The sequence below is a fragment of the Streptomyces sp. NPDC043176 genome (genome assembly GCF_056436715.1).
Map to the genome: position 1 here is coordinate 1 of NZ_JBWKCA010000018.1, position 57,671 is coordinate 57,671.

Sequence of the window (57,671 nt, forward strand, 5' to 3'; positions counted from 1 at the left end):
AAGGGCTACGTCTCCAAGCACCTCGACGCCTTCCTGGCCGACCACGGCCTGACCCTGCTGCGGCCCAGCTACCGCAACCTCAAGCCCCGGCCCGGCGAACAACTCCTCAAGCCGATCCGGCAGCTCATCGAGTCGGTCAACGACACCCTCAAGGGCCAGCTCGACCTCGAACGCCACGGGGCCAGGACCCCAGCCGGAGTCCTGGCCCGCGTCGGACAACGCATCCTCGCCCTCACCGCCGCGATCTGGCACAACCGGACCAACGGAACACCGCTGACCAGGTCATTGATCGCCTACGACAACTGACCCGGACTTCGGACTCAATCGTCTAGGGGCCGGCGCCGTCCCCGTGCGTCGCGGCGCGCGCCGTTGGATCCTTGAGGTATCGGAAGGGGCCGTGCCTCGGTTCCGCGCGGCCCGACGGTGCGAGGAGGCAGACCATGAGCCGCACTCTGGAGTGGACGGTCGGCGTGGAAGTGGTGGAGGACAACGGCAGGACCAAGGCCGAGGCCCGGCTCAGCACCGGCACGACGACCCTGACGGGTCACGGCTCCGCCCGGTGCAACCCGGCGGACGTGGACGTACCGGCGATCGGCGACGAGCTCGCCGCGAGCCGCGCGATGAAGGACCTGGCGGGCAAGCTCATGCGGGAGGCCAACCGGGACATGGAGGCCGTCGGCGCCGGGACCGTGCCCCAGCGCACCGGCCCGGGCTACGGCTGGCCGGAGGCGGTCTCCTGACGTCCCCGCCGACAGGACCCGCGGCCCGGATCCGCGCCGGCCGGACCGCGGACCGCGGCGGGACTCGCAGCGGCGGGCCCCGCCGCCCTCGGGGTGCCCCGCCGGTCGTCCCCGTCCGCGCCCGCTAGGGCTTCCCGTCCCCGCCCTCGTTCTCGTCCTCGTGAACCAGGCGGTCCACGACCTCCACGACCCCGTCCACGGTCTCGCACAGGCGTACCAGGACCGGGCCGAGCCCGCGTCGCTCCAGCGTGCCGCTGAGGGTCACTCGGCCCTCCTCGACGTCGATGTGCACGGCCGAGGGGGAGAGGCGGAGGATGCGGACGAGGACGTCCTCGCGGATCTCCTCCTGGATCGAGCGGTCGCGCCGCAGGAAGAGCTGGAGGAGGTCGCTGCGGCTCAGCACCCCGATCAGCCGGCCGTCCGCGTCCACCACCGGCAGTCGCTTGACACGGTGCCGTTCCATCAGGCGGGCGGCCTCGACGGCCGTCCAGGAGGGGCGGGCGGTGACGACGGGGCTCGTCATCATGGCCTCGGCGGTGCTGGGCCCGTCCTTGGCGGTGTGCCGGCGCAGGAGGTCGGCCTCCGAGACGACGCCCACCGGCCGGTCGTCGTCGTCGACGACCGGGACGGCGGTGATGCCGTACTCGTCGAGGAGCCGCGCGATCTCCTTGAACGAGGTCCCGCGCTGCACCGCTACCGCGGTCGGCGTCATCAGGTCCGCGACACTGCGGTGCCTCATCGTCCGTTCCGTCCCTTCTGCGTTCCGGATCCCATGGTCCCGCACCGTGGCCGCGGCTCGCACGAGGGGGCGGGGGAGTGGCGGGAAACGGGGGTGGAAAGGGGGGCGTGACAGGGGCTTGTGGGCATGACGCGTCCATGGTTACCTCCGGTAAGTCATCGTCGCGCCACGGAAGAAGGACCCCCCATGCCCTCTCCCCGTACGTCCGGGACCCGCCGCCTGCTCGGGGCCCTCGCCGTCTCCCTCGCCCTCGTGACCGCGTCCGCGGGCGCCGGTTCCGCATCCGCCCCGGAGCCGGCACCGGCCGCGGGCCCGGCCGCCTCCGCGGGGCTGCGCGAGGTGATGTTCGTCGGCAACAACTGGGACGGCACCGCCGATGTCATCGCCTCCCACGGAGACTTCCGCCGCATCGGCCGCGTCAACGTCGTCCCCGACAAGGAACAGCGGCTGCGCGAGATCTACCTCAACCCGATCCGGCTCGCCTACTTCCTCGGCGTCCGCAGCGGACCGGGCGAGGGCCACGACCAGTTCGTCGACGACATGTACGCCACCCCCGACGGCTCCGCCATGGTCGTCTCCCGGCCCAGCTTCGCCGACGTCGTGTCGCTCGACGTGCGGACCGGACGCGTCAACTGGCGCTTCCCCGTCGCCGGTTACCGGGCCGACCACATGGCCGTCTCGCCCGACGGCAGCAGGGTCGCGGTCTCCGCCTCGACGGCGAACACGGTGCACGTCCTCGACATCGCCACCGGTCGCGAGCTCGGCTCCTTCAAGACGGGCGACAAGCCGCACGAGAACGTCTTCACCTCCGACGGCCTGCTCTGGAACATGTCCATCGGCGAGGTCACCACCGCCCTCGACGCCCCCTGGCTCGACTGGTCCAAGGGCGACCGGAAGATCACCGTCGTCGACGCCGCCACCTTCCGCACCGTCCGTGTCATCGACATGCGCGACCGCCTCGACGCCTTCGGGCGCGGCGACCTCTCCGACGCCGTCCGTCCGCTCGTCTTCACGCCGGACGAGAAGAAGATCTACTTCCAGGTCTCGTTCCTCAACGGCTTCCTGGAGTACGACGTCGCGTCCGACCGCGTCACCCGTCTCAAGAACCTCCCCGGAAACCCGGCGACCGACCCCGACCGCACCACCTGGGTCAACGACTCCCGCCACCACGGCCTGTCGATCAGCCCCGACGGCGCCAAGCTCTGCGTCGCCGGGACGATGGACGACTACGTCACCGTCGTCGACCGGGAGACCCTCACGCAGGGCCCGCTCGTCCCGGCCTCCAAGCCGTACTGGGCGACCGTCAGCGGCGACGGCCGCTCCTGCGTCATCTCCGAGAGCGGCACCGACCGGGTCACCGCCGTCGACTTCGCGACCGGACAGCGGGTGGCCTCCGTGGACGTCGGGGACCACCCCCAGCGCGTCCGGCTCGCCCGCGTCCCCGCCGACTGGACCGGCCCCGAGGCCGGCTGACACCCGTCGACACCCACCCCGACACCCCGCGAAGGACATCGTGAAGAGAACGCTCCTGGGGGCCGCGCTCGTCGCGGCCCTCCTGGCCGCCGGAACCACGGCGGCCCCCGCGACCCCCGTTCCCGCGCCGACAGCGGCCGGGCCCGGCTCCGCGGCGGCCACCGCCCTCGCCGACAGCTGGCAGCCGCCCCTCAGCACCCGCGGACGGTACGTCGTGGACGCGAACGGCGACCGCTTCAAACTCGTGTCGGGCAACTGGCACGGCGCGCAGGGCTCGTGGACCGGATCGGGCGACCAGGCCGACCCCGCGAGCCACAACGCCGGCGAGAAGTCGGACCAGATGCCCCTCGGCCTCGACCGCGTGCCGGTCGCGACGATCCTCGCCGACTTCCACGCCCTCGGCATCAACAGCATCCGGCTGCCGTTCTCCAACGAGATGCTCCACGACCAGCGGCCCGTCCCGGACGCGGCCGTCGCCGCCAACCCGCAGCTGCGCGGCAGGACCCCGCTCCAGGTTTTCGACGCCGTGGTCGCCGCCACGACCGCCGAGGGCTTCGCCGTCGTCCTGAACAACCACACCACCACCTCCCGCTGGTGCTGCGGCCTCGACGGCAACGAACGCTGGAACACCAGCCAGACGACCGCCCAGTGGGAGAACGACTGGCTGTTCATGGCCAGGCGCTACAAGGAGAACAAGCGGGTCGTCGGCGCCGACCTCTACAACGAGGTCCGGCGCACCGTCACCGACGACGCCAACTGGGGCTGGGGCGACGACCACGACTGGTGGACGGCCACCCAGCGCCTCGGCGACCGGCTCCTCACCGAGGCGAACCCGGACCTCCTCGTCATCGTCGAGGGCATCAACTGGCAGGGGATCCCGACCGACGTCACCCCGCACTGGCGGCCCACCCTGGAACCCGCCCGCACCCTCTCGCACACGCTCGTCGCCTCGGACAAACTCGTCTACTCGGCCCACTTCTACGGCTACACCGGTCCGAACCACACCGGCGCGACGGGCACCGGCGAGACCCACGACTGGCGGTACCAGGAGCTCTCCCGCGACGAGCTCTTCGCGACCCTCTCCCGCCAGGCCTTCTTCGTCGCCTCCGACACGGGACGGCACTACACGGCGCCCCTGTGGATCAGCGAGTTCGGCATCGGCGCCGACGAGACCGACCCGAAGGCGCGCGCCTGGTTCACGAACTTCGTCGACCACCTCGTCGCGAACGACACCGACTTCGCGTACTGGCCGCTCGTCGGCTTCACCGGCCACGGACGCTGGAAGCTCCTCGACTACGACACCGAGGGCCGCCGTTCCGGCGTCCTCGACGGCTCCGACTGGCGCGCCGACGACTGGAACCGGCTGGTCGCCGCCTCCGGCAGGACCGGACCCGTGCCGGCCGCCGACACCTGGCGCATGCTGAACCTCGACCACGCCGACGCCGTGCAGTCCCTCCGGGCCCGGGCCCGGGGCGACTGGGACCAGGGCGCCCGCAAGGGCGTCTGCCCCGACGGCCTGCGGCTCGTCGGCCTCGCCCACCGCGACGGCCGCGGCCTCTGCACGGACACCGGCGCCGTCCGGCTCGCCGACCCCGCGGGCGGGTTCACCGTCGTGACCGACGAACGGTACGTCAGGGAAGGCGACTGGGCCGGCGGCTACAGCAAACTCCAGTGCCCGCGCGACCGGTTCGCCGTCGGCTACAGCGTGCGCGGCCAGGCGGTCTCCGCGGTCCTGTGCGCGGCCGCCGGCCGTCCCCTCCCGGTGACCGGCCGCACGCTCTGGTTCGACCGCGGCGACAACCGCCCGGCCGGCGGGCCCGGCGGGGAGTTCGCCCAGGGGAACCACAAGGGGCAGTGCTCCGACCGCGAGTACGTGGCCGGGATCGCCTTCACCGGCGCGTGGGCCAAGGGCAAGACGCCCGACGCCCTGCTCTGCCGGACCCTGTAGCGCGTACGGGCAAGAGAGAAGGGGCCTGCCGGATCCTGGATCCGGCAGGCCCCTTCGCCCGGTGCGCTCAGGACCTGTTCACCGACACCTCGACGAGCGAATAGCCCCAGCCCGTCGCCCTGCGGGCGCCGTGGATCCGTACGTACCGGGCCGACTGCGAGGCGAACTCGGCGGTGTCGTAACCGCCGTCGCCCGCCTGCGTGGACCACGCGGTCCGCCAGGTGCCGCCGTCTTCCGACAGCTCGATCCGGTACTCACGGGCGTACGCCTGCTCCCAGTCGATCGTGACCTTGCCGACCCGGTGCACCGATCCGAGGTCCACCTGCCACCACTGGTCGTCCGACCACTCACTGGCCCAGCGCGTCCCCGTGTCGCCGTCGACCGCGCGTCCCGGCGCGAAGCTGACGAAGGGGTTCCACCACTCCGACGTGCTCGCGGCCGTCGGCCGCCCGGCGGCGAGGTTCACCGCGGACTCGTGGTCCTCGGTCCGCTTCCACGTCGTCAGGTACGACTCCGCTCCCCGCGACAGCTCGTCCACGACGCCCGGGCCGCCCGCGCTCAGGCGGATCTGCTCGATCCAGTCCGGAACCAGGCCGTTGTGCGCCGCGCCGTCCGTGTTGAGGTCCCAGGTGCGCTCACCCGTGACCTGGCGGTCGAGCACCGAACCGCCGTCGAAGCTGCGGAAGGGGTACTTCACGGCGTTCGGCGCGTCGTTCCCGACCGGGCCCGGCCAGCCGCCGACCCCGTTCATGTCGGTGCCGTAGCCGAACCCGACCCCGTACTTCCTCCGCAGCTCCGCCTTCTGCGCGGCCTCGCCGACGAAGCCCTCGGCACCGTGCATGTACGAGGCCGCGAACCCGCCCAGCCGGTAGAGCCGCTCGGTCCAGTCCAGGTCCATCCAGCTGTGGCTGGAGAGGACGCCCGGGTACTCCTCGGCCTCCAGGATGTCGAGCGCGCGCCCGGCGGCCTTGACGCTCATGTGGTCCAGCTCCAGCATCATGCCGCGCTGGATCATGCCCTTCAGGGCGTACTCGCCGAGCCGGGTCAGACCGCGGGTGTTGCACTTGGCGTCGGAGGCGTACGAGGGGACGCTCACCCCGGCGGGCAGCTTCTCGGCCATCGCGGCCGGCGCGGCGGCGAGACCGATGGGGTTGTCGTGCTGCGGGCCGGCGCACTTCTCGGTGGTCCAGAAGGTGCCGGTGGACAGGAACTGGCCGATGTTGACCGCCACGCCCGTCGTACCGCTGTCGAACCGGACGCCGCACAGCGCGTTGTCGAACTTGTGGCAGAGGAACATGCTGCGCACGCCGAGCGCGTACAGCTCGTCGAGGCCCTTGTCGATGTCCGCCTGGCCGCACTGCGCGATGTCGAGGAGCTGCTTGCAGCCGAAGGGTTCCGAGGTCTCCACGCCGAGGACGACCGCGAGCTTGCCCTGCTCGATCACCGAGCGGGCCTGGGCGGCGCTGGTGACGATCCGGAACCAGCCCTTGCCGGGGCCGCCGTACATGCCGTCGACGTAGTCCTGCATCTCGTACGTCTTGCGGGCCTCCAGGCGGATCGCGGTCATCTCGTCACAGCCGCGGTCCCGCGGCAGCAGGGAGCAGATGAGGCCGTTGGTCACCAGGTCGTTGACGAGGACCCGCTGGCCGCCGCGCCAGGCGCGCTCGACCCAGGCGTAGTAGTTCTGCTGGTGGCTGAGGGAGTTGTTGGCCGGCCAGTCCTTGAAGGTGGGCCAGCCGACCGGGTCGTGCTTCCCGTTGTCGCCGCCGGTGAGGTGCTCGAAGAGGGCGCCCGAGCCGTCCGGGTAGTGCTCGGGGCAGTCCTTGAGGGCGTCGGCGACGCCCGCGGCCGAGAACGGCTTGCCGCAGATCATCCGGCCGCCGAAGCCCTCGTTGGACATCAGGTGGTTGTGCGCGTCGACGAAGCCGCGCACCTTGCCCTGCGCGTCCGTTCCGGTGAACGGCGCGCCCGTGACGTTGATCTGCGAATCGGCGGCGGGGCGCGCGGCGGGGTCCCACCAGGTGCTGCCGGCGTCGGCGGCGGGGACCGGTCCGGCGCCGAACAGGACGGTGGCGAGGGCGATGAAGAGGGAGGCGAGGGCGAACCGGCCGCCCGCCCCTCGCTGTGATGGTCGATTCATGATCGGCGATGCCTTCGGTCGGGGGGATACCGGGCTTGGGCCGCCGGTGTTTCCTGCGGTAACAGCGGCTCGGCCCGAGGATCGCGAGGATCGACGAGCGAGTCAAGGGTCCGGGTCAAATGACCTGTTGGCTCGCGGGGGAGTCCCCCGGTCCGCTCAGTCCCCGATCAGTGCGACGAGTTGATCCGCCGTCAGGTCGAGGTGCCCGTCCGCCGCCCGTGCGTCGCCCAGCACCAGGAACTGCAGCGTCAACCCGTCGATCGCCGCCGCCAGATACCGCGCGAGCACCTCCACCGGCACCTTCGGCTCGACCCCCCGCGCCTCGCCGACCTGCTCGATCAGCGCCGCGGCCGACGCCACGTACTGGTCGTACTGCGCCCGTGCCAGGTGCTCGAACCCCGGCTCCCGCAAGGCGTACTGGGTCAGGTCGTACGTGAGCATGTGCTCGCCCGGATGTGCCGTCACATGGTCCCAGTACGTCTGCAGCGCCCCCCGCACGGTCTCCCGCAGGGTCGCCCCCGGTTCCACCTCCGACAACACCCTCGCCACGTAGTCGCCCGTGATGGTCTCGATCGCCGCTTCGAGCAGCGCCTGCTTCGACTCGAAGCAGTAGTGGAACACGCTCAGCGAGACTCCGGCCTCGGCGCAGATCGACCGCGTCGTCGTCCGCGCCACCCCGTCCCTGGTCATCGCCCTGATCGCCGCCTCGACCAGCTGCCTGCGTCGTTCGGCGGACGACATCCGCGCCATGGTTCCTCCTCGCGTCCGGCGCAAGGGTAACCGCAGCCTCCGCGCCCTTCCCCCCGCCGGTCCCGTGCGCCACGGGACCGGCGGAGCGGGCGGTCAGGGGGTGTACGGGGTGTCGCTGTGGTGCAGTTCGGTCAGGGTGGGCTCCGTCACGCGGTAGACGGCGGAGCGGCGGATCGTCACCACGGCCGACGGGTCGGAGTCCCCGCGCGTGAGGTAGACGACGGTGGCCTGGCGCGGGGCCGGCGAGGACACGTCGATCGACACCACGGGCGTGCGGTCGCCGAGCGAGGCGGCCGCGACGGGCACCGGCGCGCCGGCGTCGTTGCGCCAGGTGACGAGGCCGTAGAACTTGCCCGTGCCGCCGGTGGTGACCTTCACGGCCGCCACGGCGTCCTCCGCGGCGTCGCCCGTCATGTCCCCGATGCCGCACTGCGGCTGAAGCTCGATCACCACGCCGTCGCCCTCCCACCGTCCGTCGGTGAAGGCGACCGTCCCGTCCGGCGCGTCGGGGAAACGGAAGGACGCGGTCTGCAGCGGCGCGTTCCGCAGCTGGTCACACGTCAGCGCCCCCGTCGAGCCGTCCTTGCCCGGCTTCTTCGGCTTCTTCGACGTCGTCGGCGACGGCTTGGCCGATTCCTTGCCCTTGCCCTTGCCCGGGGCCTTCGAGGCGCCCGCGGACTTGCCGGGCCTGGAGTCCTTGCCTCCGCCGCCTCCCGTGTCCTGGCACCCCACCGTGACCGATGCCAGCGCCAGCGTCGCGATCAGCCATGTCGCCCGTGCCGCCCGGCTTCTCTTCCCGTTCACCGCAGGACCCCCTTGTGTCCGTCCGCGCCGTCCGTCCACCGTCCGGCAGGTCCGAAGACGCGCCGCTCCGCACCGCGGTTGCGGGTGCGGGGCAGTGGGGTGAACGACGCCCCGTGGCCGGTACTCGTCCCCGCCGCCGCGGCCGGTGAGCCGACCGCCCCGGGGCCGGGCTTCGGGGCGCGCGGCTCAGCCCCGGTCGTCCCTCTCCCGGTCCGGGTCCAGGACGTCACGCAGGGCCGCCACCGCGTGGGCGCGGTGCTCGTCGAGGCGGCGGACGACGGTGTCGGCGTCGCCGTCGCGGAGGGCGGCGAGGACGGCGCGGTGCTCGTCGACGGCCTGCGCGCGGTGCGGGGTGTCGGTGTAGTAGAGGGAGCGGTAGGCGTCCGTGGAGTCCCACAGGGTGGTGATGAGGCGGACGAGGCGGGGCATGCCGGAGGCCTCGACGAGGGTGAAGTGGAAGCGGCGGTTCGCCGCGGCCATGCCGGGCACGTCGCCGGCGTCCGCGGCGCGTTCCACCTCCTCCTGGACGCGTTCGAGCGCGGCGAGGGCGCCTTCGGGCATCCGCCGCACGGCGAGGCGCACCGCCTCCGTCTCCAGGAGTTCGCGGATCCGGTAGATCTCCTCCAGGTCGGCGAGCGAGAGCTCGGCGACGAAGTAGCCGCGGTGTATGTGGTGGACGACGAGGCCCTCGGCCTCCAGGGCCTTGAGGGCCTCGCGCAGCGGCACCCGGCTCACCTCGAAGCGGGCCGCCAGGACGTCCTGGACGATCTGGTCGCCCGGCTTCAGCTCCCCGGTGGTGATGGCGCGACGCAGTTCCTCCAGGACGAACTGCTGGGCGGTCTGCGGCCGCCGTTTCTGCACCGCGCTGCTCATCGCCTGTCGACCTTCCGTTCCTTCGTGTCGCCACCGGCGGGCCCGCCCGCCGGTGGCGCCCATCTTCCTATGGATTAGGGTCTGCGCGCGGGCCGTCCCAGGGCGGCGAGCAGCTCGTCGGTGTGCTCGCCGAGGCGCGGGGGAGCGGCGCGGTAGGACGGCGGGGTGGCGTCGAGCCGGATGGGGTTCACCACCTGCCCGGGGCCCGCCGCGGACTCCGGGACCCGTGGCGCGAGGCCCAGGCGGTCGGCGAGGCCGAAGGCGGCGGCGAGGTCGTTGATGGGGCCGCAGGGCACGCCGGCGGAGGTGAGTTCCCCGAACCAGTCGTCGGCGGTACGGGTGGCGAGCGGCCCGGCCAGGGCCGCGGCCAGGTCCTCGCGGTGGGCGACGCGGGCCGTGTTGCCGGCGAACCGGGGGTCGTCGGCCAGTTCCGGCCGGCCGAGCCGGTCGCAGAGGGTCCTGAACTGCCGGTCGTTGCCGACGGCGAGGACGAGCGGCCGGTCCTGGGCCTCGAAGACCTCGTACGGGGTGATGCTGGGGTGCCGGTTGCCCATCGCGCGCGGCACGACGCCGGCCCCGAGGTACGCGGCGGCCTGGTTGGTGAGCGCGGACAGCAGCGAGGTGAGGAGGGAGACCTCGACCCGCTGCCCCTCTCCGGTGAGGTCCCGGTGCCGCAGGGCGGCCAGCACGCCGAGGCCGGCGTGGAGGCCGGTGACGACGTCGACGAGGGCGACGCCCGCCTTCGTACCGCTGCCGCCCGGTTCGCCGGTCACGCTCATGAGGCCGCCCATGGCCTGGACGAGCAGGTCGTAGCCGGGCAGCCGGGCTCCCTCCGCGGTGCCGAAGCCGGTCACCGAGCAGTAGACGAGCCCGGGGTTGGCCGCCCGCACGTCCTCGTATCCGAGGCCGAGCTTCTCCATGGTGCCGGGACGGAAGTTCTCCACCAGGACGTCCGCGCGGTCCACGATCGCGCGGGCCGTGGCGAGGTCGCCGGGGTCGGTGAGGTCGAGCGAGACGGAACGCTTGTTGCGGTTCACCCCGAGGAAGTACGTGGCCTCCCCGTCGGCGAACGGCGGGCCCCACGCGCGGGTGTCGTCCCCCGAGCCGGGCCGCTCGATCTTGATCACGTCGGCGCCCAGGTCGGCGAGCAGCATCGTCATGTACGGCCCGGCGAGTACGCGCCCGAAGTCGGCGACGACGATCCCGGACAGGGCACCGCCTCCGGCGCTCCCCGGGGTGTCCGGCTGGTCTGCGCGCATGCGGCGCTCCCTCGCTCTCGCTGGTGGACGCCGGCCCGTCCGGCGATGGGATCCCCCCGGACCGTAGGGGGCGTGCGGCCGGTTTTCAATACTGGATCCAATATCCGATCGGGCGCTACGCTTCGGCTCGCCGAGTTGCCACAGTCGCCAGGAGGCCGTCCGTGAAGTCGCCGTCCACCCCCGTCCACCCCTTCGACCTGCTCGCCGTCGACGGACTGCTGACCGACGAGGAGCGGGAGATCCGCCGTACCGTCCGCGCCGTCGCCGACCGCGAACTGCGGCCGCACGTCGCCGGCTGGTTCGAGAAGGGCGAGATCCCGGCCCGCGAGCTGGCCCGCACCCTCGGCGGCACCGGCGTGCTCGGCATGCACCTGGAGGGCTACGGCTGCGCGGGCACCAACTCGGTCGCCTACGGCCTCGCCTGTCTGGAGCTGGAGGCCGTCGACTCCGGACTGCGCTCCCTCGTCTCCGTCCAGGGCTCCCTAGCCATGTACGCGATCTGGAAGTACGGCTCCGAGGAGCAGAAGCAGCGGTGGCTGCCGAAGATGGCGGCCGGCGAGTACATCGGCTGCTTCGGCCTCACCGAGCCCGACGCGGGCTCCGACCCGGGCGCGATGCGGACCAACGCCAAGCGGGACGGCTCCGACTGGGTGCTCAACGGCACCAAGATGTGGATCACCAACGGCTCCGTGGCCGACGTCGCCGTCGTCTGGGCCCGGACCGAGGACGGCGTCCGGGGCTTCCTCGTCCCCGCCGGCACCCCCGGCTTCAGCGCCCCCGAGATCAAGATGAAGCTCTCGCTGCGCGCCAGCGTCACCAGCGAACTGGTCTTCGAGGACGTCCGCCTGCCCGCCGACGCGATGCTGCCGGAGGCCCGCGGCCTCTCCGGTCCGCTCGGCTGCCTCAACGAGGCCCGCTTCGGCATCGTCTTCGGCGCGCTCGGCGCCGCCCGCGACTGCCTGGAGACGGCCATCTCCTACGCCCGCGACCGGGTCGTCTTCGCCCGCTCCCTCGCCTCGTACCAGCTGACCCAGCAGAAGCTCGCCGACATGGCCGTCGAACTCGGCAAGGGCATGCTGCTCGCCCTCCACCTGGGCCGCCTCAAGGACGCGGGCGCGCTCACCGCCGAGCAGGTCAGCGTGGGCAAGCTCAACAACGTGCGCGAGGCGATCGCGATCGCCCGCGAGTGCCGCACGATCCTGGGCGCCAACGGCATCACCCTGGAGTACCCGGTGCTGCGCCACGCCAACAACCTGGAGTCGGTGCTCACCTACGAGGGCACCAGCGAGGTCCACTCCCTGGTCATCGGCAAGGCGCTCACCGGCGAGCAGGCCTTCCGCTGACCGCCGGGCCGTCCGTGACGGTCAGCCGGCCGTCACCCGGTCGACGAAGGCGTCCAGGTTGCCCGTCAGTCGGGCGACCTGCTCCTCGACGGTGAGGGACTCCTCGTGGCGCCGGCCGCGCAGCTTCGGCTGCCGCCTGCCCCGTACGTAGAGCGAGCAGGCGAGGTCGGCGCAGAGGTAGATCCCGACCGTGTTGCCCTCGCGGCCGCGGCTCCCGGCCAGCGGCGCCACGAGGAGCGTGACGCCCGAGGACGCGTGTCCGGTCAGGCAGACCTGGCACATGCTCGACTTCACGGCGCTGGTCCGGCCGGTGGCCGGCACCCGCAGGGTCACGCCGAGCGGGCCTTCCTCGCGGGGAACGACCAGATGCGCGCGGAGCGGCGCGCCCGGGTCGACCCAGCCGAGGAAGTCCAGGTCCTCCCAGGGCAGTTCGGCGAAGTCGAGGGGCAGCTTCAGGCGGGCCGCCTCGCCCTTCGTGCAGTTCACGAAGGACGCGCGGATCTCTCGGTCGGTCAGTGCTTCCACTCGGTGGACCGTACACGGACCGCGTCCGCCAGGCATCCGAATATGCACCGGGCCGGGCCGGCTCAGGCCACCCAGTCCGGGAGCGCCGGGTCGGCGAAGCGGCCCGGGGCGCCGTCGAGGGCCGCGGCGAGGCGCTCCGCCGCCGACTCGTACACGTCCTCCGGCAGCGTGTACGGGATGCGGAGCCGGTGCTCGTGGGTGCCGGGGTCGACGCCGAAGCGGGCGCCGCCCTCGACGCGCACGCCGTGCCGCAGGGCGCGGGACGCGAGCGCGGAGGCGATCGGACGGCCGAGGTCGATCCACAGGCACATGCCGCCGGGCGGCAGGGTCCAGCGCCACTCCGGCACGTGCCGGGCGAGTGCATCGCTCAGCGCGGTCCGGCGCCGGCGCAACTGCTCGACGCGCCGGGGGACGATCTCGTCGAGGCGGTCCATCAGGGCGACGGCCACCAGCTGGTCCAGGACGGAGCCGGACAGGTCGGCGGTGATCCGGACCCGGGCCAGCTCGGTCACGACCCGGGACGAGGCCCGGGCCCAGCCGACCCGCAGCCCGCCCCAGCAACTCTTGCTGAGCGAGCCCACGGTGACGACCTGTTCCCCGTCGCCCCCGCCGGCCGCCGCCGCGAACGGGGCCGGCGCGGGCACGTCGAGGGCCATGTCGGTGAGCGTCTCGTCCACCACCAGCCACGTCCCGGTGGCCCGCGCGGCCCGCGCCAGCTCACGCCGCTGCTCCGGCGGCATGAGGTGCCCGGTCGGGTTGTGGAAGTCGGGGATGAGATAGGCCAGGCGCGGCGCGGTCTGCCGGAGCGCCGCGTCGACGAGTCCGGTGTCCCAGCCGCCCTCGGTCACCGGCACCGGCGTCACCCGGAGCATGCGGCCGCGCATCGCGTCGAGGGCGTTGGTGTACGAGGGGTTCTCGGCGAGCACCCGGTCGCCGGCCCGGCCGAGCAGCGTGAGGACGAGCGACAGCGCCTGCTGCGCGCCGGTGGTGACGAGGATCTGCTCGGGGCGGGTCGGCAGGCCCCGGGCCGTGTAGCGCTCCGCGACGGCCGCGCGCAGCACGGGCAGCCCGAAGGGGTGGTAGCCCTGGGCACCGGCGTAGCGGGGGAGTTCGAGGGCCGCCGCCGTCAGCGCGGCGGCCAGCTCCGACTCGGGGGCCTGGGGCGCGGCGAGGGCGAGGTCGATGGTGGCCCCCGACTCGTCCTGGAAGGCGCCCAGGGCGGTCGGCGCCTGCCCGTCGGGCAGTGCGGTCCAGGTGCCCGCGCCCCTGCGGCTGTGGGCGTACCCGCTCTCCCGGAGCAGGTCGTACGCCCCCGTCACCGTCGTCCGGCTCACCTGGAGCACCGCCGCGAGCTCCCGCTCGGCCGGCAGCCGCAGGCGCAGTGCCACCCGCCCGTCGAGGAGCGCTTCGCGCACGGCCCGCGCGAGCTCCCGGTACCCGAAGCGGCCCTCCGCAGGCGGGGTGAGGAGCGACGCGAGCTGGCGGCCCGTCAGGGTTCGGTCCGCTGTGTGGACCACGCGTGCCACTGCCATGCCAATCACTCCTCATTGGCTCTGCTGTCCGGGCCAATAAGACTACAGACTCCTGTCAGTGGCCTGGTGGCCACGTTCCATCCGGGAGAGGAGACGACCGATGTCCGAGCACTTCACCGACCGCGACGAGCGCAGGTGGCAGCTGCGGGCGGAAGAGCGAGTGACCCGCCCCCTGCCGGTCGGAGCGTGGCTCCGCGGCCTGCGTGCCTCCGCGGCGCGCGTCACCGCCGGCCGCGGCGGCCTGTCGCGGGGCGCCGCCGACCGCCGCACCGCCCCGCCCGTCGTCTGCGAACAGGCCTGACCGCCGGGCAGCCCGGCGGGAACCGGCCGAGGCCGCGGCGGCGCGGGGCCGGGGGCGAGCTCTCGGGCCGGCGGGTCACCGCCCGCCCCCGCCGGGCAGCCGGCGTGACCCCGGTGATGCGGAAGGGGCCGCCGGCCGCGCTTCCCGGGCCCGAAGGCCGGGGGCGCGGGCCGGCGGCCCCTGTGGTCCGCGGCCCGGTCAGGCGAGGGGAGCCGTTCGCGGGCCCGGTGCGGGCAGGGAGACCGAACCCGATCCCGGGGCCGGGGGCGACGAGGAGACCGACGGTGAGAGCGAGGACAGCGACGACAGCGGAGCCACCGGCCGGCCGGCCGAGGACGAGGCCGGCTGGTCGGGCGGCGACTGCTCCGCCGACCCGCTCGTCAGACCGGCCGAACCGTCCGTCGCGGGCCCTGAGTCCGGGGGCGACGACTCGTCCGAAGGCGACGAGGAACCGGTGGAGGGCGACGAGTCGGACGGCGTCGGCGACGACGTCGACGCGGACGGGGAGAGCGTCGCCGGGCACGGCGACGGGGTGACCCCGTTGCTGGGCGTCGGCGTCTGCGTGCCGGTCACCGTCACGCAGGGCACGGGGGACAGGGGGGAGGCCGACGTCGACGTCAGGGACGGCGAGGGCGAGGCCGAGGTGGACGGCGACACCGTGTCCGGCGGGGGAGGCGGCGGCGTGGGCTTGTCGTGCCGGCCCGTGTCGCCGTGCTTCCGTGCGAACCAGCCGTCGTCCTGGGGGTCGTACACGATGAAGACGTTCACGACCGTCACCGAGGGCGCCACCACGACGAGCTGGGAGGAGTCGTATCCCTGCCACGGCGTGCCGCTCGTCTTCGGCTGCTTCTGCGCCACCGGGTCCGTCAGGGGATTGCCGCAGGCGCAGCGCACCCGCGGCACCCCCCGGCCGTCGACCATGACGGCCGTCCCGGACTGGAGCACCGCCTGGTAGGTGGTGGCCGAGCCGTCCCGGTAACCGTGGTTGGTCACGCGGGTGTCGACCCGGAGCTGGAGCGGGGTCAGGGAGCGCAGATAGCCGGGCACCTCGTTCGCGGAGATGCCGACGACCGAGGCGAAGGCCGCGTTCTTCGCGGGCTCGCCGGAGAGGAAGCGCACCTGTTGCTCCACGTCGCAGCTCGCCACCGACTGCGTCCCGCCGTAGAGGCCGGGCGTCGACCCCCGCACCTCGGGGGTGGTCGACGCGGTGCGCGGCGGCAGCGAGGCCGGCGAGACGGAGCCGCCGCCGGTGCGGGCCGTCGAGGCCGTGAACGGGTCGGGGCCCGAGGCGGAGGCGTTCTGCAGGAAGACCTCGCCGCCGCCCGAGCCGGACGCCGAGCCGCCGCCGTCGGGGCGGTTGGTGAGGACGACGGCCAGGGCGGCCGCCGCCACCACGGCCGCGGTGACCGAGGCGACCTTGGGGACGGAACGCCACCAGGGGCCCTTGCCGCCGCCCCGCTCGGGGCCGCCGTCTCCGGAGCCGCCTCCGCCGGAGCCGCCTCCGCCCGGGCCGCCGCCTCCGCCCGAACCGCCCCCGGACCCGCCACGCGGGGGGCCGGAGGGCGGCGGCGGAGGGCCGCCGGTCCCGGGGCGTGTACTCGGGCCCGACAGGGGGCCGGAGGGGGGACCAGCGGGGGGAACCGACGGGGGGCCGGACGGCGGGTGGGAAGTCACTTTTTCCCCTTTCTTCCGTTCCGGGGCCATTGTGTGCGCCGACCGGGGTCCGCCCGCAAGCGGAAGCGTGACCCTCCGCGAAGGCAGCAGCTCCAGGGCCCGGAGGCACCGGCCCCGTCCGCGACCGGAAAAGCCGCCACCGGCCCCACGCATCGACGCCATCGGCACCGCGGACCGCCGCCAGCGGCCCCACGCATCGACGTCGCCGGTACTGCGGACCGACGTCGCCGGTACTAGCGTGGTCAGGGTGAGCAGTCGGCTCCCCACCTCCACGCGGCCCGCCGCGTCCACCGGGCTCGTCGCCCGCATCGCGCTCCAGGCCCTGGCGGCCGTCGTCGCCGGGTATGTCGCGATGGCCGTCACCGCCGGGCTCGGCCTCTGGGCCGCGGGCGCCGCGGACCTGCCCGGCGGCTTCACCGCCGTCCTCGCCGCGGTCGTCGTCATGGCGGCCGGCGGCAAGATCCAACTCGCCGGCGACGCCGGCTCCCTGGCGGGCACCCACGCCGAACTGACCGCCATGCCCCTCACCGTCACCCTGGTGGGCGCACTCGTCACCGGCTTCTGCTTCCTGCGCCCCCTGCGCCACCACGCGGTCGCGGGCACCCGTGAACTCCTGCTCCGCGCGGCGAGCGTGGTTGTCCTCTGGCTCGTGGCCCTCCTCGGCCTCTCGGCCCTCGCCCGGCACGACTTCCCGATCACCATCGGAGGCGGCGACGAAGGGCAGAGCTCCCTGACGGACCTGTTCGGCGAGCTGCTCGACGCCGTGAACCCCACCGTCGGCTTCCGCACCGACGTCGGACCGACGCTCTTCTACGGGCTCCTGTGGATCCTCGGCGTGCTCGCCGTCGCCCTCCTCGTCTCCCGCCGTACGCCCCTGCCGCCGCGGCTCGTCCGCTACCACGAACCCGTACGCCCCGCCGCCTTCGCGATGCTGCTCCTGCTCCTCGCGTACGTGGCGGTGGGCCTGGTCATCGGCATCGTCGTCGCCGCGACGAAGGGACACCTGGCGGAGACCCTCGCCGTGCTCCTCCTCGGCCTGCCGAACGTCTCCTGGCTCGCCCTCGGCGTGGGCATCGGCGGTTCCTGGGAGGGCAAGGTGGAGGGCCCGTTCGGCCTGCCCATGCCCCAGGTCCTCGACGCCGTCCTGCGCGGCGGCGGCGACAGCCCCGACCTCTCGACCGTCGACCTGTCCTCGCTGGCCGAGCAGGACGCGCGCGCGTGGTGGCTGCTGCCCATCGCCGCCGTCCTGCTCCTCGCCGTGGCCTTCCTGGCGGCCGTACGCTCCCCGGCCCGGACGCGGCTCTGGCAGCACTCCCTGCACCTGGGCGTCGCGTTCGCCCTCACCATGCTCGTCGTCACCCCCCTCACCCTGGTCGAGGCCCGCTTCGGCCTCTCGATCCTGGGCATCGGCGACCTGGACTCGCTCGGCGGCGAGGTCGTCCTGCGTCCGGACGTCTGGAAGACGGTCGGCCTCGCCCTCCTGTGGGGGCTCGTCTGCGGCTTCCTCGGCGGCCTGCTCGCCGCCCGCGTCCACCGGAAGGGCGAGGTGGGTTCCCCGCCGCCGAAGTGAACGGCGGCTCCGCCGCTCACAGCTCCCGGAACACCGGCCGCGCCCACGCCGGCGGCTCCGGTGGCGGCCCGAGCACCGGGGGGCCCTTGGTCACGACCGGCCCGGTCCCGCCCGCGACGAGTGCGACCCGCAGCGCGGCGACGAACTCCAGGCAGGTCCCGTACCGCTCCTCGGGCGTCTTCGCCAGCGCCTTCGCGAAGACCGCGTCGGCGGCCTCCGGCAGCCCGGGACGGACCTCGGAGAGCGGCGGCGGGGGATCGTACTGCTGCGCCCAGAGCACCGCCCAGTCGGTTTCACGGCGGAACGGCGGCGCCCCCACGAGGGTCTCGAACACCACGCACGCCAGGCTGTACACGTCGCAGCGGCCGTCCACCGGCTTGCCGGAGATCTGCTCCGGGGCCACGTAGTCCAGCGTGCCGACGAACTCGCCCACCGTCGTGAACCCGGTCAGCGACAGCGACTTCTTCGTCAGTCCGAAGTCGGTCAGGTAGACGTGCTCCGGATGGTCGCGGTCGGTGCCCTCGGCCACCAGGATGTTGCCGGGCTTCACGTCCCGGTGGACCAGGTCGTGCGCGTGCGCCGCGTCCAGCGCCGAGGCCACCTGCACGGCGATCCGGCACGCCGTCACGGGCGGCAGCGGACCCTCGCGGTCGAGCAGGGCCACCAGGTCCTGCCCGGCCACGTACCGCATCGCGATGTACAGCACGCCCTCCGTCTCGCCGGCCTCGAAGACCGGCACGATGTGCGGGTGGTCGATCGAGGCGGCGACCCGCGACTCGTGTGCGAAACGCTTGCGGAAGGTGTCGTTGCGGGCCAGCTCGGGGGCGAGCAGCTTCAGTGCCACCGTCCGGTCGAGCCGCAGGTCCCGTGCCCGGTACACGACGGCCATGCCGCCGCGCCCGATCTCGCCCTCCACGCGGTAGCCCGCGATCTCCTTGCCGAGGAGCCCCGAGGGCCGCCCCGCCGGAAGCTCGGCGTCGCTGCGCGCGCCGCCCGCCATCACCCGTCACCCGCCGTCCCCGGCGGCCGCACGATCCGGGTCGGCGGCGGCCCGGCCGCGGCGGCGGGACCGACCTGGGGCACCACCTGCGTCGGCTCGTACCCGGCGGGCGCGGCGGCGGCCCGCTCGCCCTCCGGGCCGGGCTCCGCCGGCGCCGCCGAGGGCGGCAGGGGGGCCCGCGCCGCGGCCGAGGGCGCCGCCGACGCGGCGTACGTGCTCAGGCCGAGCCCGTCGCAGTACACCCAGCGCTCGTGCTCCGCGTCGTACAGCCACACGGACTCGCCGTCGACGACCATGCCGACGCGCAGGCCGCGGGTCCGCAGCCGGAAGTTCTCGCCGTCCAGACGGCCCGCGCCCAGCTCCTCCGCCGCTCGGCGGTACCTGCCGAGCGCGTCCTCGGCACGGGCGATCAGCGGCCTCGGGTCGGCGGTCCTGGCGGCGGGCCGGCCCGCCGCCGGCGGATCCTCGGGAACGCTGACGAGCAGGCGCGCGTCGACCCACGCGGTCCAGCCGTTGGAGCACAGCACCCGTCCCCAGTCACCGGCCCGCTCCTCCAGACGCACCGGCAGGAACGCGTCGAGCGGCGACGTGGGCAGCCCCGGGTCCGGCGCCTCCCAGGCGGCGAGACCGTCGCGCGGCACCACGTGGGTGGGCCGGAAGTCCGGCAGGTAATCGGGTACGGGAAAGCTCACGGACCCTCCTCCGCTACGGCGGCGCCCGCGGCCCCGCCTCCGCTGCGCGGGAACTCACGACCCCGCCTCTTCCACGGTGCCCCCCACGGCCTACTTCCGCATGACGACCGGCTCGTGGCGGCGCAGCAGGCGGGCCACGACGAAGCCGAGGGCGAGACAGATCACGACCAGCATGCCCATGTCGAACAGCCAGGCCTCCGCCGTGTGCCGCATCAGCGGGTCGGCCGTCTTCTCGCTCGGCGCGACCTTCCCGATGTCGATGGTCGCGCCCATCGCGGCGAACGCCCACCTCGACGGCACCAGCCAGGCCAGCTGCCCGAGGACCGGGGTACCGCGCACGGTCAGGAGCGCGCCGCAGAACACCACCTGCACGATCGCGAGGAGGACGAGCAGCGGCATCGTCACCTCCTCCTTGCGCACGACCGCCGAGACGAGCAGACCGAGCATCATCGCCGTGAAGGCGAGCAGCGCCACGGCCAGGGTGATCTCCACCAGCGGGGGCATGAGGACGCCCTTGCCGCCGGGCACGTTCAGCGGCACGCCGATCAGCGCCACCAGGGTCAGGACGACGGCCTGCACGACGGTGATCAGCCCGAGGACCACGACCTTCGAGGCGAGGTAGGCCGAGCGGGACAGACCGACGGCTCTCTCGCGGCGGTAGATCGTGCGCTCCTTGACGAGCTCCCGCACGGCGTTCGCCGCGCCGGTGAGGACACCGCCCACACAGAGGATGAGCAGGACGTTCAGCGTCGACTCGGGGTTGAGGCTGCCCTCGGACAGCGCCCGGGCCATCGCCCCCATCACGAACGGCAGCGCGATCATGATGGCGAGGAACGTGCGGTCGGCGGAGAGCGCCGTCGCGTACCGGCGTACGAGGGTCCGCAGCTGGGAGCCCCAGCTCTGCGCCTTCGGCGGCGGGCCGGGCTCGGCGGCGGGCGGGGTGCCGGGCGCACCCGCGGCGCCCGCGGGGACCGGGACGTCCGGACGGGCCGTCGCGTCCGCGATGTACCGGCGGTGGAAGCGCGACGACCGGTACTGCGCGGCCCAGTCGCGGTCCCGCTCGTTCTCGAACGCCTCGAAGGCCTCCGGCCACTGGTCGAACCCGAAGAAGCCGAGGGTGTCGGCGGGCGGCCCGTAGTAGGCGACCCGGCCGCCCGGCGCCAGCACCAGCAGCCGGTCGCACACGTCGAGGCTGAGCACGCTGTGGGTGACCACCACGACCGTCCGCCCGTCGTCCGCGAGCCCGCGCAGCATGTGCATCACGGACCGGTCCATGCCCGGGTCGAGGCCCGACGTCGGCTCGTCGAGGAAGAGCAGCGACGGCTTCGTGAGCAGTTCGAGGGCGACGCTCACCCGCTTGCGCTGGCCGCCGGAGAGGCTGTGGATCGGCTGCTCCGCGCGCTCCCCGAGCCCGAGCTCGCGGATCACCTCGTCCACCCGGTCCCGCCGCTCGGCCGCCACCGTGTCCTCCGGGAAGCGCAGCTCCGCGGCGTACCCGAGGGCCCGGCGGACGGTGAGCTGGAGGTGCAGGATGTCGTCCTGCGGTACGAGCCCGATGCGCTGGCGCAGCTCGGCGTAGTCCCGGTACAGGTCACGCCCGTCGTACAGCACCGAGCCCCGGTCGGCTGGCCGCTGCCCGGTGAGCGCGCCCAGCAGCGTCGACTTCCCGGCCCCGGAGGGCCCGACCACCGCGAGCAGGGACTTCTCGCCCACGGGGAACGACACCTCGTCCAGGAGCGTCTTGCGCCCGTGGTCCACGGTCACGGCGAGCGACCGGACGTCCAGCGAGACCTCGCCGGTGTCCGTGAACTCGACCAGCTGGCCCCCGATCAGACAGAACGCGCACCGCCCGACGCCCACGATGTCGTCCGGCGTCACCCGGGCGTCCACTACCCGACGACCGTTGAGGAACGTGCCGTTGTGGCTGCCCAGGTCATGGATCCAGTACGTGCCGTCCGGGTGCGCCCGGAGCTCCGCGTGCCGTCGCGAGACGACCAGGTCCGCGACGACGACGTCGTTGTCCGGCGCCCTCCCGATCCGGATGCTGTGCGCGGGCAGCGGCCGCACGGACGTCGGCTGCCGGAACGTGCCGGTCGCGGCGGGGTGCGACACGGACGGCGGCCGGAGCCGCGTCCCCTCCGGCGGTACGGGGGCGGCGGCCGGGGCCGGCGACGGGGTCCACACCGGCGCCCCGGCGGCGGCTGCCGGTTCCGCCCGGGGCGGGAGCGGCGCCGACAGGTCCGGGACGGCGGGAGCCGCGGGCCGCAGCGCCGGGTCCGGGCCCGGCACGGGCGGCGGGGCGGGCGGCGGAGGGGCCGGGTCCGGGTTCCGCGGAGGGGCCGGGGGCGGCGCGGGTTCGGGCGGGGGCTCGGTCGCGGGTGGGGGCGCCGGCGTCGGCGCGCCGGCCGAGAGCACCGCGCGCGGGCCGTCGTCCGGGTGCGCGAAGCGCACGACCGTCCCCGGGCCGACCTCCTGGGGCAGGGCCACCCGGAGGCCGTCCGCGAAGGTGCCGTTGGTGCTGGCCTCGTCCGCGAGGATCCAGTGGCCGCCCGCGGCGCGGAGCACCGCGTGGTGCCAGGACGCCCGCGCGTCCGAGAGCACGATGTCGCTGGTGGGGTCGCGCCCGATGCGGTAGACGCGGCGCGGGTTCATGCGCGTCGCGTCCCCCTCGATCTCGAGGACCAGATCGGGCGCCGCGGGCGCGACGGGCCGCTCTCCCATGCGTGAATTTTATCCGCCGGTGCTCTTCCCCGCCCGGGATGGGGGCGCCGGTAGGGTGGGCGTCCGCCGCGGGACGCGGCCCGGACGAAGGAGGAACCAGCCGTGCCGAAAGGTGTCACCAGGAGGAGGCCCCGTACCCGCGCGGCTCTCCTGAAGGCCGCCCTGGAGACCTTCGCCGAGCACGGCTTCCACGCGACGACCATCGAGCAGGTCTGCGAGCGCGCCGGGTACACGCGGGGCGCCTACTACTCGAACTTCGCCAGCAAGGAAGAACTCTTCCTCGCCCTCTTCGACGAGCACAGCGACCGGATCGTGCAGCGGCTCGCCGAGTCCATCGACGCGCTGACCGCGGAGGAGTACACCCTCGGACGGCTGGCGGAGCTGGCCGCCCGCGTCGAACCGGACGAGCGCGACTGGTACCTCGTCACCACCGAGTTCACCCTGCACGCCATCCGCGACCCGCAGGCCGCCTGGGTGCTCGCACGCCACGACGAACGGCTGCGGGCCGAGATCGCCCGCGGCCTCGCGCTCGTCCTGCGCCGGGCGGGGCGCGAACTGACCGTGGACGCCGACCGGTTCGCGCGGCTCCTCATCGCCCTGCGCGAAGGGGGCCTCGCGCAGAGCTACGTGGAGCCGGACGCGCTCCCGCCCGGGAGTCTGGAACGCCAGTTCCTCGCCCCGCTCCTGGAGGCGTCCACGAGGCGGATCCCCGGCCCGCCGCCCGCTCAGTCGAAGAGGTCCGGGTCGGACGCGGTGATCTGATCCCACAGCGGCCGCGCCTGGAACCAGCCCGCCAGGTGGCCGCCGACCTGCCCCCGGGTGAGCAGTGCGGTCTCCCGGTCGATGAGCTGCGGGGTGCCCGCCGCCATCGCGAGGAGCTGCGCCTGGCAGGAGCGCTCCATGGTGACGAACCACCAGACGGCCTCGGCGACCGAGTGGCCCACCGTCAGGAGCCCGTGGTTCTTGAGGATGACGGCCTTGTGCTCGCCGAGGGCCTTCGCGACGCGCTCGCCTTCCTCGCTCTCGTTCACCACGCCCCGGTAGTCGTCGTAGATGCCGTGGTCCTCGAAGAAGGCGCAGGCGTCCTGGGTGATCGGGGCCAGCGGAATGCCGAGGCTGGAGAAGGCCTTCCCGTGCAGGGAGTGCGAGTGCGCGGCGGCGATCGCGTCGGGCCGGGCCGCGTGGACCTTCGAGTGGATGACGAACGCGGCCCGGTTCACGGGCCTGCGGCCCTCCAGGACGGTTCCCTCGTGGTCGACCAGGATCAGGTCGGAGGCCTTGATCTGGCCGAAACTCATCCCGAACGGGTTGACCCAGAAGGCGTTCGGGTCGCCCGGGTCCCGGACGGTGATGTGCCCGGCGACCCCCTCCGAGAAGCCGAACCGCCCGAAGATCCGGAACCCGGCGGCCAGTTGCTCCTTGCGGTACCGGCGCTCCTCCTCGACGGAGTCGAAGGCCGGCGGCAGGGGCAGGACGACCCCGTCCGGCAGCGGTCCTACGGCAGCGGCGAGCGCGGGCGGCACGTTACTCATGGCGGCTCCTCGTCGAGCGGGCGGGTCGGGCACGGCGCGCCAAAAGATACAGAGACGTATCCGATGCGACAACGGACCGGGAGGGAGGCGGACCTCACGCCCCCGGGGCGCCGAACCGGGCCAGGTAGTGCCAGACCCGTTTCACGTCCTGCGGGTCGTACCGGCCCGAACCGGCCGCCTCCTGCACGGTCCTGGCGTCGAGCAGGCCGTCGACGGCGATGCGGGCGCCCAGTTCGACGTACTCCGGCCCCCGGAACTCCGGATGCCGTCGCAGCTCGTCGACGGAGAGGCGGAAGCCGCCGTGCCACTCGACGGGGCAGGGCAGGCGCCGGGCGGCCGTCTCCACCTCCGTGCCCCGGTGGCTCGGATCGAGGACCAGGGCCTCCACGTCGCGGCCGATCAGCACCGGGCCGTGGACGTGCGACTCGACGTAGTCGTCCAGCGGGTCCTGGTCGTCCGCCTCGGCGAGCGCGATCAGGCGCATCCGGGACGCGACGCCGAAGTCGGCGGGCTCCAGGAAGCTGTCCGGGTAGCAGAAGGTCGCCCGCTCCAGGGCGGCGGCCGTCAGGCGCAGATGGGCCGAGCCGAAGCGGGGAGCGGCGCCGTACGGACGGCGGCGGAAGTCGAGGGCGCCGTAGACCGGGCGGGCGTCCGCGGGGGCCTCGTCGTACGCCCCGCCGAAGATGCGGCTCTCCCACCGGTGCCGGTCGCCGCCGGGGTGGGCGGTGAGCCCGCCGTTGCCGGTGCCGGTGACGAACTGGGACCGGTAGACGCCGTCGTCCGCGAGGCGGTCGAGGAAGTGCGGGTGGAAGTTGAGGGTGACCCGCAGGGCGGGGTCGAGCGCCCCGCCGCTCGACAGTCCGGCGACATGGGCGAGGGCCCGCCGTGCGGGGGAGTGGTCGTCAAGGACGTCGATCGGTGTCATCCGGGCAGTGTGCCGGGACGGCGGGACTTGCGGCACGGTGTTTTCGGTGGCTACGGTCGCCGGGTGGGGGAAAGCGCTTTCTGCCCGGCCTTCTCCCGCTGAACCGCCCCGCGTCACCCGACCTCCCGCCCTCCGCGCCCCATGGAGTCCCCCGCGTGCCCACCGCCGACGTCCTGATCTACACCCGCACCACCGGCTACCGCCACGACTCGATCCCGGACGGCGCCGCGGCACTGACGGAGCTGGCGGCGGACCTCGGCCGGCCGGTCGAGGTCACCGAGGAGTCCGGCGTCTTCACCCCGGAGCGGCTGGCCCGGTGCGCCGTCGTCGTCCTGCTGTCCACGACGGGGAACGTCCTGACGCCCGAGGGGCGCCGCGCCTTCGAGGCCTACCTCCGCGGCGGCGGCTCGCTCCTCGCCGTCCACGCCGCAGCCAACGCCGAACCCGACTGGCCCTTCTACGGCGAACTGCTCGGCACCCGCTTCGACGGCCACCCGGAGGTCCAGCCCGCCACGGTCCTGGTCGACGACCGCGCCCACCCGGCCACGGCCCCGCTCCCGAACCGCTGGGCCTGGACGGACGAGTGGTACAACTTCACCTCCGACCCCCGGCAGGCGCCGGACCCCGGCGCGCGCGTACGGGTCCTCGCCCGGGTCGACGAGGCCACCTACCGCGGCGGCACCCACGGCCCCGACCACCCGCTCGTCTGGTGCCGGGAGATCGACCGGGGCCGCGTCTTCTTCACCGCCCTCGGCCACGCCTCGGAGACGTACCGCGACCCCCTCTTCCGCGCCCACCTCGCGGGCGCGCTGACCTGGCTGACCGCCTGACCGCCTGACCGCCTGACCGCCTGACCGCCTGACCGCCTGACCGCCTGAAGTCCTGCCCCCTGCCCCCGCTGCCCTGACCGACTGGGCCTTGTCCGGCCGATCATGTTCGAAGCCGGATGAGACCGGTCCGGGCCCGGGCAGGACCGGCGACGGCGGCTTCAGCGTCTGCCTGGCCCGGCCGGGACCGGGTCACCAGCACGACCGCGGGTCTTGTACGTGCTCTGGCGAGTGCCGGTCCTCTCCCCGGCCCAGGCCGGTCCGGACCAGGAAGCCGGGGTCCGCTTCCCACGGCGGGGCGGCGATGTGCACCCGCTGGGTGCCGGGGATGCCCACCTCGACGAGGACCCCGTCGCGGAACATCCACAGACCGAACAGGTCGTCGTCCTCGTCGTGCAGCATGACCTGCACGCAGGCGGGCTCGTTCCACGGCAGGGACTCCAGGTCCTTCAGTACGCCGCGGCGCCGGTTCCACCGCACGAACTCGATGTGCCAGCCCCCTACGAACCAGGGGATCTGCTCGAAGCAGCCGTGCCAGGTGCGGGCCTCGTCCGGCCGCGTCAGCGGCTCCATCACCTCGTCCTCGTACCGCGCCAACACGATGACCTGCGCCATTCTGCTCATGCCCACATGTCACACCGTGCCGGTGCCGAGGGCAAACGATTTGGGGCCCGGAGCTGTCGGGGCTCTTTCCATGTCCACATCAGCGCACCGGACGGGGAGTAGTCGCAGGATCGGCCGAACGGGTCGTAGCCGACTGACCGACTGACCGACTGACCGACTGACCGACTGGCTGACGGGCCGGCTGACTGACAGGCCGGCTGGCAGGGGGCGGCGCGGGTCCATGACACGCCCAGGAACCACGCTTTTGCATTAACCCGCGTATGCAACTATTGTCTACGAAAGTAAGGTGCGCTTGCACTTGATTTTCAGAGTGTGGCGCTCGCACAGCCGGTGGGTCACCCCTTCCACCCGGTACCCAGGCTCCCGTCGGGCGGGCCGAGGCGCCCCGTGGGCCCGCCCTCACTCCCGTAAAGGCACTGTCATGTCGCTCAAGGAAATCCTTCCCGGCCGCCTCGGTTTCGGCACCGCCCCGCTCGGCAACATGTTCCGCGCGATCCCCGACGAGGAGGCCCGCGCCACCGTCGAGGCGGCCTGGGACCAGGGCATCCGCTTCTTCGACACCGCACCCTTCTACGGCGCCGGCCTGGCCGAGACCCGACTCGGCGAGGTGCTGGCCGCCAAGCCGCGCGACTCCTACGTCCTGTCCACCAAGGTCGGGCGCGTCATTCTCGACGAGCACGAGACCGCCGGCCGCGACCTCGGCGAGAAGGGCGGCCTGTTCGAGCACGGCAACCCGAACAAGATCGTCCATGAGTGGACCGCGGAGGCCACCGAGCGCTCCGTCGAGGACAGCCTCAAGCGCCTCCGCACCGATCGCCTGGACGTCGTCTGGGTCCACGACATCGCCCAGGACTTCCACGGCGACCAGTGGCTGGCGAAGTTCGAGGAGGCCCGCACCGGCGCCTTCCGCGTGCTGACCCGCCTTCGTGACGAGGGCGTCATCAAGGCCTGGGGCCTCGGCGTCAACCGCACCGAGCCCATCGAGCTGACCCTCGCCCTCGACGAGCCGCGCCCCGACGGTTTCCTGCTCGCCGGTCGCTACACCCTCCTCGACCACGAGCACGCCCTCCAGCGCCTGCTGCCGATGGCCCAGGAGCAGGACGTCGACATGGTCGTCGGCGGCCCCTACAGCTCCGGCGTCCTCGCCGGCGGCACCCACTTCGAGTACCAGCAGGCACCGGCCGAGATCGTCGAGCGCGTCGGCAGGCTCAAGGCGCTGACCGAGAAGCACGGCATCGGCATCAAGTCCGCCGCCCTGCAGTTCTCCCTCGCCCACCCGGTGGCCGCCGCCGTCATCCCCGGCGCGACCCGGCCCAGCCGTATCGCCGAGGACACCGCCGCCCTGGCCGAGACCGTCCCGGCCGCGTTCTGGACGGACCTGCGCGAGGCCGGCCTGGTCAGCCCCGCCGCCCCGCTCCCGGACAACGCCTGACCCCCACCACACCGGCGTTCCCCCCATGCCCCATCCCCCATCCCCCCGTCACCCCACCCGCCACGGCGGCACCGCAGTCGGCATGCTCCTGTCCGGCGAGCCGCCGGGCGGGGGCCCGAGGTGCCCGCGCCGTACCGGCCGGCGTCACCCCACCGCCCCGCCCCTGTTGCGCAGGGCCGCGCATGGCGGATGGTTGCAGAGGGGGCCGATGGGACGAGGAGGCACGTCATGGGCATCGCCACCGTGAACCCCGCGACCGGCGAGACGCTGCGCACCTACGAGGCCCACGGGCCCGAGGAGGTCGAGCGGCGGATCGCCGCCGCGCACGAGGCGTACCGCCAGTACCGCACCACGTCGTTCGCCGAACGCGCCCGGCTCCTGCGCGCCGCGGCCGCGCTCCTCGACGAGGACACCGAGGACATCGCCCGCACCATGACGCTCGAGATGGGCAAGCCGATCGTCGCCGCCCGCGCGGAGGCCGGCAAGTGTGCCAAGGCCATGCGCTGGTACGCGGCCAACGCGGAGGAACTGCTCGCCGACGAGCACCCCGCCGAGAGCGACGTCCAGGACTCCGGCGCCGACCTCGCCCGCGTCCACTACCGGCCGCTCGGCCCGATCCTCGCCGTCATGCCGTGGAACTTCCCGCTCTGGCAGGTCGTCCGCTTCGCCGCGCCCGCCCTCATGGCGGGCAACACCGGCCTCCTCAAACACGCGTCGAACGTGCCCAGGACCGCGCTCTACCTCGGCGACCTGTTCCGCCGCGCCGGGTTCCCCGAAGGCTGCTTCCAGGCGCTCCTGATCGGCTCCCGCGACGTGGAGGCCGTCCTGCGTGACCCCAGGGTCGTCGCGGCGACCCTCACGGGCAGCGAACCGGCGGGGCGGGCCGTCGCCGCCGTCGCCGGCGACGAGGTGAAGAAGACCGTCCTGGAACTCGGCGGCAGCGACGCGTTCATCGTCATGCCCTCCGCCGACATCGTCCGGGCCGTGAAGACCGCCGTCACCGCGCGCGTGCAGAACAACGGCCAGTCGTGCATCGCCGCCAAACGCTTCATCGTCCACCAGGACGTCTACGACGACTTCTCCGAGCGCTTCACCGCCGCCATGAACGCCCTCACCGTCGGCGACCCGCTCGACGAGTCCACCGACGTCGGCCCCCTCGCCACCGAACAGGGCAGGACCGACCTGGAGGAGCTCGTGGACGACGCCGTACGCCGGGGCGCCACCGCCCTCTGCGGCGGTCACCGGCCCGAGGCGCCGGCGCTCGGCCGCGGCTGGTACTACCGGCCGACCGTCCTCACCGGCATCACCCCCGAGATGCGGATCCACCACGAGGAGGCCTTCGGCCCGGTCGCCACCGTCTACCCGGTCAGCGACATCGACGAGGCCGTGGCCGTCGCCAACGACTCCCCCTTCGGCCTCAGCTCCAACGTCTGGTCCCGCTCCCCGGAGGACATCGCCTTCTTCGTCCGCGACCTGGAGGCCGGCGGAGTCTTCGTCAACGGCATGACCGCCTCCCACCCGGCCCTCCCCTTCGGCGGCATCAAGCGCTCCGGTTACGGCAGGGAACTCTCCGGCCACGGCATCCGCGAGTTCTGCAACGCGACGACCGTCTGGCAGCGGGCCTGAAGCCCCGCCCCTCCGCACCGGCTCCGGAGTGCGTGCTCCCGGCGTGCCGGGGGAAGCCCCCGTACCGGGCGCAGTCGGGCTCTCGCCCGGTGCGGCGAGAGCGCGTGCCAGGCGTCGCGGGGCAGACGGGAAGGTGACGACAGGCCCTAGCAGCGCGTCCACTCCGACAGCCGGTCCGCCGACCAGGTGTTGATCACCCGTTCCTGCGGTACCCCGCACTCCTCGGCCCGGGCGCAGCCCAGGATCTGCCACTCCAGCTGACCGGGCGCGTGGGCGTCGGTGTCCACGGCGAAGTAGGTGCCCGCGGCCACCGCGAGGCGCAGGAGGCGGCGGGGCGGATCGAGACGCTCGGGCCGGCTGTTGATCTCCACGGCGGTTCCCGCCTCGGCGCACGCGGCGAAGACCCGCTCGGCGTCGAACGTCGATTCGGGCCGCAGGCGCCCTCCGGCCACGAGGCGCCCCGTGCAGTGCCCGAGGACGTGCATCAGCGGATCGCGCACCGCCCGCTCCAGCCGGCGCGTCATCGCGCGCGCGTCCATCCGGAGCTTCGAGTGCACCGAACCGACCACGAGGTCCAGGCGGGAGAGCAACTCCCGCTCCTGGTCGAGCGAACCGTCGTCCAGGATGTCGCACTCGATGCCGGTCAGCAGACGGAACGGCGCCCACTCCTCGTTCAACCGCGCCACCACGTCCAGCTGCTCCCGCAGCCGTTCCGGGGAGAGGCCGCGCGCCACCGTCAGCCGGGGCGAGTGGTCGGTGAGGACCGCCCACTCGTGCCCGAGCGCCGCCGCCGCACGCCCCATGACCTCGATGGTGGCGCCGCCGTCGGACCAGTCCGAGTGCAGGTGGCAGTCGCCGAGCAGAGCCGCCCGCAGGGCCTCGCCGCCCCCGGCCCCGGCGGAACGCAGCGACTCCTCGAGTTCCCGCTCCAGCCGGGCCAGGTACTCCGGCACCTGACCGGCCAGCGCCTCGCGCACCACCGCCGCGGTCTTGGGCCCGAGGCCCTTCACGCCCTCCAGGGTGCCCGTCGCGGCGCGTCGGGCCGCCTCGCCCTCCGGCAGCGCGGCGAGCGCGGCGGCGGCCGTCCGGAAGGCCTTCGCCCGGTACCCGGGGGCCTGCGCGCGCTCCAGGAGGAACGCGATCCGGTTCAGCGCGGCCACAGGGTCCATGACGTCCCTCCGCAGTCCTCAGGTGCCGTTCGCGCTGACGTCGGCGGGCACCGTCGCCGGACCGATCTCGCACCACACGGCCTTGCCCTCGCCCCGCGGCTCGACGCCCCACCGGGAGGCCAGCGCGTCCAGGAGGAGCAGTCCGCGCCCCGAGGTGGCCGCCTCGCCCGGGGTGCGCCGGCGGGGCCAGGCGCTCGACCGGTCCTGCACCGAGAGCCGTACCCGCCGCACCGGCTCGGGCAGCACCTCCAGGGTCAGCACCGCGCCGCCCTCGGTGTGCAGCAGCACGTTGACGAGGAGTTCGCCCGTCAGCAGCTCGGCGTCGTCGGACAGCTCGGGCATGCCCCAGTCGCGCAGCGCCTGACCCACGGCCGCGCGCGCGTCCGAGAGCCCCTGCGGATCGGCCTGGTGGATGTACTGGTGGATGCGCGGCGCCCGGGGCGTGCCGGGATCCGGGCTGCGCCGCAGCACCAGGAGTGCCACGTCGTCGCCCGAGCCCCACCGCTCCCAGAGCCGCTCCGAGAGGTGGTCGGCGAGGGCCTCCGCCTGCGGCGGGCCACTGCTGATCGCCTCCGAGAGCGCGGAGAGACCCGCGTCGATGTCCGAGTCGGGCTGCTCGACGAGCCCGTCCGTGCAGAGCACCAGCGTCTCCCCGGGAACCAGGTCGAGCCGGGTCTCCGGGAACTCCTCGTCCCCGAACACCGTCGCCAGGCCCAGCGGCAGACCCCCGCGCAACTTGGGCTGCCCGACCCGGCCGTCGGTGTGCCGGATCATCGGACCGAGGTGCCCGGCCCGTACGGCACGCAGGGTGCCGCTCGCCAGGTCGACCTGCGCGTACGTGCACGTCGCGAAGCGGTTGGTGTCGAGATCGGCGAGAAACCGGGAGGCACGCGCGAGCACCGTCGACGGGGCGTGGCCCTCACCGGCGTACGCGCGCAGGGCGATCCGCAGCTGCCCCATGATGGCGGCGGCGTGCGTGTCGTGGCCTTGGACGTCGCCGACGACGATCCCGACCCGGCCGCGGGGCAGCGCGATCACGTCGTACCAGTCGCCGCCGACCTGCCGGCCGCTCCACGCCGCGTGGTACCGCACCGCGATCTCGCCGCCGGTGATCCGCGGGATCCGCCGCGGCAGCATCGTCGACTGGAGCCCGGTCGCGAGCTCCCGCTCCTCGTCGAAGAGGATCGCCCGCTGGAGCGACTGCGCGACGATCGCCGCGAGCCCCAGCGCCAGGTTGCGCTCGTCCGGGTTGAACGCGCTGCGCCCCCGGTAGAAGAGCGCCATACCACCGAGCGAGCGGGCCTGCGCCACCAGCGGCAGATAGCACGCGGCCCGGAACGGGAGTTGCTCCACGTACGGGGCGAGCTCGGGGAAGTCCCGCCCGAGCGACGGGAACGAGGAGACGAACCGCGGCCGCCCGCTCAGCACTGCCTCGGCCAGCGGCAGCCCCCGGTCGAGCCGACGGGTGCGGAAGTCGTTCAGCACGTCCAGGGAGTCGCCGCTGAGCGCGATGATGTTGAGCGAACCGTTCTCCACGAGCCCGAGCGCGAGCCCGTCCGCGCCGAGCCGGGCCAGCCCGCCGGGACCCGTCAGGGCGGCCGTCACGTCGTCCACCGTCACCGCCCGCGACAGCGCGTTCGTCGTGCGCTCGACGATGCTCGTCTGCACCTCGCGCCGCTTCTCCAGCTCCTGCACGAAGGCGAAGTTCGTGACCTCGGCGGTGGTGTCCCGCACGATGCCCACGATCCGCCGCGCCCGCCCGTCCGGGGACCGCAGGATCCGCGCCTGCACGTGCGTCCAGTGGGGTGACCCGTCGGCCTGCGGGATGGGGAAGTGCGCCGTGTACGAGACCGCGCCGCTCCTGACGGCCTGCCGTACGACCTCCTCGAGCCGCGACCGCTCCTCGGGAGCCAGCCGGGCGATGAGCGAGACGGGTCGACCGTCGTGGTCGGCCGTAGCCAGCCCGAAGACCTGCAGCCCCGACTCGTCGACATCGATGGTGCCCGTGTCGAGATCCCAGTCGAAGCTGCCGGTCCGGTTCATGGCGAGCCACTCGGCGGGCCCGATCTCGCCATTGCGCGCTTGCCGGTCGTCGTCGGTCATCCCCCTCATTGTCGAACCCGCACCCCGCCGACGCCATGGCGGTGACACGGCGTGGCGCGAGTTCGCCGGACGGGAGCCGGGCGGGAGCCGGGCGGGGCGGGTCTGCGACGCCCGCGCGTGGGACGCGAGCCGGGCTGATGCGTGCGGCGGCGCCGGTGTGCCGGACGCCCGTTCCCGGGTGCGCATAGGCGTGCGCTGGACGTCCGTTCCCGGGCGTGCGTGCGCGTGCACCGGACGTCCGTTCCCCGGCGCGCGTCCGCCCCGGCGTGCCGGAAGAGAGCCGGGCCCGGCCGACCGGAGATCCGGTCGGCCGGGGGCGACCAGGCACCTGGTCGGCGACCGGAAACCCGGTCGGCCGGGGTGAGCGAAAACCCGGTGAGCGCTCCGCCCCCGCCGGGGCAGAATGGGCCGGTGCAGCCGCCCTACCGCGTTCTCGGTCCGTGCAGGGCCTTCCGTACCGACGACGGGACGGAGGTTTTCCTGGGCGGCGCCAGACTGCGGGCCCTGTTCACCGCCCTCGCCGCGGCAGGCGGGCGGGCATTGGGTCCCGGGGCGCTGATCGACCAGGTGTGGGCGGACGACGGGGAGGGCCAGGACCGTACGGCGGCGCTCCAGGCACTTGTCGGGCGCCTGCGCAAAGCCCTGGGCAGGGAGGCCGTCGGGTCGAGGCCAGGCGGCGGCTACCGGCTCGCCGCCGGTCCGGACGCAGTCGACCTCCACCGGTTCGAACGGCTCGCCGCCGAGGGAGCCGCCGCGCTCGCCGGCCGGCGACCGGAGCGGGCGGCCGCGCTCCTCGACGAGGCGCTGGGCCTGTGGCAGGGGCCGGCCCTCGCGGACCTGCCCGGCCGGGACACCGACCCCCTGGCCGTACGGCTCACCCAGCGCCACGCGCAGGCGCGCCGCGACCGCTTCGCCGCCGACCTCGCCCTCGGGCGGGCCGCCGCCGTCCTCGCCCCGCTCGCCGCCCTCGCCGCCGGCGCCCCGCTCGACGAGCCCCTCCAGGCCCTGCGGATCCGTGCCCTGCGCGACGCCGGCCGACCCGCCGAGGCCCTGGCGGCCTACGAGGAGGTACGTGCGACCCTCGCCGAACGCCTGGGCACGGGCCCCGGCCCCGAGTTGCGGTCCCTGCACGCCGAACTCCTCACGGCGGACGCGGCCGGGCCGGTGGCGGGCCGGCACCCGGCGGCGTGGTCCGACTCGCGACCGGCGGCACAGCCCCCCGCGCACACCGCCGCACCCGTCCTGCCGGCGCGGCTGACCTCCTTCATCGGCCGTGACGAGGAACTGGACGTGCTCGCGGGCGGGTGGGGCCGGCGGCGGTTGGTCACCCTCACCGGGCCGGGGGGCGTGGGGAAGACCCGACTCGCCCTGGAGGCGGCCGAGACCTACCGAGGCCGGGTCCATCTGGCCGAACTCGCCTCCGTCCGCGACGGGTCCACGGTCGCCGCCGCCGTTCTCACGGCGCTCGGCGGCCGCGACACGCAGCTGTGGCACCGCCCCGCGGTCACCGAGCCCGACGCGGGGGATCCGTACGCCTCCCTGATCGAGCACTGCGCGGGACGGCGGATGCTGCTCGTCCTCGACAACTGCGAGCACGTGGTCGACGTGGCGGCGGACCTCACCCAGGCGCTCCTCACCCGGTGCCCCGGCGTGACCGTGCTCGCGACGAGCCGGGAACCGCTGGGCGTGCCCGGGGAGGCCGTGCACCCGCTGGGGCCGCTGCCGGCGGAGGCGGCGCTGCGCCTGCTCGGCGAGCGGGGCGCCGCGGCGCGCCCGGGGTTCGCCGTGGAGGAGGACGCGGAGGCCGCGCGGGAGGTGTGCCGCCGTCTGGACGGGTTGCCGCTGGCGATCGAACTGGCCGCGGCCCGGCTGCGGATGCTCACCCTGCGCCAGATCGCGGACCGGCTCGACGACCGCTTCCGGCTGCTCACGTCGGGCGCCCGGACCCTGCTGCCGCGCCAGCAGACGCTGCGGGCGGTGGTGGACTGGTCGTGGGACCTCCTCGACGAGGCGGAACGGGCGGTCCTGCGGCGGCTGTCGGTGTTCACGGGCGGCTGCGATCCGGCGGCGGCCGAATCGGTGTGCGCCGACGGGATGGTCCCGGACGCCGACCACCGCGTCGCCGCCCCCGAGGGCGACCACCGGGCCGCCCCGGACGCCGACCACCGCGAGGCCGCAGTCGAGGGCGACCACCGGGCTGCCCCCGACGCCCACCACCGCACGACCGCTCCCGTCGCCGACGACCGCGCGGCCGCCCCCGCCCCCGACCCGGACCCGGACGCCGACTCTGACTCCGACTCCCGCAGGACCGCCCCCGCCGACGTCCTGCACGTACTGGGCGCGCTGGTCGACAAGTCCCTCGTGGTCGCCGCGCCCGGGGAGGCCGGCATGCGCTACCGGCTCCTGGAGACCGTCGCGGAGTACGCGGGGGAGCGGCTCGACGAGGCGGGGGAGCGGGCGGCGACGGAGCGGCGCCATCTCACGTACTACCGCGAGCTGGCCCGTCGTACGGACCCCGAGCTGCGCGGTGCGGGGCAGGTCGAGGCCATCGCCCGGTTCGAGCGCGAACACGACAACCTGCGGGGGGCGCTGCGGACGGCCGTGGGGCGCGGGGACGAGCAGGAGGCACTCTGCCTGGTGCACTGCCTCGGCTGGTTCTGGCAGCTGCGGAACCACACGGTCGACGCCCGGACCTGGGCCGTCGAGGCGGCCGGACTCGGCCCCGACCCGTTCCGCGAGCCCGTCCGTCCCGCCGAGCCGCTGGACGGCCGGTGCGTGGACGTGCCACCGCCGTGGACCGGGGAACGGCTGTGGGAGGCCCGGCGCGGCGGGCACCTGTACGCACTGGCGACCGAGGGCGGCGAGGGCGCCAGTGCGCTCGAACGGCCGGGGACCCGCGCCCGGCTCGCGGCCCTCGTCTCCGCGTACCGTCCCGGCCTGCCGCAGACCTGCCGCCAGCCGGCCACGATGTGGTACTTCGCCCGCCTCATGACCGGCGAGCTGCGCACGCTCGACGAGACGCTGGCGCTCACCGTCGCCGCCTGCCGCGACCACGGCACCGGCTGGGACCTGGGCTTCGCCCTCCTCATGCGGGCCAAGCTCCTGGGCCACGGTCCCGAGGACGCCGCCGAGGCACTCGCGCTCTTCGAGGCGGCCGGGGACTCCTGGGGCACCGCCGAATCCCTCTCCGCCCGGGGCGAGGCCTACGAACGCGCCGAGCGGCTCCCCGAGGCGGCCGCCGACTTCGAGCGTGCGGCCCGCGCCGCCGCGCGCGTCGGCGCCCGCTCCCAGGTGCCCGTGATCACGGCCCGTCTCGCGGCCGTACGGCTCCGGCTGCGGCCCGAGGGGGACGCGGCGGCCGAGCGGCTCCTCGCCGAGGCCGCCGACGAAGCCGGGCAGTGGGGTGCCGAGGCCGCCGGTACCGGGCGGCTGCTGCTCGCCCAGCACTACGCCCACACCGGCCGCGTCCCTCTGGCACGCGCCCAGCTCGACCTCGTCGAGGGCGAGTTCGGGGAGGTCACCCCCGCGCTCTTCTGGGGTCTCGTCGGTGGCGTGCGGGCCTGGCTCGACTGTCTCGACGGCGCGTACGACGCGGCCGTGACGCGACTGGCCCGCGCCGTCGCCGACGTCGAGCCCCTCGCCCACCTGGTCGCCCCTTACCTGCTCGTCGTCCAGTGCGCGACGGCCGCGTGGGCCCTGGGCGGACGCGGTGGACCCGGCGACGCCGAGGCGGGCGCCCGGCTGCTCGGTGCGTACGACGCCCACGACGGCTCCCACGGCGGTGGCGGCTTCCGGCCCTTCACCGCCCGGACGGAGACCGCGATCCGCAGCCGGGCCGAGGAGACGCTCCGCGCGGCCCTCGCCCCGGAGACGTACATCCGCCTGCACGAGGAGGGAGCCGCGCTGCCCCTCGTGGCCGCCGCTGGCCTCGTCCGGAATCCAGGAGAGACCCCGAATGCCTGATCACCACCTCCTCCGGGTCGCCACCCGCCGGGGCGACCTCCACCTGATCTGGCGGCTCGGCCAGGGGAACGACCACGACACGCCGGCCGTCGACGACCGCCGCCGGCTCCTCGCCTTTCACGACCCCGAAGCCGCCCAGGACCACTGCGGACGCAACGGCTGGGACTTCGTGCCGGACACGGAGTCGGTGCTCGACCTCGAAGCCGTACGGGAGTCGATGGAAGAGGCCGCCGAGGACCCCCGCGCGCGCACGGTGCCGACGGGCCTCCTCCTGGACGCCTGGAACTTCTTCGAGGACCTCGCGCGCAGCGTGGACACCGCCGCGGCCCTTCCCGCGCAGGGCGCGGTCCACGACGCCGCCTACGACCGGTTCTTCGACGCCGCAGACGGGGGAGTCTGGTCGGACGCGGAGGCCTCCGCGGTGCGCGGCCTCCTGGGCGCGGGCCTCGACCTCTGGGCCGAGGCGGCCCGCGGCGCCGTCGTCCCGGACGCGGCTCGTGTCGCCGCCCTTCCGGGCGAGGCCGCCCGTATCGCCGTCGTTCCGGACGCGGCCCCGTCGGCCCGGCGGACGGAGGGCGCGCGGTCCGTGCCGCCGTCGTGACGCCGCTCCGGAAGCGTCCCGGATGCGGTCCCGGTGGCCGGACACGACAATGGCCAGTGCCGGAAGAAACGTAGGAGGCGGCATGAACGCAGAGCCCGACAAGACGTCCCCGGGGGACTTCCCGACGCCCGACCGGCTGCTGCACGCCGGGTCGGAGGGCGAGTTCACGGCGGAGGACCTCGTCCTCGCCTCCGGCCGTGACGTGAATCCGAAGAGCCTCGCCTGGGCGGAACGCCGCATGGCGGAGAAGGGGCGCGCCTCCATGGACGAGCTCCTGCCCTAGGCCCGACGGCCGCAGGCCCCGTGCCTGTTCTCGATGTCCCGTGATCGCCCTCGGTCCCGGATCGGTCGCCCGATCCGGGCCCGAGGGCGTTCCCGCGTCTTCCCCCCCTCACGGCACCCCCTGGCGGGCTATGGCGATCGTTATATCGCGGTGCAGGTTCCCTCCATGACAGTCGTCATAGCCGCTGTCGTGGGGAGGGTCATGACCGTCATCACCGTGAACGGTCCGAAAGGCCGCCTGGGCCCCGAGCAGCGCCGCGAGCCGGCCGGGACCCTGACCGACGCCGTGCTCGTGCCCGAGGTCGGCCGGTTCGCCCCGGCCGCGCGCGTCGGGTTCCAGGTGCACTTCACCGAACGCGAGCCCGACGCGATGGCCCTCGGGGGCCGGCTCCTCGCGGACGCCGGAACGGAGGGCGGTCCGGGCGCCGACGCGACGGTCGACGCGATGGTCGTCGACGTGACGGTGAGGGACGGCGACTGGCGCCGCGAGGTGCGCGCCGAGGTCATCGAGCGCGTCCTCGCCGCGACGGCAGCCGCCTGCGGCATGGCGGAGCCGTCGCCGGCCTGGTGGGTGACCTTCCGTGTCGCCGACGAGGGCGGCTGGGGCTCGCGCGGCACGGTCCTGTCGGTCCTCTCCCTCCTCGACGGCGGAGTGTCCACCGAGGAGAAGGCGCGGCCGTCCGTGCGGCCGTGGGTGCTCCGCCGACCGCCCCGGACGGCGCCCTCGCGGAACCGGAGGCCGGCCCGGTCGCCCCCGCGCGGGGGCGACCGGGCCGGTGCGTGAGCCGGCCCAGGGCGCGCGGCGCACGGTCGAGTGGCGGAGGTGCCCGGTCCCCGGGTCGGGTCCGCCCCGCTTCCGGCCCGGCTCGGCGCTGCTCACCCGAAGGGCCCCAGGGGGTGCGCGACGGCCGTCGTCGTCCCGAGGCTTCCGCATTTGTGGAACACGTTCTACCGTGGCGGCCGTCGCGCGTCGCTTCACGCCCAGGCGCGCGGCGCACCGAGGACGGCGCAGGGCGCCGCCGCAGGACGCCGCCACGGGAGGCCCCCATGCACCTCGAGTACACGCCCGAGCAGAACCGTCTGCGCGCCGAACTCCGCGCGTACTTCGCCGAACTGGTCCCGGACGACGTCCACGCCCGGTACGGGGACCCGGCCGCCCAGAAGCGCTTCTACCGCGAGACCGTGCGCCGGCTCGGCACGGACGGGTGGCTCGGCGTGGGCTGGCCGACCGAGTACGGGGGCCGCGGCCTGACCCCGATGGAACAGTTCATCTTCTTCGACGAGGCGGCACAGGCCGGCGTGCCCCTGCCCCTCATGGCCCTGAACACGGTCGGACCGACGATCATGCGGTACGGCACCGACGAGCAGAAGGCGTACTTCCTGCCGCGGATCCTGTCCGGCGAGATCGACTTCGCCATCGGCTACAGCGAACCCGACGCGGGCACCGACCTCGCCGCCCTCAAGACCCGCGCGGTACGGGACGGCGACGAGACCACCGGCCACTACACCGTCAACGGCCAGAAGATCTGGACCACCAACGGCGACACCGCCGACTGGGTCTGGCTCGCGGTCCGCACCGACCCCGACGCCCCGCCCCACAAGGGCATCACCATGCTCCTCGTGCCGACCGACGACCCCGGCTACTCCTGCACCCTCATCAACACCCTGGCCTCGCACGACACCACCGCCGGCTACTACGACGACGTGCGCGTCCCCGCCTCGCGCCGCGTCGGCGACGAGAACAAGGGCTGGCGCCTCATCACCAACCAGCTCAACCACGAACGCGTCACCCTCGCCGCCCACGGCACCATGGCGATCCGAGCCCTCCACGACGTGCGGCGCTGGGCCGCCGCGACCCTCCTCGCCGACGGCCGCCGCGTCATCGACCTCCCCTGGGTCCGCCGCACCCTCGCCCGGACGCACACCCGTCTCGACGCGATGAAGCTCCTCAACTGGCAGATGGTCAGCGCCGTCCAGTCCGGCACCCTCACCCCCCAGGACGCCTCCGCCGTCAAGGTCTACGGCTCCGAGGCCCGCCGCGACGCCTACGCCGCCCTCATGGAGGTCGTCGCCGCCGCCGGAGCCCTCAAGGAGGGCTCCGCCGGCGCCGTCCTCCACGGCGAACTCGAACGGGGCTACCGCTCCGCCGTCATCTTCACCTTCGGCGGCGGCAACAACGAGATCCAGCGCGAGATCATCTCCTGGATCGGCCTCGGCATGCCCCGCGTCCGCCGGTAGGCGTCGGGTCAGCGGTACTCGCAGAGGTACGCGGTGTCGACCTCGACCCGGAGCTGGAACCGGCTGTCGCCGGGAACCTCGAAACGGGTGCCGGCGGCGAAGGTCTCCCAGTCCGCGGCGTCGGGCAGCCTGACCGTGAGGGCGCCGCTGACCACGTGCATGGTCTCCGGCGCCGCGGTGCCGAACTCGTAGGACCCGGGGGCCATGACGCCGATGGTGGCGGGGCCCTGCTCCTGGGTGAAGCCGATCGACTTGACCGTGCCGTCGAAGTACTCGTTGACCGTGAACATGGGCATCCTCGGGAGAAGCGGGAAGGGGGATGGGCAGGACGTCGCCGGCCGGCCACCGGAAGTCGACTTTAGCGACGGCGGTCCGCGTCGGCCGTGCTGCCCACGCCTCGGACAGGCCCCTCGACCCGCGCGCAGGCGGGCCGGTGGGAACCGGGCGGCCACTGCCCGGCGGGCGGGGCGCGGCGTAGCCTGAACGCCATGAGGCAGGACGGTGATCCAGGGCTCTTCGGGCCCCGCTCCGTGACGTGGCAGCTGCACTCCGATCCCGTGATGTGGATCGCCGGGGTCAGGGCGCTGTGGCTGCAGGCGCTGCACCCCGTCGCCGTCCGGGGTGTCATGATCAACAGCGGTTTCCGGGAGGACCCCTGGGGACGGCTGATGAGGACGGCGGCCTTCGTCGGCACGCTGAGCTACGGCGCCACCGAGGCGGCGGAGGCGGCCGGCGCCCGGGTCCGCCGGATCCACCGGCTGCTCGGCGTCGACGACCCCGAACTGCTGCTCTGGGTCCACTGCGCCGAGACCGAGTCGTACCTGTCGGTCGCGCGCCGCTCCGGCGTCCCGCTCACCGACGCGCAGGCCGACCGGTACGTGGCCGAGCACCGCACCTCGGCCCGGCTCGTCGGTCTCGACCCGGACGCCGTCCCCGCGTCCACCGGGCAACTCGCCGCGTACTTCGAGGCGGTGAGACCCAGGCTGGCCGCCGGACCGGACGCCCGGACCGTCGAGGAGTTCCTCCGCCGGCCGCCCGTGAAACCCGCCCTGGTCCCGGCGCGCGAGGTGATCTGGCGGCGCGTGACCGCGCTCGCGTACGACACCCTGCCCCCCTACGCCCACGCGCTCTACGGCCGTCCCGCACCGCCGGCCGAGACCGTCACCCGCCGGCTGACCGCCACGGCCGATCTCCTGCGCCGCGTCCCGGCCCGGCTGCGCTGGAGGCTGCCGCCCCGGCAGATCCTGCGCGCCCTCGAACGGCTCGGCCCGGAGACCCGGCCCGACCCGTACGCCCACCTCGGTCCGTAGGCCGGGCCCGACCGAACGCGCCTCGGCCCACCGGCGTGCGCCTTGGTCCACCGGCGCGCACTTCGGCATCCGCAGGAGGGGCCCGACCCGTCCGGGGGTCCCGGTCCGGTGCCCGGCTCGCACCCCCGCGCCCGCTCGGTCCGCAGACCCCGCTCGCGACCCGGACGGGGGCTCGTCGCCGACACGTACCCCGCCCCGTATTCACCGTCGGGCCCGGCGGCCATACTGGAGGAGCCGAGGAGGCAGTACGGAATCGACGGGGGCGACGGCAGACGATGGGGGACTCGGGACTGATCCAGGGCCGGTACCGCCTGCACGAGGTCATCGGCCGCGGAGGCATGGGCGAGGTCTGGCGCGCCACCGACGAGGCGCTCGGGCGCCGCGTCGCCGTGAAGTGCCTCAAGCCGCTCGGCCCGCAGCAGGACCCGCAGGTCCTCGCCGTGGTGCGGGAGCGCTTCCGGCGCGAGGCCCGGGTGGCCGCGGCGCTCCAGCACCGGGGCATCACCGTCGTGCACGACTTCGGCGAGGACGACGGCGTCCTCTTCCTGGTGATGGAGCTTCTGGAGGGGCGCAACCTCAGCCAGCTCCTCGCGGCCAACGCCCAGCAGCCGCTGCCCGTCCAGGACGTCGTCGAGATCGCCGACCAGGTCGCCGACGCCCTCGCCTACACGCACGGACAGGGGATCGTCCACCGCGACCTGAAGCCCGCGAACATCATGCGGCTGCGGGACGGCACGGTGAAGATCTGCGACTTCGGGATAGCGCGCCTGGGCGCCGACATGGGCTTCACCTCGAAGCTCACCGGCACCGGCATCGCCATGGGCACCCCCCACTACATGTCCCCCGAACAGATCGGCGGCAGCGAGGTCGACCACCGCAGCGACCTCTACTCGCTCGGCTGCGTGCTGTACGAGCTGGCGACCGGCGCCCCGCCCTTCGACCTCGGCGACTCCTGGGCCATCCTGATCGGCCACCGGGACACCGTGCCGCGTCCGCCGCGCGCCCTCCGCGCCGAACTCCCGCCCTTCTTCGACCACCTCGTCGTCCACCTGCTCGCCAAGGTCCCCGAGGAGCGGCCCTCCCACGCGGGCGACCTGCGCCGCCGCATCGCCGCGGGCCGCGTGTCGTCGGTCCTCGACCCCGGCGCCACGCCCCCTCCGCTCGGCCCGTGGCCCGGCGACACGGCTCCGTACCCGGTCCCGGGCCGACCGCCGACCGGCCCCGGCGCCACCGGCCACGCGCCCGCGCACGGACCCGGCCACGCGCCCGGTCCGGCGCCCCGCCCCCATTCCGTTCCCGCCCCGGGGCACGGACCCCAGCCCGCGCACGGACCCGGCAACGACCCGCAGTCCGTGCCCGGTCCCGCGCACGGACCCGGCAACGGCCCCCAGTCCGCGCCCGGTCCCGCGCCCGCGTGGGCACGGGGGATCGGCGGGGGACACCGGCCCGCCGACGCAGCCGGCGACGGCGCCGCGCCGCGACCCGTCGCCCACGACCCCGCCGCCGCCGTGCTCACCACCGAGTGGACCACCGCCGGCCACCCCCCGGACGGCCCCGCGTACCTGCCGGGCGTGCCCGCGCAGGCACCGGCCCCGTCGCCGCGGACGCCCGTCGGAGCTACTCCCGCCCCGCTCCCGCCGCGGGCCGGGACCCCCGCCGCGCGGTCGGCGGAGCTGATCGCGGTGCTCGCCGGCCGCTACCGCGCGGGGATGGGACTGGGCCGGCTCGGCCGCTGGGACGAGGCGGAGGCCGTCCACCGGTCCGTCGCCGAGGACCGCTCACGGACCCTCGGCGAGGACCACCCGGACACCCTGGCCAGCTCCTACGAGGTCGGGTTCGCCCTGGCCCGGCTCGACCGCCCGGCCGAGGCGCTGGGCGTCTTCGGACGGGTCGCCGAGGCGCGAGCCCGGGTCCTCGGCGAGGACCACGCGGACACCCTGGCGGCGCGACAGGAACGGGCGTACGCGCTCGGCCGCCTCGGCCGGCACACCGAGGCGTACGAGCTGTACGCCGAGGTGCTCGCGGCCCGTGAGCGGACCGTGGGCCCGGACCACCCCGACACCCTGCGCTGCCGCCACAACCTGGCGTTCACCCTCGGCCGCCTGGGGCGGCTGGAGGAGGCGTACCGCACGGCGCACGAGGTCGCGGAGGCGCGGGCCCGGCTGCTCGGCGAGGACCACCCCGACACCCTGGTGACCCGGCACGAAGTGGCGTACACACTGGGGAGGATGGGGCGCGGGCAGGAGGCGCTCACCGAGTACCGCGCGGTGGCCGACGGCCGCGCCGCCGCGCTCGGCCCCGACCACCCCGACACGCTCGCCGCCCGCTACGAGACCGGGATCTGCCTCGGTCGCCTCGGCCAGGCCGCTGACGCCCTCGACGTCTGCCGTGACCTGGTCGCCGCCCGTACCCGTGCGCAGGGCGCCGACGCCCCCGAGACCCTGCGCGTGCGCCACGCCCTCGCCGTCAACCTCGGCCGGCTCGGCCGCTGGACGGAGGCGCTCGCCGCGTCCGGGAGCGTGCACGCCGACCGGGCGCGGGTCCTGGGCGAGGAGCACCCGGACACCCTGCTCAGCCGCCGCGAGGCCGCCGTCGCCCTCGGGCGGCTGGGCCGCTGGGACGAGGCCCTGGACGCACACCGCGCGGTAGCCGCCGCCCGGACCCGGCTCCTCGGTCCCGCCCACCCCGACACCCTCGCCGCCCTCGACGACGAGGCGCGGTGCCTGGAGCGCCTCGGCCGCCACGCCGAGGCCGCCGCCCTCCACCTGCGAGCCGCCACCCCGCCCTCGACCTGACCGACGGGCCTCGGACGCGGGCGGGCCCGAGGAAACCCGCCACGCCGCCGACGCGCACTTCCCCGGCCGTCGTGCCCGTGTGAGCATGAGCCATGACCGCCCACGACGCGCCGCACGGCGCCCCGCCCGCATCCGGTTCGTACGACGCCGTCATCGTCGGCGCGGGCCACAACGGCCTGGTCGCGGCCGCCTATCTGGCCCGCGCCGGGAAGAGCGTGCTGGTCCTGGAGCGTCTCGGCTCCACGGGTGGGGCCGCCGTGTCGACGCGGCCGTTCGCCGGGGTCGACGCCCGGCTGTCGCGGTACTCGTATCTCGTCTCGCTGCTGCCGGGGAAGATCGTGCGGGAACTCGGACTGCGGTTCGCGGTGCGGAAGCGCTCGGTGTCCTCGTACACCCCGAAGGGCGACGGCGGTCTTCTCGTCGGCGGCGGGGCGGACCGGACGCGTGCCTCGTTCGCCGCGCTCACCGGCTCCGACCGGGAGTACGAGGCCTGGGAGGCGTTCTACGCCCGTACGGCCCGTGCCGCCCGCCGCATCTTCCCCACCCTCACCGAGCCCCTCCCGACCCGCGCCGCGCTGCGTGCCCGCGTCGACGACGCCGACACCTGGCGGATGCTGTTCGAGGAGCCGATCGGCGTCGCCGTGGAACGGGAGTTCGCCGACGACCTGGTGCGCGGAGTCGTCCTCACCGACGCCCTGATCGGCACGTTCGCCGACGCCCACGACGCGGCACTGCCGCAGAACCGCTGCTTCCTCTACCACGTCATCGGCGGCGGCACCGGCGACTGGGACGTGCCCGTCGGGGGCATGGGCGCGCTCACCGACGCCCTCGCCGAAGCGGCGCGCGGCGCCGGGGCCCGGATCGTCACCGGCCACGAGGCGACCCGGATCGAGACCGACGGGCGCCGCGCCGCGGTCACGTACCGCACCGCAGAGGGCGAGGGCACGGTGGAGGCGGAACACGTCCTGGTCAACGCCTCCCCGCAGGAGCTGGCGGCCCTGCTCGGCGAGACGCCCCCACCCGCCCCGGAAGGCGCCCAGCTCAAGGTCAACATGCTGCTGACCCGGCTGCCGAGGCTGCGCGACCGGTCCGTCGACCCCCGGGAGGCGTTCGCCGGCACCTTCCACATCGCCGAGGGATACGGCCAGTTGGCCGCCGCGCACGCAGAGGCGGCCGCCGGACGGCTGCCGGCCGCGCCGCCCTCGGAGATCTACTGCCACTCCCTCACCGACCCGACGATCCTGAGCCCCGAACTCGCCGCCCGGGGCCACCAGACCCTCACCCTCTTCGGTCTGCACACCCCGGCCCGGCTCTTCACCGCCGACAACGAGGGCGCGCGTGCGTCGCTCCTCAAGGCGACCCTCGACCAGCTCGACGCCCACCTCGACGAGCCGATCGCCGACTGCCTCGCCCTCGACGCGGAGGGCCGCCCCTGCATCGAGGCGAAGACCCCGCTCGACCTCGAACGCGAACTGCGCCTGCCCGGCGGCCACATCTTCCACCGCGACCTGTCGTTCCCGTACGCGCAGGACGGCACCGGCCGCTGGGGCGTCGAGACCCGCCACGCCAACCTGCTGCTGTGCGGGGCGGGCGCGGTCCGGGGCGGCGGAGTGAGCGGCATCCCCGGCCACAACGCGGCGATGGCGGTGCTCGGACGGTGACGCGTGGCGGCCTGCCACCGGGAGTGTGAAGCTGATCTGCGAGCGCGCTTAAGAAATCCTCGATGGACCGGGAGCGCGACGTACGGAAGATTCTCTTCCGGGGATCATGGGCGCGCAGTCGTGCCCGCACCCCCACATCACAGGACACGCACGTCGGGAGCCGTTGCATTGAAGGCGCTGGTCAAGCTGAAGGCGGAGCCGGGACTCTGGCTCACGGACGTGCCCGAGCCGGAGACGGGTCCCGGCGACGTCCTCATCAAGGTGAGGCGGACCGGTATCTGCGGCACCGACCTGCACATCCGCTCCTGGGACGGCTGGGCGCAGAAGACGATCGCCACGCCGCTGACGATCGGCCACGAGTTCGTCGGCGAGGTCGTCTCCGTCGGCCGTGACGTCACCGACATCGCCGTCGGCGACCTGGTCAGCGGCGAGGGCCACCTGGTCTGCGGCAAGTGCCGCAACTGCCTGGCCGGCCGCCGCCACCTCTGCCGCGCCACCGTCGGCCTCGGCGTCGGCCGTGACGGCGCCTTCGCCGAGTACGTGGCGCTGCCCGCCACCAACGTCTGGGTGCACCGCGTCCCCGTCGACCTCGACGTCGCCGCGATCTTCGACCCGTTCGGCAACGCCGTGCACACGGCACTCTCCTTCCCGCTGGTCGGCGAGGACGTCCTGGTCACCGGCGCCGGCCCGATCGGCATCATGGCCGCCGCCGTCGCCAAGCACGCCGGCGCCCGCAGCGTCGTGATCACCGACGTCAGCGAGGAGCGCCTGGCCCTGGCGCGCAAGACGGGCGTCACGCTCGCCCTCAACGTCGCCGAGCAGACCGTCGCCGACGGCCAGCGCACCCTCGGGCTCAAGGAGGGATTCGACGTCGGCCTGGAGATGTCGGGCAACCCGCACGCCATGCGCGACATGGTCGCCAACATGACCAACGGCGGGAAGATCGCCATGCTCGGCCTGCCGAGCGAGGACTTCGCCGTCGACTGGGCGAAGATCGTCACGTCCATGATCACGATCAAGGGCATCTACGGCCGCGAGATGTTCGAGACCTGGTACGCCATGTCGGTGCTCCTGGAGGCGGGTCTCGACCTCTCCCCCGTCATCACCGGCCGGTACGCCCACACCGACTTCGAGGCCGCCTTCGACGACGCGGCCTCCGGCAAGAGCGGCAAGATCATCCTCGACTGGACTGCGGGAGCCTGACCCATGTTCGATTCCGTACGCGACGACATCCGTGCCACCCTCGAAGAGATCCGGCAGGCCGGGCTCCACAAGCCCGAGCGGGTCATCGGCACCCCCCAGTCGGCCACCGTCGCCGTCACCGCGGGCGGCCGCCCCGGCGAGGTGCTGAACTTCTGCGCCAACAACTACCTCGGCCTCGCCGACCACCCCGACGTGGTCGCCGCCGCCCACGAGGCGCTCGACCGCTGGGGCTACGGCATGGCGTCCGTCCGCTTCATCTGCGGCACGCAGGAGGTGCACAAGGAGCTGGAGGCGCGCCTGTCCTCCTTCCTCGGCCAGGAGGACACGATCCTCTACTCCTCCTGCTTCGACGCCAACGGCGGAGTCTTCGAGACGATCCTCGGCCCGGAGGACGCGGTCATCTCCGACGCCCTCAACCACGCGTCGATCATCGACGGCATCCGCCTGTCCAAGGCCCGCCGTTTCCGCTACGCCAACCGCGACATGGCCGACCTGGAGCAGCAGCTGAAGGAGGCCACCGAGGGCGGCGCCCGGCGCAAGCTGATCGTCACCGACGGCGTGTTCTCCATGGACGGGTACGTCGCCCCGCTCGCCGACATCTGCGACCTGGCCGAGCGCTACGACGCCATGGTCATGGTCGACGACTCGCACGCCGTCGGCTTCGTCGGCCCCGGCGGACGCGGCACCCCGGAACTGCACGGCGTCATGGACCGCGTCGACATCATCACCGGCACCCTCGGCAAGGCCCTCGGCGGCGCCTCCGGCGGCTACGTCGCGGCCCGCGCCGAGATCGTCGCCCTGCTGCGCCAGCGCTCGCGCCCGTACCTCTTCTCGAACACCCTCGCCCCGGTCATCGCCGCCGCCTCCCTCAAGGTCCTCGACCTCCTGGAGTCCGCCGGCGACCTGCGCGAGCGGCTCAACGCCAACACGGCGCTCTTCCGCTCCCGCATGACCGAGGAGGGCTTCGACATCCTCCCCGGCGACCACGCCATCGCCCCCGTCATGATCGGTGACGCCGCCGTCGCCGGCCGGATGGCCGAGCTGCTCCTGGAGCGCGGCGTGTACGTGATCGGCTTCTCGTACCCGGTCGTGCCGCAGGGTCAGGCCCGCATCCGCGTGCAGCTCTCCGCCGCCCACTCCACCGAGGACGTGAACCGGGCCGTCGACGCCTTCGTCGAGGCCCGCGCCGCCCTCGGCGCCTGACGGCGCCGCCCCGGGGTCCTGGCGGTCTGAGCAGGGCCCCGGTACTGCGAGACTAGGAGCATGATCGAAGCGCGGCGGTTGCACATCCTCCGTGCGGTGGCCGACCACCGCACGGTCACGGCGGCGGCCGCCGCGCTCTATCTCACCCCTTCCGCCGTCTCCCAGCAGCTCGCCGCCCTGGAGCAGGAGACCGGTCACCGCCTGGTGGACCGCAGCGCCCGCGGCGCGCGCCTCACCCCGGCCGGCGAGATCCTGCTCAGCCACGCCAACGCCGTCCTGGCCCAGCTGGAGCAGGCCGAGTCCGAGCTCGCCGCCTACGGTTCGGGCGAGGCCGGCACGGTCACCGTCGCCGCGTTCGCCACCGGCATCGGCCTCGTGGTGGCCCCGGCCATCAGGGCGCTGGCCGGCTCCGCCCCCGGCATCCGGGTGCGGGTGCGGGACGCCGAGGGCGACGAGAGCCTGATGATGGTCCTCGACCGGCAGGTCGACGTGGCCGTCGCGGTCGAGTACCGGGGCGCCCCGGCCGAGGACGACGCCCGGCTCACCCGCGTCCCGCTCTACGCCGAGCCCTTCGACGCCGTCCTGCCGCCCGGCCACCGGCTGGTGGCCGCGGAGCGGGTCGCGCTCGGCGATCTCGCCAAGGACGCCTGGATCGGCCAGTCCGTCGGCAACCCCTGCCGCGACGTGACCGTCCTGGCCTGTGAGTACGCCGGCTTCGCCCCCCGCCTCGAGCACGCCTCCGACGACTTCCGGGCCGTCGTCGCCCTCGGGGCGGCCGGCGCCGGCGTCGCGCTGGTGCCGCGCTCCGCCCTGCGCGGCATGGAACTCACCGGCGTGGAGGTCCGCCCGGTCGACGGCGTCGCACCGACCCGCCGCGTGTTCGCCGCCGTCCGGCGCGGCGCCGAGGAGCACCCCTTGATCAGCCCGGTCCTCGCGGCGCTCGGCGACGCGGCCGGTCCCTGAGACTCCTCCGGGGGTGCGGGCATGCTTCGGTCGAGGGCGGACTTCCGGACGATCGACCCTCCGCTCAGGTGCTCCAACCTCGAACATTTCTCGGATTTTCGCAGGTAGGGCGGTCGTGCAAGCTTGTACGGCCCGGCGGTCGCGTCCGCCGGACCGCCGTCGGACCGCGGTCCGCACCCCCTCCCAGCTCCCCGAACGACCAGTCGGTCGGCCCTGTGGCGTGGACGCGGCCGGAAAACGGCGACGGATGTGCGATCACCCTGCGCGTCGACAAGACTCCTCTCCGCAGCCGATCGGCTCGCACACCCCCTTGATCTCACGCGAAGGGACACCCCCGTGCGTTACTTCCGTACCCTCGGCGTCACCACGCTCGCCACGGCCACCGGCCTCGCCCTCATCGGCACCGCCTGCACCGGCGCGGCCGAGGCCTCACCCGCGTCCCTCTACGCCCCCTCGGCGCTCGTCCTCGCCGTCGGTGAGGGGGACAGCCCCGACACGGCCACGATCGTCCGCGCCGTCACCCTGAACTGCGCCCCCACTCCCGGCGGAACCCACCCCGACCCCGCGTCCGCGTGCGCCGAACTCGCCGCGACCGAGGGCGACCTGGGCGCCCTGACGGCCTTGGCGGCCGACCGCCCCTGTACGCGCGAGTGGGCCCCGGTCACGGTCACCGGCGACGGCGTCTGGCAGGGCCGCCGGGTCTCCTGGTCGGAGACCTACGGCAACGCCTGCGAGCTGCGCGCCCGCACGGCGGCGGTGGCGGCCCTCACCTTCTGACGGGCGCGGCGCGCGGCCCTGCCGTCCCCGAACGGTACGGCCGGCCCGGAACGGCCGGGGCCCGGCGGAGGCCCCGGCCGCGCCTTCCGCCGGGCCCGCCGCCCGAGTCCGAAGCACCGCGTGCCCGCCTCAGTCCGCCGAGCGTTCCCACCCCCTCGCCTCGATCCGCGCGCGGTCGGCGGGCCGTGCCTCGTCGAACAGGGGTCGTCCCGCCGCGTCGAGGAGGCGCAGCCCGTCCACGTAGACCCCGCGCCCCACGTAGCGCCCGTCCGTGGTGGAGCGCCAGCGCAGCGGGCCGGGCGCGTGGGGGAGGGGTGCGGACACGGTGTGCCAGCGGCGGCCGGACCAGCCGTCGACGGATCCCGTCGGGTGCGGGAGGTGGCCGTCGGTGGTGAAGGGCACGGGTCGCCAGGTGCCGCCGCCGTCGGGCGAGACCTCCAGGGCGACACGGTCGGCGCCCGGCTCGGTGTCCCACCACAGCGCGCACTCCAGGCGTACGGCTCCGGTGGTCCGAGGCAGCGTGAGGGTCGCGGTCGTGCCGTTCGTCATGCCGGTGAACCAGGAGGCCCGGCCCCGGGCCGGGCGCACCGGGACGGCGCGGGCCAGGGCGTCGGCCGCGGCGACGCGGGGCGCGGAGCCGGAACGCCACGAGCGCACCGGGTGGACCGAGTTGCCGAGGACGACGAGGAACGCGTCGGTGGTCGGGTCGAGGACGAGGCTGGTGCCGGTGAAGCCGGTGTGCCCGGCCGTGCGCGGGGTGGCCATCGCCCCCATGTACCAGTGCTGGTAGAGCTCGAAGCCGAGCCCGTGCTCGTCGCCGGGGAAGGCGGTGTTGAAGTCGGTGAACATCAGCTCCACGGAGGCGGGGGAGAGGATGCGGGCGCTGCCGTACGCCCCGCCGTTGAGGAGGGTGCGGGCCAGGATCGCGAGGTCCCAGGCGCGGGAGAAGATCCCGGCGTGGCCGGCGACCCCGCCGAGGGCATGGGCGTTCTCGTCGTGGACCTCGCCGTGGACCATGCCCCGGTCGAGCCCGGACCAGGGCGGGCGGGCGTCCTCGGTGGCGGCGATCTCGGGCCGCCACGAGAGCGGCGGGTTGAAACGCGTGCGGTGCATCCCGAGCGGAGCGGTGATCTCGTCGTGGAGCAGCGTATCCAGACCGCGAGCGGTGATCTCCTCCAGGATCAGCTGGAGCGAGATCAGGTTCAGGTCGGAGTAGAGGTACGCCGACCCCGGCGGGCTCGCCGGCCGCTCGTTCCAGATCAGCCGCAGCTTCCCCTCCCGCGTCGGCTCCCGGTAGAGCGGGATCCACGACCGGAACCCCGACGTGTGGGTGAGCAGCTGACGGACCGTGACGTCCTGCTTGCCGCCGCCCCCGAACTCCGGCAGGTACGCGGTGACCCGCGCCTCCAGGTCCAGCGCGCCGCGCTCGATCTGCTGCACCGCCAGGATCGAGGTGAACAGCTTGGAGACCGACGCCAGGTCGAAGACGGTGTCCTCGGTCATCGGGATCCGCCGGTCGGGCGGCAGCTCGACGCCGGTGTCGGTCTTCTCGTCGTAGGACGCGTACCGCACCGCCGAACCGATCGCCCGGTGCAGGGCGACGGTCCCGCCGCGCCCGGCGAGCAGGACGGCCCCCGCGTACCAGGGGTGCGTGGGGGAGGGCGACAGGAAGCGCTCGGCCCCGGCGACCAGCGCGTCCAGGTGCGGCGCGAGCAGCCCGGCGCGCCCGGCCGAGCCGCGCCGGAGCGTGGTCCGCCGCACGGCCCCGGCCCGGGCCGCGTCCGAGGCCGGTCCTCCGGCTCCGCCCGCGGCCCCGTCCGGAGGCACGCCCGGGGCTCCCGGCCCCGCGCCGCCCCGCTCCGGGGAGGCCGCGGCCCCCGGCACCGCACCGATCATCAGGGCACCTCCGAGGACGGCCGCCCCGGCGCCGAACGCGCGCCGGCTCAGGCCTCTGCTCTTCGTCTCGTCGTCCGTCATGCCCACCCTCTCCCACGGGGGGCCGGGGCGAAACCGCGGCGTGCCGCCCGCAAAGAATCTGACGAGGCATCAGAAAAGGTCTTCCCTCCGCCGCGAGGCTGGGGCATCCTGCCGCCCATGGAGACGGAGCTGAGTCGCACCCTGGGGATCGAGCACGCCATCTTCGGCTTCACGCCCTTCCCCGCGGTGGCCGCCGCACTCACCAGAGCCGGCGGGTTCGGAGTCCTGGGCGCGGTCCGCTACACCGCCCCCGACGACCTCGCCCGAGACCTCGACTGGATGCAGGCGCACACCGACGGACTGCCCTACGGCCTCGACGTCGTGATGCCCGCCAAGAAGGTCGAAGGGGTGACCGAGGCCGAGGTCGAGGCCATGATCCCCGAGGAGCACCGGGCGTTCGTCCGCGCCACCCTCGCCAAGCACGGCGTCCCCGAACTCGCCGAGGGCGAGGCCTCCGGCTGGCGGATCACCGGCTGGATGGAGCAGGTCGCCCGCAACCAGCTGGACGTCGCCTTCGACTACCCCATCAAGCTCCTCGCCAACGCCCTCGGCTCCCCGCCGCCGGACGTCGTCGCCCGCGCCCACGACCACGGCGTCCTCGTCGCCGCCCTCGCCGGCAGCGCCCGCCACGCCCGCCACCACGCCGAGGCCGGCATCGACGTCGTCGTCGCCCAGGGGTACGAGGCCGGCGGCCACACCGGCGAGATCGCCTCCATGGTCCTCACCCCCGAGGTCGTCGACGCGGTGTCCCCGCTGCCCGTGCTCGCCGCCGGCGGCATCGGCAGCGGCGAGCAGATCGCCGCCGGACTGGCCCTCGGCGCGCAGGGCGTCTGGCTCGGATCGATCTGGCTCACCACCACCGAGGCCGAGCTGCACTCCCGCGCCCTCACCGACAAGCTCCTCGCCGCCGGTTCCGGCGACACCGTCCGCTCCCGCGCGCTGACCGGCAAGCCCGCCCGCCAGCTCCGCACCGAATGGACCGACGCCTGGGACGACCCGGCCGGCCCGGGCACGCTCCCCATGCCGCTCCAGGGACTCCTGGTCGCCGAGGCCGTCTCCCGCATCCAGCGGTACGAGGTCGAACCGCTCCTCGGCACCCCCGTCGGACAGATCGTCGGCCGGATGAACTCCGAGCGCAGCGTCCAGCAGGTCGTCGACGAGCTCACCCGCGGCTTCGAGAAGGCCGTCGACCGCATCAACCGCATCGCCGGACGGAGCGCCCAGTGAGCAACGGTCCCACCGGATTCTGGTCCCAGGCCGCCGCCGACCCCGGCCGTACGGTGCTCGTCGCGCCCGACGGCGAGGAATGGAGCGCCGGCCGTCTGCACGCCGAGGCCAACCGCCTGGTCCACGGCCTGCGCGCGGCCGGCCTGGAGCGCGGGGACGCCTTCGCCGTCGTCCTGCCCAACGGTCCCGAGTTCTTCACGGCGCATCTGGCCGCCACCCAGGCCGGCTTCTACCTCGTCCCCGTCAACCACCACTTCGTCGGCTCCGAGATCGCCTGGATCGTCGCCGACTCCGGCGCGAAGGTCCTCCTCGCCCACGAGCGGTTCGCCGAGGCGGTCGCCTCCGCCGCCGACGAGGCCGGACTCGCCCCCACGCACCGGTACGCGGTGGGCGCCGTCCCCGGCTTCCGGCCGTACGCCGAACTCCTCGACGGCCAGGACGCGGCGGCGCCCGCCGACCGCACCCTCGGCTGGGTCATGAACTACACCTCCGGCACCACCGGGCGGCCCCGGGGCATCCGCCGCCCGCTCCCCGGCAGACTCCCCGAGGAGACCCCTCTCGGCGGCTTCCTCGGCATCTTCGGCATCCGTCCGGCCGACGGCAACGTCCACCTCGTCTGCTCGCCGCTCTACCACACCGCCGTGCTCCAGTTCGCCGCGGCCGCCCTCCACATCGGGCACCCGCTCGTCCTCATGGACCGCTGGACGCCCGAGGAGATGCTGCGGCTCATCGACCGGTACGCCTGCACCCACACGCACATGGTCCCCACCCAGTTCCACCGCCTGCTCGCCCTCCCCGAGGACGTACGCGAGCGGTACGACGTCTCCTCGATGCGCCACGCCATCCACGGCGCCGCGCCCTGCCCCGAGCACGTCAAGCGGGCGATGATCGACTGGTGGGGCCGGTGCGTCGAGGAGTACTACGCGGCCAGCGAGGGCGGCGGCGCCTTCGCCACGGCCGAGGAGTGGCTCAAGCGGCCCGGCACGGTCGGCAGGGCGTGGCCCATCAGCGAACTCGCCGTCTTCGACGACGACGGGAAGCGGCTGCCGCCCGGCGAACTCGGCACCGTCTACCTGAAGATGAACACCGGGGGCTTCCAGTACCACAAGGACGAGGCGAAGACCGCGAAGAACCGCATCGGCGACTTCTTCACCGTCGGCGACCTCGGCGTCCTCGACGAGGACGGATACCTCTACCTCCGCGACCGCAAGATCGACATGATCATCTCCGGTGGTGTCAACATCTACCCGGCCGAGATCGAGGCCGCGCTCCTCGCCCACCCCGCCGTCGCCGACGCCGCCGCCTTCGGCATCCCCCACGCCGACTGGGGCGAGGAGGTCAAGGCGGTCGTCGAGGTCGCCGAGGGCCACGAGCCGGGACCCGCCCTCGCCGACTCCCTCCTCGCCCACTGCGCCGACCGCCTCGCCGGCTTCAAGCGCCCGAAATCCGTCGACTTCATCGCCGTCATGCCCCGCGACCCCAACGGCAAGCTCTACAAGCGCCGCCTCCGCGACCCGTACTGGGAGGGCCACGCCCGACCCATGTGACGGCATTTGGCCCCCTGGTCGTTCGAACGAGATCGCGGGCGCGTCGGGCCGGGGTCGGCGCGAGATCGTTCGAGGGAGGCGCGTGGAGCGGCGGGTGCGGGCGCACGAGGTCCGCACGGGCGGGGCCGAGGGCAGGGTGATCCGGCCTGATCCGGTCCCGGGGCGGATGACGTTGCGGGACGACGGGCACCGGCTGTCGATGTACGTCGACCGCGACGGCGCCGAGAGCCTCACCGGGCGGTGGGCGCCGGCCGCGCGTTCCGCCCGCCCTCTGGTGCACCTGCCGATCCGGGCCGGTCCGGCACCCGGCGACCGTGCCCGCGACGGCGAACCGGTCGCGCTGGACCTGGTCCTGGCCCACCACGGCCTGCGGTTCCCCGCGGCCTCGTGGAAGGAGACCCGCGCGCGGCACGGAGCCCGGCACCGGTGCGTCGAATTCACTTCCGGCCCGTGGTCGCGGCCGCGCACCCGGCGACACGTGCCGGGCGCTCTCCCCATCGAGTACCGCGACACCTGGAGCGACTGACCGTCACGCTTCCGGGGCCAGGGCCGGGAGAACTGATGGCGTCAGAGGGGTTGTCAGTGCAATTTCACATTACTATGTTACACCGCACACGGTTCGATGAACGTCTGTCATACGCCGTGCGAACCCGGCCGGTTCGCGTACCCATCCCCACCAACCCCCCTCAACAGCAGGAGTTCTGTTGTCCCTCCACAGACGTGTGCGTTCGTCCCTGCTCGCCTCCGCCATCGCGGTGACGCTCCTGGCCTCCGCCGGCCAGTCCGCCGTCACCGCCGCGGACGCCGAGAGCCTCCCGGCGCCGGCGACCCCGGTGGCCGGCCCGGCGGCGCCGCGGGCCGGTGCCGAGGCCAACCCGTTCGACGAGGTCGAACACCTCGCCACCGCCACCCGCACGACCTTCGGACCCGCGCCCGCCCCGGGCGGCCTCGCCGCCGGCCGCGTCGCCGGAAAGGCCGGGGCCGCCACCCGGGCCAAGGACGCGACCGGCACCACCGCCCGGTCCCTCGCCGCGGTAGCCGACGCCACCACCGCGGCGGGCGTGCCCTGCACGCTGGACGGCGTCACCGGCCTCACCGCCGACCAGTTCGCCGCCTTCCTCGCCGATCCGGCCGTCACCACCGAATGCGTCAACCGCCTCGTCTGGACCTGGGACGCCCGGCTCGTCCCCGTGATGTCCGACGCCCACGTCCAGGCCGTCGCCCGGCGCGCCGCGAGTCTGGCCCCGACCCACGACGGCAACAACTCCTCGCGCCTGGAGGGGATGTTCACGTACCTGCACGCCGTCGCGTACCACGACTTCTCCCGCGGCGAGATCGACACCACCGACGCGCCCACCGTGGACGCGATACGCCAGGCGGTCGCCGCCTTCGGCGCCGCCCCCCGCACCTTCGACGTCACCACGAGCAACGCGAACACCCTGCGCGAGGCGCTGCACGCCGCCAGCGCGCCGGGCCTGCGCCACCACCAGCTCGGCCTGATCAAGCGGGTCCTGGCCACGATGGACCCGGCCCACCCCGCGACGAACCTCGACCCCGCCTGGGCCGGCGCCGCGCTCGCCGGCCTCTCCGTCAACTACCTCGGCGTCTACCCGGGCAACCAGGACGCGGCCTTCCACGCGGCCGCCGCCGCCGACCCGGCGTACCGCGCCGCCTTCAAGGCCTTCGCCGGCTACGGGCACCTGAAGGGGACCGCGAACAGCTGGGTCGCCCGCGACGCCATCGGCGAGTACGGCCGCTTCGGCCAGATCGCGGGACTCAGGGACGGGGTCGTCGCCGACCTCGGCACCATGCTCGGCACGGTCGTCGCCACCTTCGGCCGCGGCAGCGAGCAGTGGGCCAAGGTCGTCTCCTGGCTCAACTTCTACGAGGCCTGCAAGCCGTACGGCGTGTGCAAGGAGGACATCGAGAAGCAGCTCTTCCCGTACACGTACACCTACGACAACGGCGCCATCAGGGTCCGCACCGCGCTCGACCGCGCCACCGTCGACCAGCTCTACTACGCGAGCAAGCAGGTCAAGGCGCAGTACCACCGCGTCCTCGGCACCGACCAGCCGCTGGCGGGCGACCCCAACACCACCCTGAACATCGTCCTGTACGCCTCCCGCGCCGACTACGAGAACTACCACCCGATCCTCACCGGGTACGGCACGAACAACGGCGGCATCTACATCGAGAACGGCGCCACCTTCTACACGTACCAGCGCCGCGTCCCCCAGGACTCCAGCCTCACCCTGGAAGAGCTCTTCCGGCACGAGTACGTCCACTACCTCAACGGCCGCTTCGCCGTCCCCGGCTTCTTCGGCCAGGGCCCCTGGTACCAGGGCGACCGCACCACCGCCATGGACGAGGGCACGGCCGAGTTCTTCGACGGCGCCACCCGGGACAACGGCATCGCCGTCCGCAAGTCCCTCGTCCGCGGCGTCATCAACGACACGGCCGGCGGCGGCCCGCGCATGAGCGTCCGCCGACTCCTCCACGCCACCTACGACGGCGACGGCTTCCGCTTCTACAACTACGCCGGCACCTTCTTCGAGTTCCTGTGGACCGAACGCCCCTCGCTGCTCCGCGAGATGTACACGCACCTGCGGAACAACGACGTCAGCGCCTACGACGCCTGGCGCGAGCGGCTGAGCGCCGACCCCGGCCTCCAGCAGGCGTACGACCGCTTCCTGGACGCCCAGATCGCCAAGGTCGACACGCTGTACGTGCCCAACACCACGTACACGGCCAACGGGTACCTGCGCGACACCGACGTCAACGCCGTCCGGACCGCCTTCGCCAACGCCACCTACAACAACCCCGACTGCGTCGAGGCGGGCGAGCCCGGCAAGCGCCGCTTCGTCTGTACCGGACGGATCACCGCCAACCTGTCCGACTCGGCCGTCGAGGACCGGAACTTCAAGGACATGTCCGAGACCGTCGACTACTTCATCCTCGACCGGGCCGGCGCCGCGTCGAACAACCTCGCCGACATGAACTGCTCCTTCGGGCCGATCGACATCTGGTCCAGCAGGGTCGCGGGCACGTCGAGCTACCGCTGTGAGGGCCCCCTGCGCAGCTGACCACCCCACCGTCCGGGCCGGCCACTCCACGGGGGAGTGGCCGGCCCGGCTCCCGTTTCCCCCGCAACCGCATCCGGAGGCCTGTACGTGAGCACCACCCCGCACCCGATCCGCACCACCGACTACCACACCGCGGGCGAACCCTTCCGGATCGTCGCCGAGGACCTGCCCCCGGTCCCGGGCGACACCGTCCGCGAGCGCCGAGCCCTGGCACTCCGGCTCGGACCGCTCGACGAGGTGCGCCGCCTCCTGGTCCGCGAACCCCGCGGACACTCCGGCATGTACGGCGGGTTCGTCGTCCCGCCCGACGACGACGGCGCCCACTTCGGCGTCCTGTTCTGGCACAAGGACGGCTACTCCACGGCCTGCGGCCACGGCACGATGGCGCTCGGCGCCTGGGCCGTCGACACCGGACGCGTCCACGCCCCGGACGACGGCGACGCCGTCGTCCGGATCGACGTGCCCTCGGGGCGCGTCTCCGCGACCGTGCACCGCTCGGGCGGCCGCACCACCGGCGTC

At 74.1% G+C, this 57,671-nt stretch carries 45 protein-coding genes and 2 pseudogenes (1 of these 47 running past the window's edge); 28 read left to right on the forward strand and 19 right to left on the reverse strand.

What is annotated here, in order from left to right; genetic code table 11:
- Nucleotides 1–306: pseudogene (locus tag AC067A_RS26250) on the forward strand (IS982 family transposase); the annotation flags it as partial.
- Nucleotides 307–440: 134 nt separating this feature from the next.
- A complete protein-coding gene (locus AC067A_RS26255) occupies nucleotides 441–740 on the forward strand; it encodes a dsRBD fold-containing protein (RefSeq protein WP_017237824.1) in 300 nt (99 codons plus the stop codon).
- Nucleotides 741–864: 124 nt separating this feature from the next.
- On the opposite strand, the gene AC067A_RS26260 is transcribed toward AC067A_RS26255, so the two are convergent.
- Nucleotides 865–1,479, reverse strand: a complete 615-nt coding sequence (locus AC067A_RS26260; protein ID WP_479244945.1) for a CBS domain-containing protein — start codon at nucleotides 1,477–1,479, stop codon at nucleotides 865–867.
- 186 nt (nucleotides 1,480–1,665) lie between these two features.
- On the opposite strand from AC067A_RS26260, the gene AC067A_RS26265 reads away from it, so the two are divergent.
- A complete protein-coding gene (locus tag AC067A_RS26265; protein ID WP_479244946.1) occupies nucleotides 1,666–2,952 on the forward strand; it encodes a YncE family protein in 1,287 nt (428 codons plus the stop codon).
- Between the two features lie 40 nt (nucleotides 2,953–2,992).
- On the forward strand, nucleotides 2,993–4,900 hold the full coding sequence (locus AC067A_RS26270) for a glycoside hydrolase family 5 protein (RefSeq protein ID WP_479244947.1): 1,908 nt from the start codon (nucleotides 2,993–2,995) through the stop codon (nucleotides 4,898–4,900).
- 67 nt (nucleotides 4,901–4,967) lie between these two features.
- On the opposite strand, the gene AC067A_RS26275 is transcribed toward AC067A_RS26270, so the two are convergent.
- From AC067A_RS26275 to AC067A_RS26295, 5 genes are all read right to left on the reverse strand, one after another.
- Nucleotides 4,968–7,040 carry a galactose-binding domain-containing protein gene (locus AC067A_RS26275; RefSeq protein WP_479244948.1) on the reverse strand — a complete coding sequence of 691 codons (2,073 nt, stop codon included), beginning with the start codon at nucleotides 7,038–7,040 and terminating at the stop codon, nucleotides 4,968–4,970.
- Between the two features lie 156 nt (nucleotides 7,041–7,196).
- Nucleotides 7,197–7,790, reverse strand: a complete 594-nt coding sequence (locus AC067A_RS26280; protein WP_479244949.1) for a TetR/AcrR family transcriptional regulator — start codon at nucleotides 7,788–7,790, stop codon at nucleotides 7,197–7,199.
- Between the two features lie 93 nt (nucleotides 7,791–7,883).
- Nucleotides 7,884–8,594, reverse strand: coding sequence for a hypothetical protein (locus AC067A_RS26285; RefSeq protein WP_479244950.1), 711 nt, complete (start codon nucleotides 8,592–8,594; stop codon nucleotides 7,884–7,886).
- Nucleotides 8,595–8,780: 186 nt separating this feature from the next.
- Nucleotides 8,781–9,467: a GntR family transcriptional regulator gene (locus tag AC067A_RS26290; protein ID WP_479244951.1), complete on the reverse strand. Its 687-nt coding sequence runs from the start codon at nucleotides 9,465–9,467 to the stop codon at nucleotides 8,781–8,783.
- A 74-nt stretch (nucleotides 9,468–9,541) separates the two neighbouring features.
- The gene (locus tag AC067A_RS26295) at nucleotides 9,542–10,726 is read right to left on the reverse strand and encodes a CaiB/BaiF CoA transferase family protein (RefSeq protein WP_479244952.1); all 1,185 of its coding nucleotides are present in this window, start codon (nucleotides 10,724–10,726) and stop codon (nucleotides 9,542–9,544) included.
- Nucleotides 10,727–10,887: 161 nt separating this feature from the next.
- On the opposite strand from AC067A_RS26295, the gene AC067A_RS26300 reads away from it, so the two are divergent.
- Nucleotides 10,888–12,069 carry an acyl-CoA dehydrogenase family protein gene (locus AC067A_RS26300; RefSeq protein WP_479244953.1) on the forward strand — a complete coding sequence of 394 codons (1,182 nt, stop codon included), beginning with the start codon at nucleotides 10,888–10,890 and terminating at the stop codon, nucleotides 12,067–12,069.
- A 21-nt stretch (nucleotides 12,070–12,090) separates the two neighbouring features.
- Here the strand turns inward: AC067A_RS26300 and AC067A_RS26305 are convergent, their stop codons facing one another.
- Both AC067A_RS26305 and yczR read right to left on the reverse strand, forming a co-directional pair.
- Nucleotides 12,091–12,630, reverse strand: coding sequence for an FBP domain-containing protein (locus tag AC067A_RS26305; protein ID WP_479244954.1), 540 nt, complete (start codon nucleotides 12,628–12,630; stop codon nucleotides 12,091–12,093).
- Between the two features lie 26 nt (nucleotides 12,631–12,656).
- Nucleotides 12,657–14,126, reverse strand: a complete 1,470-nt coding sequence (yczR, locus tag AC067A_RS26310) for a MocR-like transcription factor YczR (protein ID WP_479244955.1) — start codon at nucleotides 14,124–14,126, stop codon at nucleotides 12,657–12,659.
- Between the two features lie 100 nt (nucleotides 14,127–14,226).
- Here yczR and AC067A_RS26315 point away from each other — a divergent pair, with 100 nt between their 5' ends.
- Entirely contained in the window at nucleotides 14,227–14,427 is a 201-nt protein-coding gene (locus tag AC067A_RS26315; RefSeq protein WP_479244956.1) for a hypothetical protein, read from the forward strand.
- Nucleotides 14,428–14,775: 348 nt separating this feature from the next.
- Here the strand turns inward: AC067A_RS26315 and AC067A_RS26320 are convergent.
- Nucleotides 14,776–16,131, reverse strand: a pseudogene (locus AC067A_RS26320) (DUF6777 domain-containing protein); the annotation flags it as partial.
- A 208-nt stretch (nucleotides 16,132–16,339) separates the two neighbouring features.
- Between AC067A_RS26320 and AC067A_RS26325 the strand changes: the two are divergent.
- The gene (locus AC067A_RS26325; protein WP_479244957.1) at nucleotides 16,340–17,671 is read left to right on the forward strand and encodes a streptophobe family protein; all 1,332 of its coding nucleotides are present in this window, start codon (nucleotides 16,340–16,342) and stop codon (nucleotides 17,669–17,671) included.
- A 16-nt stretch (nucleotides 17,672–17,687) separates the two neighbouring features.
- On the opposite strand, the gene AC067A_RS26330 is transcribed toward AC067A_RS26325, so the two are convergent.
- From AC067A_RS26330 to AC067A_RS26340, 3 genes are all read right to left on the reverse strand, one after another.
- Nucleotides 17,688–18,671 carry a serine/threonine-protein kinase gene (locus tag AC067A_RS26330; RefSeq protein ID WP_479244958.1) on the reverse strand — a complete coding sequence of 328 codons (984 nt, stop codon included), beginning with the start codon at nucleotides 18,669–18,671 and terminating at the stop codon, nucleotides 17,688–17,690.
- Nucleotides 18,671–19,363: a hypothetical protein gene (locus AC067A_RS26335; protein WP_479244959.1), complete on the reverse strand. Its 693-nt coding sequence runs from the start codon at nucleotides 19,361–19,363 to the stop codon at nucleotides 18,671–18,673. Before AC067A_RS26335 ends, AC067A_RS26330 begins: the two co-directional genes overlap by 1 nt.
- 90 nt (nucleotides 19,364–19,453) lie before the next feature.
- Nucleotides 19,454–22,084: an FHA domain-containing protein gene (locus tag AC067A_RS26340; RefSeq protein WP_479244960.1), complete on the reverse strand. Its 2,631-nt coding sequence runs from the start codon at nucleotides 22,082–22,084 to the stop codon at nucleotides 19,454–19,456.
- A gap of 102 nt (nucleotides 22,085–22,186) precedes the next feature.
- Here AC067A_RS26340 and AC067A_RS26345 point away from each other — a divergent pair, with 102 nt between their 5' ends.
- Complete coding sequence (locus tag AC067A_RS26345; RefSeq protein WP_479244961.1) at nucleotides 22,187–22,846, forward strand: TetR/AcrR family transcriptional regulator; 660 nt, start codon at nucleotides 22,187–22,189, stop codon at nucleotides 22,844–22,846.
- Here AC067A_RS26345 and AC067A_RS26350 read toward each other — a convergent pair.
- Both AC067A_RS26350 and AC067A_RS26355 read right to left on the reverse strand, forming a co-directional pair.
- On the reverse strand, nucleotides 22,810–23,616 hold the full coding sequence (locus AC067A_RS26350) for a class II aldolase/adducin family protein (RefSeq protein ID WP_479244962.1): 807 nt from the start codon (nucleotides 23,614–23,616) through the stop codon (nucleotides 22,810–22,812). The two genes, AC067A_RS26345 and AC067A_RS26350, sit on opposite strands and share 37 nt — an antisense overlap.
- A 94-nt stretch (nucleotides 23,617–23,710) precedes the next feature.
- Nucleotides 23,711–24,541, reverse strand: coding sequence for a DUF3626 domain-containing protein (locus AC067A_RS26355; protein WP_479244963.1), 831 nt, complete (start codon nucleotides 24,539–24,541; stop codon nucleotides 23,711–23,713).
- 155 nt (nucleotides 24,542–24,696) lie between these two features.
- Between AC067A_RS26355 and AC067A_RS26360 the strand changes: the two genes are divergently transcribed.
- Nucleotides 24,697–25,371: a ThuA domain-containing protein gene (locus AC067A_RS26360; protein ID WP_479244964.1), complete on the forward strand. Its 675-nt coding sequence runs from the start codon at nucleotides 24,697–24,699 to the stop codon at nucleotides 25,369–25,371.
- A 189-nt stretch (nucleotides 25,372–25,560) separates the two neighbouring features.
- Here the strand turns inward: AC067A_RS26360 and AC067A_RS26365 are convergent, their stop codons facing one another.
- Nucleotides 25,561–25,992 (reverse strand): hypothetical protein, encoded by a 432-nt coding sequence (locus AC067A_RS26365; protein WP_479244965.1) that lies wholly within the window; start codon nucleotides 25,990–25,992, stop codon nucleotides 25,561–25,563.
- Nucleotides 25,993–26,413: 421 nt separating this feature from the next.
- Between AC067A_RS26365 and AC067A_RS26370 the strand changes: the two genes are divergently transcribed.
- Both AC067A_RS26370 and AC067A_RS26375 read left to right on the forward strand, forming a co-directional pair.
- Complete coding sequence (locus AC067A_RS26370; protein WP_479244966.1) at nucleotides 26,414–27,424, forward strand: aldo/keto reductase; 1,011 nt, start codon at nucleotides 26,414–26,416, stop codon at nucleotides 27,422–27,424.
- Nucleotides 27,425–27,652: 228 nt separating this feature from the next.
- Nucleotides 27,653–29,050 carry an NADP-dependent succinic semialdehyde dehydrogenase gene (locus AC067A_RS26375; protein ID WP_479244967.1) on the forward strand — a complete coding sequence of 466 codons (1,398 nt, stop codon included), beginning with the start codon at nucleotides 27,653–27,655 and terminating at the stop codon, nucleotides 29,048–29,050.
- Nucleotides 29,051–29,196: 146 nt separating this feature from the next.
- Here AC067A_RS26375 and AC067A_RS26380 read toward each other — a convergent pair whose 3' ends face one another.
- Together AC067A_RS26380 and AC067A_RS26385 are read right to left on the reverse strand one after the other, a co-directional pair.
- Nucleotides 29,197–30,219 (reverse strand): PHP domain-containing protein, encoded by a 1,023-nt coding sequence (locus AC067A_RS26380; protein WP_479244968.1) that lies wholly within the window; start codon nucleotides 30,217–30,219, stop codon nucleotides 29,197–29,199.
- A gap of 18 nt (nucleotides 30,220–30,237) precedes the next feature.
- Entirely contained in the window at nucleotides 30,238–32,322 is a 2,085-nt protein-coding gene (locus AC067A_RS26385; protein ID WP_479244969.1) for a SpoIIE family protein phosphatase, read from the reverse strand.
- Between the two features lie 411 nt (nucleotides 32,323–32,733).
- Here AC067A_RS26385 and AC067A_RS26390 point away from each other — a divergent pair, with 411 nt between their 5' ends.
- The 5 genes from AC067A_RS26390 (at nucleotide 32,734) to AC067A_RS26410 (ending at nucleotide 39,406) form a co-directional block, all read left to right on the forward strand.
- Nucleotides 32,734–36,285, forward strand: coding sequence for an AfsR/SARP family transcriptional regulator (locus AC067A_RS26390; protein WP_479244970.1), 3,552 nt, complete (start codon nucleotides 32,734–32,736; stop codon nucleotides 36,283–36,285).
- The gene (locus tag AC067A_RS26395) at nucleotides 36,278–36,886 is read left to right on the forward strand and encodes a hypothetical protein (protein ID WP_479244971.1); all 609 of its coding nucleotides are present in this window, start codon (nucleotides 36,278–36,280) and stop codon (nucleotides 36,884–36,886) included. Before AC067A_RS26390 ends, AC067A_RS26395 begins: the two co-directional genes overlap by 8 nt.
- A gap of 82 nt (nucleotides 36,887–36,968) precedes the next feature.
- Nucleotides 36,969–37,169: a hypothetical protein gene (locus tag AC067A_RS26400; RefSeq protein WP_367827336.1), complete on the forward strand. Its 201-nt coding sequence runs from the start codon at nucleotides 36,969–36,971 to the stop codon at nucleotides 37,167–37,169.
- A 165-nt stretch (nucleotides 37,170–37,334) separates the two neighbouring features.
- Nucleotides 37,335–37,952: a tautomerase enzyme gene (locus tag AC067A_RS26405; RefSeq protein ID WP_479244972.1), complete on the forward strand. Its 618-nt coding sequence runs from the start codon at nucleotides 37,335–37,337 to the stop codon at nucleotides 37,950–37,952.
- A gap of 263 nt (nucleotides 37,953–38,215) precedes the next feature.
- A complete protein-coding gene (locus AC067A_RS26410; RefSeq protein WP_479244973.1) occupies nucleotides 38,216–39,406 on the forward strand; it encodes an acyl-CoA dehydrogenase family protein in 1,191 nt (396 codons plus the stop codon).
- 8 nt (nucleotides 39,407–39,414) lie between these two features.
- On the opposite strand, the gene ppnP is transcribed toward AC067A_RS26410, so the two are convergent.
- Nucleotides 39,415–39,696, reverse strand: a complete 282-nt coding sequence (gene ppnP, locus AC067A_RS26415) for a pyrimidine/purine nucleoside phosphorylase (RefSeq protein WP_479244974.1) — start codon at nucleotides 39,694–39,696, stop codon at nucleotides 39,415–39,417.
- Nucleotides 39,697–39,894: 198 nt separating this feature from the next.
- Here ppnP and AC067A_RS26420 point away from each other — a divergent pair, with 198 nt between their 5' ends.
- From AC067A_RS26420 to AC067A_RS26450, 7 genes are all read left to right on the forward strand, one after another.
- Nucleotides 39,895–40,716 carry an oxygenase MpaB family protein gene (locus AC067A_RS26420; RefSeq protein WP_479244975.1) on the forward strand — a complete coding sequence of 274 codons (822 nt, stop codon included), beginning with the start codon at nucleotides 39,895–39,897 and terminating at the stop codon, nucleotides 40,714–40,716.
- A 275-nt stretch (nucleotides 40,717–40,991) separates the two neighbouring features.
- On the forward strand, nucleotides 40,992–43,511 hold the full coding sequence (locus AC067A_RS26425) for a serine/threonine-protein kinase (RefSeq protein WP_479244976.1): 2,520 nt from the start codon (nucleotides 40,992–40,994) through the stop codon (nucleotides 43,509–43,511).
- Between the two features lie 92 nt (nucleotides 43,512–43,603).
- Nucleotides 43,604–45,172, forward strand: coding sequence for a phytoene desaturase family protein (locus AC067A_RS26430; RefSeq protein WP_479244977.1), 1,569 nt, complete (start codon nucleotides 43,604–43,606; stop codon nucleotides 45,170–45,172).
- A 168-nt stretch (nucleotides 45,173–45,340) separates the two neighbouring features.
- Complete coding sequence (tdh, locus tag AC067A_RS26435) at nucleotides 45,341–46,375, forward strand: L-threonine 3-dehydrogenase (protein ID WP_479244978.1); 1,035 nt, start codon at nucleotides 45,341–45,343, stop codon at nucleotides 46,373–46,375.
- 3 nt (nucleotides 46,376–46,378) lie between these two features.
- Nucleotides 46,379–47,578: a glycine C-acetyltransferase gene (locus tag AC067A_RS26440; protein ID WP_479244979.1), complete on the forward strand. Its 1,200-nt coding sequence runs from the start codon at nucleotides 46,379–46,381 to the stop codon at nucleotides 47,576–47,578.
- Between the two features lie 60 nt (nucleotides 47,579–47,638).
- A complete protein-coding gene (locus tag AC067A_RS26445; protein ID WP_479244980.1) occupies nucleotides 47,639–48,541 on the forward strand; it encodes a LysR family transcriptional regulator in 903 nt (300 codons plus the stop codon).
- Between the two features lie 336 nt (nucleotides 48,542–48,877).
- Entirely contained in the window at nucleotides 48,878–49,318 is a 441-nt protein-coding gene (locus AC067A_RS26450) for a subtilase-type protease inhibitor (protein ID WP_479244981.1), read from the forward strand.
- Nucleotides 49,319–49,447: 129 nt separating this feature from the next.
- Here AC067A_RS26450 and AC067A_RS26455 read toward each other — a convergent pair whose 3' ends face one another.
- Nucleotides 49,448–51,295, reverse strand: coding sequence for a serine hydrolase domain-containing protein (locus AC067A_RS26455; protein ID WP_479244982.1), 1,848 nt, complete (start codon nucleotides 51,293–51,295; stop codon nucleotides 49,448–49,450).
- 117 nt (nucleotides 51,296–51,412) lie between these two features.
- On the opposite strand from AC067A_RS26455, the gene AC067A_RS26460 reads away from it, so the two are divergent.
- The 5 genes from AC067A_RS26460 to AC067A_RS26480 all read left to right on the forward strand — a co-directional run.
- Nucleotides 51,413–52,522, forward strand: a complete 1,110-nt coding sequence (locus AC067A_RS26460; RefSeq protein ID WP_479244983.1) for an NAD(P)H-dependent flavin oxidoreductase — start codon at nucleotides 51,413–51,415, stop codon at nucleotides 52,520–52,522.
- On the forward strand, nucleotides 52,519–54,069 hold the full coding sequence (locus AC067A_RS26465; RefSeq protein ID WP_479244984.1) for an acyl-CoA synthetase: 1,551 nt from the start codon (nucleotides 52,519–52,521) through the stop codon (nucleotides 54,067–54,069). The genes AC067A_RS26460 and AC067A_RS26465 overlap by 4 nt, the downstream gene beginning before the upstream one ends.
- An 82-nt stretch (nucleotides 54,070–54,151) precedes the next feature.
- Nucleotides 54,152–54,595, forward strand: coding sequence for a hypothetical protein (locus tag AC067A_RS26470; protein ID WP_479244985.1), 444 nt, complete (start codon nucleotides 54,152–54,154; stop codon nucleotides 54,593–54,595).
- 178 nt (nucleotides 54,596–54,773) lie between these two features.
- Nucleotides 54,774–57,152, forward strand: a complete 2,379-nt coding sequence (locus AC067A_RS26475; protein ID WP_479244986.1) for a collagenase — start codon at nucleotides 54,774–54,776, stop codon at nucleotides 57,150–57,152.
- 87 nt (nucleotides 57,153–57,239) lie between these two features.
- Nucleotides 57,240–57,671, forward strand: the 5' portion of a protein-coding gene (locus tag AC067A_RS26480) for a proline racemase family protein (protein WP_479244987.1). The gene runs 528 nt beyond the window's last position; 432 of the gene's 960 nt are visible here — the first part of the coding sequence; the start codon lies at nucleotides 57,240–57,242; its stop codon lies off the right edge, out of view.

What these genes read in the sequence shown, in the direction of transcription:
- AC067A_RS26255 (WP_017237824.1), top strand. Translation starts at nt 441, where the DNA reads ATGAGCCGCACTCTGGAGTGGACGGTCGGCGTGGAAGTGGTGGAGGAC.
- AC067A_RS26305 (WP_479244954.1), bottom strand. Translation starts at nt 12,630, where the DNA reads ATGCCTGGCGGACGCGGTCCGTGTACGGTCCACCGAGTGGAAGCACTG.
- AC067A_RS26380 (WP_479244968.1), bottom strand. Translation starts at nt 30,219, where the DNA reads ATGGACCCTGTGGCCGCGCTGAACCGGATCGCGTTCCTCCTGGAGCGC.
- AC067A_RS26405 (WP_479244972.1), top strand. Translation starts at nt 37,335, where the DNA reads ATGACAGTCGTCATAGCCGCTGTCGTGGGGAGGGTCATGACCGTCATC.
- AC067A_RS26455 (WP_479244982.1), bottom strand. Translation starts at nt 51,295, where the DNA reads ATGACGGACGACGAGACGAAGAGCAGAGGCCTGAGCCGGCGCGCGTTC.
- AC067A_RS26425 (WP_479244976.1), top strand. Translation starts at nt 40,992, where the DNA reads ATGGGGGACTCGGGACTGATCCAGGGCCGGTACCGCCTGCACGAGGTC.
- yczR (WP_479244955.1), bottom strand. Translation starts at nt 14,126, where the DNA reads ATGGCAGTGGCACGCGTGGTCCACACAGCGGACCGAACCCTGACGGGC.
- ppnP (WP_479244974.1), bottom strand. Translation starts at nt 39,696, where the DNA reads ATGTTCACGGTCAACGAGTACTTCGACGGCACGGTCAAGTCGATCGGC.
- AC067A_RS26460 (WP_479244983.1), top strand. Translation starts at nt 51,413, where the DNA reads ATGGAGACGGAGCTGAGTCGCACCCTGGGGATCGAGCACGCCATCTTC.
- AC067A_RS26275 (WP_479244948.1), bottom strand. Translation starts at nt 7,040, where the DNA reads ATGAATCGACCATCACAGCGAGGGGCGGGCGGCCGGTTCGCCCTCGCC.
- AC067A_RS26260 (WP_479244945.1), bottom strand. Translation starts at nt 1,479, where the DNA reads ATGAGGCACCGCAGTGTCGCGGACCTGATGACGCCGACCGCGGTAGCG.
- AC067A_RS26395 (WP_479244971.1), top strand. Translation starts at nt 36,278, where the DNA reads ATGCCTGATCACCACCTCCTCCGGGTCGCCACCCGCCGGGGCGACCTC.
- AC067A_RS26430 (WP_479244977.1), top strand. Translation starts at nt 43,604, where the DNA reads ATGACCGCCCACGACGCGCCGCACGGCGCCCCGCCCGCATCCGGTTCG.
- AC067A_RS26355 (WP_479244963.1), bottom strand. Translation starts at nt 24,541, where the DNA reads ATGACACCGATCGACGTCCTTGACGACCACTCCCCCGCACGGCGGGCC.
- AC067A_RS26315 (WP_479244956.1), top strand. Translation starts at nt 14,227, where the DNA reads ATGTCCGAGCACTTCACCGACCGCGACGAGCGCAGGTGGCAGCTGCGG.
- AC067A_RS26280 (WP_479244949.1), bottom strand. Translation starts at nt 7,790, where the DNA reads ATGGCGCGGATGTCGTCCGCCGAACGACGCAGGCAGCTGGTCGAGGCG.
- AC067A_RS26370 (WP_479244966.1), top strand. Translation starts at nt 26,414, where the DNA reads ATGTCGCTCAAGGAAATCCTTCCCGGCCGCCTCGGTTTCGGCACCGCC.
- AC067A_RS26290 (WP_479244951.1), bottom strand. Translation starts at nt 9,467, where the DNA reads ATGAGCAGCGCGGTGCAGAAACGGCGGCCGCAGACCGCCCAGCAGTTC.
- AC067A_RS26330 (WP_479244958.1), bottom strand. Translation starts at nt 18,671, where the DNA reads ATGGCGGGCGGCGCGCGCAGCGACGCCGAGCTTCCGGCGGGGCGGCCC.
- AC067A_RS26375 (WP_479244967.1), top strand. Translation starts at nt 27,653, where the DNA reads ATGGGCATCGCCACCGTGAACCCCGCGACCGGCGAGACGCTGCGCACC.
- AC067A_RS26445 (WP_479244980.1), top strand. Translation starts at nt 47,639, where the DNA reads ATGATCGAAGCGCGGCGGTTGCACATCCTCCGTGCGGTGGCCGACCAC.
- AC067A_RS26440 (WP_479244979.1), top strand. Translation starts at nt 46,379, where the DNA reads ATGTTCGATTCCGTACGCGACGACATCCGTGCCACCCTCGAAGAGATC.
- AC067A_RS26340 (WP_479244960.1), bottom strand. Translation starts at nt 22,084, where the DNA reads ATGGGAGAGCGGCCCGTCGCGCCCGCGGCGCCCGATCTGGTCCTCGAG.
- AC067A_RS26420 (WP_479244975.1), top strand. Translation starts at nt 39,895, where the DNA reads ATGAGGCAGGACGGTGATCCAGGGCTCTTCGGGCCCCGCTCCGTGACG.
- AC067A_RS26410 (WP_479244973.1), top strand. Translation starts at nt 38,216, where the DNA reads ATGCACCTCGAGTACACGCCCGAGCAGAACCGTCTGCGCGCCGAACTC.
- AC067A_RS26400 (WP_367827336.1), top strand. Translation starts at nt 36,969, where the DNA reads ATGAACGCAGAGCCCGACAAGACGTCCCCGGGGGACTTCCCGACGCCC.
- AC067A_RS26265 (WP_479244946.1), top strand. Translation starts at nt 1,666, where the DNA reads ATGCCCTCTCCCCGTACGTCCGGGACCCGCCGCCTGCTCGGGGCCCTC.
- AC067A_RS26385 (WP_479244969.1), bottom strand. Translation starts at nt 32,322, where the DNA reads ATGACCGACGACGACCGGCAAGCGCGCAATGGCGAGATCGGGCCCGCC.
- AC067A_RS26295 (WP_479244952.1), bottom strand. Translation starts at nt 10,726, where the DNA reads ATGCGCGCAGACCAGCCGGACACCCCGGGGAGCGCCGGAGGCGGTGCC.
- AC067A_RS26365 (WP_479244965.1), bottom strand. Translation starts at nt 25,992, where the DNA reads ATGAGCAGAATGGCGCAGGTCATCGTGTTGGCGCGGTACGAGGACGAG.
- AC067A_RS26350 (WP_479244962.1), bottom strand. Translation starts at nt 23,616, where the DNA reads ATGAGTAACGTGCCGCCCGCGCTCGCCGCTGCCGTAGGACCGCTGCCG.